The organism is Streptomyces sp. NPDC057445 (assembly GCF_042802855.1).
Taxonomy (GTDB): domain Bacteria; phylum Actinomycetota; class Actinomycetes; order Streptomycetales; family Streptomycetaceae; genus Streptomyces.
The window spans coordinates 73,699-131,369 of sequence record NZ_JBHVDH010000014.1 but is presented as its reverse complement, the minus strand read 5'-3'; the positions used below and the strand labels follow the sequence as shown (position 1 = coordinate 131,369).

At 68.8% G+C, this 57,671-nt stretch carries 38 protein-coding genes and 2 pseudogenes (1 of these 40 running past the window's edge); 24 read left to right on the top strand and 16 right to left on the bottom strand.

The window, feature by feature from the left end; translation table 11 throughout:
* Both ACFU5O_RS25875 and ACFU5O_RS25870 read left to right on the top strand, forming a co-directional pair.
* Positions 1-10, top strand: partial view of a GntR family transcriptional regulator gene (locus ACFU5O_RS25875; protein WP_384244220.1) — the 3' end only. Its footprint begins 701 nt before the window's first position; 10 of the gene's 711 nt are visible here — the last part of the coding sequence; its start codon lies off the left edge, out of view; its stop codon occupies positions 8-10.
* A gap of 410 nt (positions 11-420) precedes the next feature.
* The gene (locus ACFU5O_RS25870; RefSeq protein ID WP_384244219.1) at positions 421-1,968 is read left to right on the top strand and encodes an MFS transporter; all 1,548 of its coding nucleotides are present in this window, start codon (positions 421-423) and stop codon (positions 1,966-1,968) included.
* On the opposite strand, the gene ACFU5O_RS25865 is transcribed toward ACFU5O_RS25870, so the two are convergent.
* Genes ACFU5O_RS25865 through ACFU5O_RS25855 form a run of 3 tightly spaced genes read right to left on the bottom strand, consistent with a single transcriptional unit; the run spans position 1,956 to position 4,733 of the window.
* The gene (locus ACFU5O_RS25865) at positions 1,956-2,849 is read right to left on the bottom strand and encodes an FAD:protein FMN transferase (protein ID WP_384244218.1); all 894 of its coding nucleotides are present in this window, start codon (positions 2,847-2,849) and stop codon (positions 1,956-1,958) included. The genes ACFU5O_RS25870 and ACFU5O_RS25865 overlap by 13 nt on opposite strands.
* Complete coding sequence (locus ACFU5O_RS25860) at positions 2,842-3,288, bottom strand: FMN-binding protein (RefSeq protein WP_384244217.1); 447 nt, start codon at positions 3,286-3,288, stop codon at positions 2,842-2,844. Before ACFU5O_RS25860 ends, ACFU5O_RS25865 begins: the two co-directional genes overlap by 8 nt.
* 59 nt (positions 3,289-3,347) lie before the next feature.
* A complete protein-coding gene (locus ACFU5O_RS25855; protein ID WP_384244215.1) occupies positions 3,348-4,733 on the bottom strand; it encodes a ferric reductase-like transmembrane domain-containing protein in 1,386 nt (461 codons plus the stop codon).
* Positions 4,734-4,907: 174 nt separating this feature from the next.
* On the opposite strand from ACFU5O_RS25855, the gene ACFU5O_RS25850 reads away from it, so the two are divergent.
* The 3 genes from ACFU5O_RS25850 to ACFU5O_RS25840 all read left to right on the top strand — a co-directional run bounded on the left by ACFU5O_RS25850 (position 4,908) and on the right by ACFU5O_RS25840 (position 13,110).
* Positions 4,908-5,657, top strand: a complete 750-nt coding sequence (locus ACFU5O_RS25850; protein ID WP_384244214.1) for a response regulator transcription factor — start codon at positions 4,908-4,910, stop codon at positions 5,655-5,657.
* The gene (locus tag ACFU5O_RS25845) at positions 5,654-7,108 is read left to right on the top strand and encodes a sensor histidine kinase (RefSeq protein ID WP_384244213.1); all 1,455 of its coding nucleotides are present in this window, start codon (positions 5,654-5,656) and stop codon (positions 7,106-7,108) included. The genes ACFU5O_RS25850 and ACFU5O_RS25845 overlap by 4 nt, the downstream gene beginning before the upstream one ends.
* 356 nt (positions 7,109-7,464) lie before the next feature.
* Positions 7,465-13,110: a hypothetical protein gene (locus ACFU5O_RS25840; RefSeq protein ID WP_384244211.1), complete on the top strand. Its 5,646-nt coding sequence runs from the start codon at positions 7,465-7,467 to the stop codon at positions 13,108-13,110.
* A 107-nt stretch (positions 13,111-13,217) separates the two neighbouring features.
* Here ACFU5O_RS25840 and ACFU5O_RS25835 read toward each other — a convergent pair whose 3' ends face one another.
* The 7 genes from ACFU5O_RS25835 to ACFU5O_RS25805 form a co-directional block, all read right to left on the bottom strand.
* Entirely contained in the window at positions 13,218-14,135 is a 918-nt protein-coding gene (locus tag ACFU5O_RS25835) for a S1 family peptidase (protein WP_384244210.1), read from the bottom strand.
* Between the two features lie 878 nt (positions 14,136-15,013).
* A complete protein-coding gene (locus ACFU5O_RS25830; protein WP_384244209.1) occupies positions 15,014-15,685 on the bottom strand; it encodes a hypothetical protein in 672 nt (223 codons plus the stop codon).
* Positions 15,682-16,020, bottom strand: a complete 339-nt coding sequence (locus ACFU5O_RS25825; protein WP_384244207.1) for a hypothetical protein — start codon at positions 16,018-16,020, stop codon at positions 15,682-15,684. Before ACFU5O_RS25825 ends, ACFU5O_RS25830 begins: the two co-directional genes overlap by 4 nt.
* A gap of 3 nt (positions 16,021-16,023) precedes the next feature.
* Positions 16,024-18,450, bottom strand: a complete 2,427-nt coding sequence (locus ACFU5O_RS25820) for a glycoside hydrolase domain-containing protein (RefSeq protein WP_384244206.1) — start codon at positions 18,448-18,450, stop codon at positions 16,024-16,026.
* 505 nt (positions 18,451-18,955) lie between these two features.
* Positions 18,956-19,843: a DUF4389 domain-containing protein gene (locus tag ACFU5O_RS25815; RefSeq protein WP_384244205.1), complete on the bottom strand. Its 888-nt coding sequence runs from the start codon at positions 19,841-19,843 to the stop codon at positions 18,956-18,958.
* A 262-nt stretch (positions 19,844-20,105) separates the two neighbouring features.
* Entirely contained in the window at positions 20,106-21,635 is a 1,530-nt protein-coding gene (locus ACFU5O_RS25810; RefSeq protein WP_384244204.1) for a UDP-N-acetylglucosamine 1-carboxyvinyltransferase, read from the bottom strand.
* 182 nt (positions 21,636-21,817) lie between these two features.
* Positions 21,818-22,987, bottom strand: coding sequence for a low temperature requirement protein A (locus ACFU5O_RS25805; RefSeq protein ID WP_384244202.1), 1,170 nt, complete (start codon positions 22,985-22,987; stop codon positions 21,818-21,820).
* A 295-nt stretch (positions 22,988-23,282) separates the two neighbouring features.
* Here ACFU5O_RS25805 and ACFU5O_RS25800 point away from each other — a divergent pair, with 295 nt between their 5' ends.
* Positions 23,283-23,708, top strand: coding sequence for a hypothetical protein (locus tag ACFU5O_RS25800; RefSeq protein ID WP_384244201.1), 426 nt, complete (start codon positions 23,283-23,285; stop codon positions 23,706-23,708).
* Positions 23,709-24,133: 425 nt separating this feature from the next.
* Here ACFU5O_RS25800 and ACFU5O_RS25795 read toward each other — a convergent pair.
* Positions 24,134-24,367, bottom strand: a pseudogene (locus ACFU5O_RS25795) (TnsA-like heteromeric transposase endonuclease subunit); the annotation flags it as partial.
* A gap of 431 nt (positions 24,368-24,798) precedes the next feature.
* Between ACFU5O_RS25795 and acnA the strand changes: the two are divergent.
* Positions 24,799-27,513: an aconitate hydratase AcnA gene (acnA, locus tag ACFU5O_RS25790; protein ID WP_384244199.1), complete on the top strand. Its 2,715-nt coding sequence runs from the start codon at positions 24,799-24,801 to the stop codon at positions 27,511-27,513.
* Positions 27,514-27,585: 72 nt separating this feature from the next.
* Here the strand turns inward: acnA and ACFU5O_RS25785 are convergent, their stop codons facing one another.
* From ACFU5O_RS25785 to ACFU5O_RS25775, 3 genes are all read right to left on the bottom strand, one after another.
* The gene (locus ACFU5O_RS25785; RefSeq protein ID WP_384244198.1) at positions 27,586-28,521 is read right to left on the bottom strand and encodes an FG-GAP repeat domain-containing protein; all 936 of its coding nucleotides are present in this window, start codon (positions 28,519-28,521) and stop codon (positions 27,586-27,588) included.
* Positions 28,522-28,692: 171 nt separating this feature from the next.
* Positions 28,693-29,913 carry an aromatic ring-hydroxylating dioxygenase subunit alpha gene (locus tag ACFU5O_RS25780; RefSeq protein ID WP_384244197.1) on the bottom strand — a complete coding sequence of 407 codons (1,221 nt, stop codon included), beginning with the start codon at positions 29,911-29,913 and terminating at the stop codon, positions 28,693-28,695.
* A 269-nt stretch (positions 29,914-30,182) separates the two neighbouring features.
* Positions 30,183-34,010: a GH92 family glycosyl hydrolase gene (locus ACFU5O_RS25775; RefSeq protein WP_384244196.1), complete on the bottom strand. Its 3,828-nt coding sequence runs from the start codon at positions 34,008-34,010 to the stop codon at positions 30,183-30,185.
* 498 nt (positions 34,011-34,508) lie between these two features.
* Here ACFU5O_RS25775 and ngcE point away from each other — a divergent pair, with 498 nt between their 5' ends.
* From ngcE to ACFU5O_RS25715, 12 genes and pseudogenes are all read left to right on the top strand, one after another.
* A complete protein-coding gene (ngcE, locus tag ACFU5O_RS25770) occupies positions 34,509-35,957 on the top strand; it encodes an N-acetylglucosamine/diacetylchitobiose ABC transporter substrate-binding protein (RefSeq protein WP_384244194.1) in 1,449 nt (482 codons plus the stop codon).
* Positions 35,958-36,093: 136 nt separating this feature from the next.
* Positions 36,094-37,017: a carbohydrate ABC transporter permease gene (locus ACFU5O_RS25765; protein WP_384244192.1), complete on the top strand. Its 924-nt coding sequence runs from the start codon at positions 36,094-36,096 to the stop codon at positions 37,015-37,017.
* Between the two features lie 91 nt (positions 37,018-37,108).
* On the top strand, positions 37,109-38,026 hold the full coding sequence (locus ACFU5O_RS25760; protein ID WP_384244190.1) for a carbohydrate ABC transporter permease: 918 nt from the start codon (positions 37,109-37,111) through the stop codon (positions 38,024-38,026).
* Between the two features lie 354 nt (positions 38,027-38,380).
* Positions 38,381-38,794, top strand: a complete 414-nt coding sequence (locus ACFU5O_RS25755) for a YciI family protein (RefSeq protein ID WP_384244189.1) — start codon at positions 38,381-38,383, stop codon at positions 38,792-38,794.
* Position 38,795: 1 nt separating this feature from the next.
* Complete coding sequence (locus tag ACFU5O_RS25750) at positions 38,796-39,941, top strand: RNA polymerase sigma factor (RefSeq protein ID WP_384244187.1); 1,146 nt, start codon at positions 38,796-38,798, stop codon at positions 39,939-39,941.
* Between the two features lie 190 nt (positions 39,942-40,131).
* A pseudogene (locus ACFU5O_RS25745) lies at positions 40,132-40,218 on the top strand (carbohydrate ABC transporter permease); the annotation flags it as partial.
* A 152-nt stretch (positions 40,219-40,370) separates the two neighbouring features.
* Positions 40,371-41,570: an ROK family protein gene (locus ACFU5O_RS25740; protein ID WP_384244186.1), complete on the top strand. Its 1,200-nt coding sequence runs from the start codon at positions 40,371-40,373 to the stop codon at positions 41,568-41,570.
* 120 nt (positions 41,571-41,690) lie between these two features.
* A complete protein-coding gene (locus ACFU5O_RS25735; protein ID WP_384244184.1) occupies positions 41,691-42,803 on the top strand; it encodes a sugar ABC transporter substrate-binding protein in 1,113 nt (370 codons plus the stop codon).
* A 193-nt stretch (positions 42,804-42,996) separates the two neighbouring features.
* A complete protein-coding gene (locus tag ACFU5O_RS25730) occupies positions 42,997-43,785 on the top strand; it encodes an ATP-binding cassette domain-containing protein (RefSeq protein ID WP_384244183.1) in 789 nt (262 codons plus the stop codon).
* Positions 43,782-45,077 (top strand): sugar ABC transporter permease, encoded by a 1,296-nt coding sequence (locus ACFU5O_RS25725; protein WP_384244182.1) that lies wholly within the window; start codon positions 43,782-43,784, stop codon positions 45,075-45,077. The genes ACFU5O_RS25730 and ACFU5O_RS25725 overlap by 4 nt, the downstream gene beginning before the upstream one ends.
* Positions 45,078-45,298: 221 nt before the next feature.
* Positions 45,299-47,239 carry a 1-deoxy-D-xylulose-5-phosphate synthase gene (gene dxs, locus ACFU5O_RS25720; protein WP_384244180.1) on the top strand — a complete coding sequence of 647 codons (1,941 nt, stop codon included), beginning with the start codon at positions 45,299-45,301 and terminating at the stop codon, positions 47,237-47,239.
* 195 nt (positions 47,240-47,434) lie between these two features.
* Positions 47,435-48,913: an amino acid permease gene (locus tag ACFU5O_RS25715; protein ID WP_384244179.1), complete on the top strand. Its 1,479-nt coding sequence runs from the start codon at positions 47,435-47,437 to the stop codon at positions 48,911-48,913.
* 21 nt (positions 48,914-48,934) lie between these two features.
* On the opposite strand, the gene ACFU5O_RS25710 is transcribed toward ACFU5O_RS25715, so the two are convergent.
* Positions 48,935-49,318 carry an NTP pyrophosphohydrolase gene (locus ACFU5O_RS25710; RefSeq protein WP_384244177.1) on the bottom strand — a complete coding sequence of 128 codons (384 nt, stop codon included), beginning with the start codon at positions 49,316-49,318 and terminating at the stop codon, positions 48,935-48,937.
* Between the two features lie 113 nt (positions 49,319-49,431).
* Between ACFU5O_RS25710 and ACFU5O_RS25705 the strand changes: the two genes are divergently transcribed.
* On the top strand, positions 49,432-50,592 hold the full coding sequence (locus ACFU5O_RS25705; protein ID WP_384244176.1) for a hypothetical protein: 1,161 nt from the start codon (positions 49,432-49,434) through the stop codon (positions 50,590-50,592).
* A 1-nt stretch (position 50,593) separates the two neighbouring features.
* Here ACFU5O_RS25705 and ACFU5O_RS25700 read toward each other — a convergent pair whose 3' ends face one another.
* Positions 50,594-51,592, bottom strand: coding sequence for a hypothetical protein (locus ACFU5O_RS25700; protein ID WP_384244175.1), 999 nt, complete (start codon positions 51,590-51,592; stop codon positions 50,594-50,596).
* A 438-nt stretch (positions 51,593-52,030) separates the two neighbouring features.
* On the opposite strand from ACFU5O_RS25700, the gene ACFU5O_RS25695 reads away from it, so the two are divergent.
* The 4 genes from ACFU5O_RS25695 to ACFU5O_RS25680 are packed head-to-tail and all read left to right on the top strand — an operon-like array spanning position 52,031 to position 57,547.
* On the top strand, positions 52,031-54,268 hold the full coding sequence (locus tag ACFU5O_RS25695) for a HAMP domain-containing protein (RefSeq protein ID WP_384244174.1): 2,238 nt from the start codon (positions 52,031-52,033) through the stop codon (positions 54,266-54,268).
* Between the two features lie 6 nt (positions 54,269-54,274).
* Positions 54,275-55,972, top strand: coding sequence for a poly-gamma-glutamate synthase PgsB (gene pgsB, locus ACFU5O_RS25690; protein ID WP_384244172.1), 1,698 nt, complete (start codon positions 54,275-54,277; stop codon positions 55,970-55,972).
* Positions 55,969-56,451 (top strand): poly-gamma-glutamate biosynthesis protein PgsC/CapC, encoded by a 483-nt coding sequence (locus ACFU5O_RS25685; RefSeq protein WP_384244171.1) that lies wholly within the window; start codon positions 55,969-55,971, stop codon positions 56,449-56,451. Before pgsB ends, ACFU5O_RS25685 begins: the two co-directional genes overlap by 4 nt.
* A gap of 22 nt (positions 56,452-56,473) precedes the next feature.
* Positions 56,474-57,547 (top strand): C40 family peptidase, encoded by a 1,074-nt coding sequence (locus ACFU5O_RS25680; RefSeq protein WP_384244170.1) that lies wholly within the window; start codon positions 56,474-56,476, stop codon positions 57,545-57,547.
* Positions 57,548-57,671 lie beyond the last annotated feature (124 nt).

Here is a 57,671-nt window from a genome sequence, read left to right as displayed (position 1 = left end):
CACCCGCTGAAAGCCGGACGGCACGGCAACCGGCCGAACTCCTGTCGCGTGAACGGCTCGTGGAGTTCGAGAACAGCTGCACCCTGATCGCCGAGGACCAGCCGGAGCGGCCCACGGCAACGCTGCGCGCCTTCATCGCGGAGGCGTGACGGTAGACGTGACCGGAGACGTGACCGGAGACCTGGCCGGAGGCGCAAGGTAGCACCGCGTACGGCGTGCCAAGCCGCCACAACGTGTACAGGGTGTCCAGCGGCACGATGCACGGCGTCACCGGCATCACCGGCATCATCAAAGGCAGGGTGCGGGACCGAATCGGCTGTGCCACGCACGCCGTGATCCACTCGCGGTGCCTGCGACCGCGCCCTACGGTCGGAAAGTGGACACAACTGTCCACCACCCTCCCGCCGAGGGCACCCAGCCATGACCAGCCCGCAGCCGACCCCAGCACCGCGGACCACCGCCCCGGAGCGGGGCGACGGGGCGATCGCGCTACTCGTCATAGCCTCCTGCCAGCTGATGGTGGTTCTCGACATCACCATCGTGAACATCGCGCTGCCGCACATCCAGACGTCCCTCGGCTTCACCACGGCGAATCTTTCGTGGGTCGTCAGCGCCTACACACTCACCTTCGGCGGTCTGCTGCTGCTCGGAGGAAGGTCCGGTGACATCCTCGGCCGCCGACGGGTCTTCATCTGCGGGGTGCTGCTCTTCATCGTCGCCTCACTGCTCGGCGGGCTGGCCCAGAACTCCGGGCAACTCCTCGCCGCCCGCGCGCTCCAGGGCGTCGGCGCCGCCATAGCCTCCCCGACCGCGCTCGCCCTGATCAGCACGACCTTCAGGGAGGGCCCGGAACGAAGCAGGGCCTTCGGTGTCTTCGCCGCCGTCTCCGCCGGCGGCGGTGCGATCGGTCTGCTCGCGGGCGGCGTGCTCGTCGAATGGCTCGGCTGGCGCTGGGTGTTCTTCGTCAACGTGCCGATCGGCGTGCTCATCGTCCTCGCGACGCCGCGCTGGATCAGGGAGTCCGAGCGTTACCCCGGCAGATTCGACCTCGCCGGTGCGCTGACCGCCACCGCCGGCATGGTCCTGCTCGTCTACGGCTTCATCCGGGCGGCGCAGGACGGCTGGCGGGACGGGCTCACCATCGCGTCGTTCGTCGCCGCGGTGCTGATCCTCTCGGTGTTCGTCGTCGTCGAACGCCGCTCCGCACAGCCCATCACCCCGCTCGACATGTTCGCCGACCGTAACCGGACGGGGACGTACGCGATGATGCTGAATCTCGCCGCCGCGATGTTCGGCATGTTCTTCTTCCTGACGCTCTTCGTCCAGAACGTCCTCGACTTCACCCCGCTGGAGGCAGGCCTGGCCTTCCTGCCGGTCAGCGCGACCATCGCGCTCAGCGCGGGCACGACCTCGCAACTCCTCCCCGTGTACGGCCCGAAGCCCTTCATGGTGACCGGTGCCTTGCTGACCACGGGGGGCCTGGCATGGCTCGCCCAGATCGATGTTCACTCCACCTACCTGGGCAGCATTCTCGGACCCATGCTGGTCTTCAGCGCGGGAATGGGCATGGAGTTCATCTCGCTCACGCTGACGGCGCTCTCCCACGTCCCCGACCATGAGTCGGGAGCGGCCTCCGGGCTCCTGAGCACCCATCAGCAGGTCGGGGGTTCGCTCGGACTGTCCATCCTGGTCACCGTGTTCGGTACGGCCTCCACTGCCGAGGCGCGGCAGCAGGTGCCGCGGTTCCTCGCCGGGGCCGACCCGGGCGAACGGCGGCTCTTCGAACGTACCGGCCGCCTGCCACCACCGCTCGCCGACGCGATTCTCACCGCGGGGGTCTCGGCCGCCTTCGCCGTGGCTGCGGTCTTCACCGCGATCGCCGCTGTCATTGCCCTCCTGGTCATCCAGGCCCGTCCCTCGGACCTCGCCCGCCTCAAGGGCGGGACGGAACCGTCTCAGTCGCCCTGAGACCTTCCGTGCCGGGGGAGGAGGTGCCCGGGCCGGAAGCCGTCGGCCACCGGCCCATGGGCGGCGCGGTCGCCGCGGGCCGGGCCGTACGCGGCGAGTCCCGTGCCGTACGCGTTTGATCCCGAGCTGTACGCGGCGAATCCCGGGGTCCACCAGAGACGGCCGCCGGACGTCACGGCGAATGCCTCGACTCCTTCGAGCGACCGGACCCATGCACCGGCGGCGTCCCCCATCGCGAAGGCGGCTGTGGCCAGGACATCGACCTGGGTGAGATGGCGGCCGACCAGTGTGATCGAGGCCAGGCCCGTCGCGGGTCCGCCGGTGACGGGGTCGATGATGTGGCAGCCGCGTTCCGCCGTGCCGGAGGTCGCGACGGCGAGGTCCTGGCCGACGACAACGGTGGTGAGATCGTCGCGGTGGAAGGGGTGCGCGATCCCGATCCGCCATGACCGCCCCGGGGCAGGCCGGCCCCGGCACTGGATGTCGCCGCCGCCGTTGACGGTGTGATGACGGGCGCCCGCGTCGTACAGCATGCGCGAAGCGCGTTCGACCGCCCAGCCCTTGACCATCGCAGAGGGGTCGAGACGGCCGCCGGGGTGAGCGGTGAACCGGCCACCGCTGAGACGGGAGGTGTCCTGGCACAGCCCGAGGACTTCCCCGACCTCCGGATCGCACTCGGCGAGCGTCGTCGCACCGCGGCCCAGACGGCTGATCTGGCTGTCCGGGCGGTACGTCGAGAAGACCGCGTCCACGTGGTGCAGCCAGGCCACCGCGTCGGCGAGCGCCCGGACGATGCCGGGCGTCGCGTCCGCCCGGATGTCGAACGAGAACACCGTGCCCATGACGTGCTCGACGTGGCGCAGGCAGTCCGGCTCAGGCACGGGCCCGGTCCAGCGCGCTCTGCAGCGAGGAGATGTAGCCCTGGCTGGTGTACGTGGCGCCGGAGACCGCGTCGATCTGAGCGTTCTGCGCGGCCAGGGCCCGCTGGGTGAGCCGGGGCACGGCGTCGGCGCTCGGCCCCTGGTCATGGACGCCCTGGAGGACCTGCACGCCGGTGAGCCGGCCATCGGTCAGCGTGGCCCGCACCTGGACGGGACCCTGCCGGGTCTCGACGGTGTCTCCGACGAAGGCTCCCGACACCCGGTCCTTGCGCTCCGGGGCGGATGCGCCGCCGCTCGGTGCGGCCGAGGCCTCGAAGGAGGGAGCGGGCGCCTGAGGGGCGGCGGTGGCGGCCGCCGAGGGGTCGTCCTGGGGCTTGAGGGACAGCAGCAGGACGATGCCCGCTGCGGTGGCGGCGGTGGCTGCGGCGGCTCGGATCATGGAACTCACTCCTCGTGGTTGTGGAAGCTCGCGGTCGTGGGTCAGCACGCGGTCGTGGTTCAGAAGGCGAAGGACTCGTGATGGATGCGGTGCCGTGGGACACCGGCCCTGCCCAGTGCCGTCTTCGCGGCTGCGGTCATCCCCGGCGGGCCGCACAGATAGACGTCGTGTGCCGGCAGCCCGGGGACGAGTCCGGCGATGGCGTCCCCCGTCAGCGGAACCGACGGCCCTTCCGGCCCGTCGACGACGTAGTGCACGCTTGCGCCGCGCGCCGCGGCTATCTCGTCGAGCTCGTCCCGAAGCGCCAGGTCCAGTGGGCTCCGGGCGTAGTAGACGAGCGTCACTTCTCCCGGCAACGTCTCGAAGAGCGCGCGCAGCGGGGTGATGCCCACGCCACCGCCGAGCAGCAGCACCTTGTTGCTGCCCTGGCGGGCGGGGGTGAAGGCTCCGTACGGCCCTTCCGCCCACACCCGGGTGCCGGGCCTGATGTGGGCCAGCGCGGCGCTGTGACCGCCGGACGCCTTGACGGTGATCCGCAGATGGCGCTCGTCGGCGGGCGCGGAGAGCGAGTAGGGGTTGGCCGTCCACCACATCCCCGGAGCGAGGAAGCGCCACCGGAAGAACTGGCCCGGGCGCGCGCCCAGGGCATGCAGATGCTTGCCGGTGACATAGACGGACACCACTCCGGGCGCTTCCTGGTGTACCTCGGCGACATGGAGGCGGTGACGCAGAGCGTGCCTTGCCGGAGTGAGGAAGCGGTACCACAGCAGCAGCCACGCCACCCCGAGATACAGCCCGTACCAGGCCGTTCGCGCTGCCGGATCGTCCATGAAGTCCGCGCCGTTCGACAGCTGGTGGAAGAAGGCGAGGAAGACCGCGAGGTATGTGAGGAAGTGCAGGTAGTACCAGGTCTCGTACGACAGCCTGCGCCGGGCCGCCCTGGCGGAGACGACTCCCACCACGACGAGCAGCAGCATGCCCACGGTGCCCATGAGCATGTCCTCGTATTCGAACACCAGCGTCGTCGTCTGGTCGATGACGCTCGTCTCCGAAGTCACCGAGTACCCCCAGATGATCAGCAGGGTGTGCGCGACCGAGAGCGAGACCGTGTATCGCCCGCCCATGGCGTGCCAGCGTGCCAGCCGGTCGCTCCCCACACTCCGGTCCAGAGCCGGCACCCGGGCCATCAGGGCGAGCAGGACGGCGCACGCGTAGCCGGCGAGCAGCCCGGTGATCCGGCCCGCCCCCGTCAGCCATCCGTCCAGCCCCGTGACCGTTTCGGTGTTGCTCCACCACAGCCCGAGCACAGCGGCGGCGCCGGCGTGGATGACGAGCACGAGGCCCGTGGCGGGGGAACGCCAGGGCCGCCACGACCTGGGCGGCGCATGCTGTGACAGGTGCCTGTTGCCGCGGTTGCTGCCGCGGGTGTGCTGGACGGTGGCCATGGGGCTCCCCTCGGTGGATGTCCTGGGTCCCGGGGGCCGTGCGCTGCGACGGCTCGCGGTGCGGCACACCGTGGCAGCGGAATCTCTGTGTTTCTTCTGAGACGCCGCGGAAGAGGTGTCCGGTGAGCGGACTCATAGGAAATTCAGAGGGAGCGCGGTGATACTGCCGGGGCCATGAGAAATCCGGACACCACCTCGTCCTCACCGGCCGGTCTGCACCGCTCCGACGGCTCAGCCGTGCGGGTGCTCGTCGTGGACGACGAGCCCGACCTGGCCGAAATCCTCTCCGACGCCCTCCGCTACGAAGGCTGGGAGGTGAGCACCGCCGGAACCGGTGAGGACGCGGTCGCCGTCGCACGCGACTTCAGCCCGGACGCGGTGGTGCTGGACATGATGCTGCCCGACATCAACGGGCTCGACGTGCTCCGCCGGCTGCGAGCCCAGGCGCCCGGCGTGTGCGTGCTCTTCCTCACCGCCCGTGATGCGGTGGAGGACCGCATCGCCGGTATCACCGCCGGCGGCGACGACTATGTCACCAAACCCTTCAGCCTCGAGGAGGTGCTCGCACGGCTGCGTGGGCTGCTGCGCCGGGCCGGGATGACCCGCGCGACGGACGAGGCCACGCTGCTGGCCGTCGGCGACCTGGTGATGGACGAGGACGTCCGTGAAGTCTCACGCGGCGGCCGGCTGGTGGATCTGACACCGACCGAATTCGAGCTCCTGCGCTTCCTGATGCGCAATCCACGGCGGGTCCTGAGCAAGGCCCAGATCCTTGACCGTGTGTGGAGCTATGACTTCGGAGGGCAGGCCCATGTGGTCGAGCTCTACATCAGCTATCTCCGGAAGAAGATCGACGCCGGGCGAAGTCCCCTGATCCACACCGTGCGCGGGGTCGGCTACGTCCTCAAGCCGGACCCGTCATGAAGCCCGCACCGCTCCTCGGGGCCCTGGCGGTCCGCAGCCTGCGGGCCCGGCTGACGATCGGACTGGTCGTGCTCCTGGCGCTCTGCTGCGCCGCCGTAGGGCTGGCGACCACCACCGCACTCGAGGGCTTCCTCGTACGACGGCTGGACCAGCAGCTCATGGCCGTCGGCAACCACTTCCCCGCGAGCCTCGACCCCGCGAGCAAACTGCGCGGTGACGGTGGCCCCGACACCCGGGGGCAGGCCACCGGCACCTTCGGAGCCTGTGTCCTGCGCGGCGCGGTGACCCAGGCCGCCGTCGTAGGCGACCGCACAGAGACCCCGGTGCCGCTCACCGCCGCCGACCGCCGCGAACTGGTGGCCGTACCGGGCGACGGCCGCGGGCGCACCGTCCGGCTGTCCACGCTCCATGACTACCGGGTGATCGGTCTGCGGGGGCCTGCGGGAGACGTCCTGATCACCGGCCTGCCGCTCGAGCCCGTCGAGGACACCGTGCAGAGGCTGCGGCTGGTCGAGGCGGTCGTGTTCGGTGCGGCACTGCTGGCCGCCGGGATCGCCGGGGCGGCCTGGGTGAGGCTTTCGCTGCGTCCCTTGCGCAGGGTGGCGGTCACGGCATCACGGGTGGCCCAACTGCCGCTCTCCGGAGGAGAGGTGGCCATGCCGCCGCGGGTACCGCACACCGACCCCCGTACCGAGGTGGGCCAGGTCGGGGACGCGTTCAACAGGATGCTCCGGCATGTCGAGGACTCCCTCGCGCGACGGCACGCGAGCGAGGAACGGCTGCGGCGGTTCGCCGCCGATGCCAGCCATGAACTGCGCACGCCCGTCGCCTCGATCCGCGGCCACGCCGAGCTGGCCCTGCGCCACCCCGGGCCCGTGCCGGACAAGGTGCGCCACTCACTCGACCGGGTCCGGTGCGAATCGCTCCGGATGGGCGAACTCGTGGACGACCTCCTGCTGCTCGCCCGCCTGGACGCGGGCCGTCCGCTCGCGGACGAGCCCGTGGACCTGACCCGGCTGGTGCTCGACGCGGTGAGCGATGCACGGGCGGCCGGCCGGGAACACCGCTGGGTGCTGCAACTGCCCGAGGAGCCCGTGATCGTGCACGGCGACGAGCGGGGACTGCAGCAGGTGCTGACCAATCTGCTCGCCAACGCCCGTACCCACACGCCGCCGGGCACCACCGTGAGCGTCGCGCTCGGCGAACCGGACGGCGAGGTGCAGATCCTGGTGGAGGACGACGGTCCCGGGGTCCCGAAGGAGCTGCAGTCGGAGATCTTCGAGCGCTTCGTACGGTCCGACAACGGGCGGTCGAGAAGTGCGGGCGGCACCGGCCTCGGCCTTGCCATCACCCACGCGGTGACGTCGGCGCACGGAGGCCGCGTCGAACTTCGCAGCCGACCGGGCCGCACGCTGTTCCGGGTGGCGCTGCCGCAGCGGCCCGGGCGATAGGGAGTCAGTCCGCGCCCCGCGCGCCCCGCGCCCCGCGCGCCCCGCGCCCCCGCGCCCCCCGCACCGCCCGGCCGCCGCCGCGGAACCGCAGATCCGCCCTGCGCGTGGGCCGTTGGGATGATCCATCCGTACCGGCTGAAACGACTCGGATAACCGCGATTGTGGATCATTCCTCCCTATGGTGTGTTTTGCCCAGCCAATTGATCCTGTGATCACTCCTGGGAGCCCCGGATGTCCGTATTCAGACCCCCTGGGGTCCCGACCGTGTGCCCGGGAAGCAGGGCCCAGCCTCCTGGTCACGACGCTGCTGGTCCGGTCTTCTCGGTGCTCTGCTGGTTCTGGGCCCGGTTCCGGCGGTGCCCCTGCTGAGCGCGCGGAGCGCGCAGGCGGCAGAGTCGGAGGTGCCGCAGTGGCGCGAACCGGCGGCAACGGCGTCCCCGGCGAGCAGGGCGGCAGGCAGCAAGGCCGCAGGCGCTCCCGCAACGGGCAGCAGAAAAGCAGGCGCTCCCGCAACGGGCAGCAGAAAAGCAGGCGGCAAGGGAGCCAAGGCGGCCGCGGCCCCTCTCGACTGCACGGGCGACACGATCTACGCCCTCCAGAACGGCGCCGGCGCCACGGACTTCGGTACCCTGCTGGCCCTGGACGCGAGCACCCTCCAGGGACCGACGCCGAGCGTGACCGCCACCGTCGTCAGCAAGATCCCCCAGGGAGGTATGACCAACGACCTCGGCGTCCTCCCCGGCGGCACCGGCGCCTACCTGGTCAACCGGACGGGTACGGCGTCGTCCATCGTCGTGCACGGCTACGACGCGGCCTCCGGCAGCTGGACCCGGTACACCGGAACCACCCCCGGCAACAACGTCGTCGTCGTCGCGGGCGCCATCGATCCGGCGACCCGTATCTACTACTACGCCGCTCTCGGCACCGGCACGAACACCACTCCCGGCAAGGTCACGGTCTTCGGGTTCGACACCACGACCAACACCGCGATCCCGGGGGTGATCGCCACCTTCAATCTCCCCATCACCAGCCGGTTCAGTGCCAACGGCGACATCGCCTTCGACGCGGTCGGCAATCTCTACATCGTCACCTCGGCCAACAGCTCCAACAACGCGGCGATCGGGGTCGTCCCCGGCCCCCTCCCCACGACGGGCTCGGCGACCGGCGTCTCGCTGCCCATCGAGGCGCTCACCCGTATCGACAATCCTCTGCAGCACCAGTACAACGGGATCGCCTTCGACAACGACGGGAAGCTGTTCATCGAGTTCAGCGCCCCCGCGCCGTCCACCAGCACCTTCCTGCAGGCGATCAACCCGAACAACGGGGCGGCCATCGGCCAGCCGAAGGAGCTGTCGGACACCACGTTCGTCTCGGTGGACCTCGGGGCCTGCTCGACCAACCCGACGCTGACCCTGCGGAAGAACATCGCCGGACGGTTCCAGACGTCGACCTCGTCGAACGACCAGTTCGAGCTGTCGATCACCGGCGGAGGTATCTCCCAGGGCAACACCGCCACCACGACGGGAAGCACCACCGGCGTCCAGTCCGCCGATGTAGGGCCGTTCGTCGGAGTGGCCAACACGACGTACACGCTCTCCGAGACGGCGGCATCGGGCGGCAGCCTCGACAACTACACGACGGCCTATCAATGCGTCGACACCGCCAACGGCAACAGACCGGTGGCTTCGGGCAACACCGTCGACTTCGCGCTGCACTTCCCGGCCATCGAGCCGGGGGAGAACAGCCCCCGAATCGTCTGCACGTTCACGAACACCCCCAAGCCGGCGGCCCCGGCCCTGACCATGGTCAAGTCGGCCGACCCCGTCTCCGTGACCGGTGCGGGCCAGCTCGTCACCTACAGCCATGTGGTCACCAACACCGGCAATGTGACGCTGACCGGAGTGAACGTCACCGAGACCGTGTTCTCGGGATCCGGTCCGGATCCGCAGGTGTCGTGCCCGGGCGACTCTCTCGCCCCGGAGCAGTCGATGACGTGCACGGCGACGTACACCGTGACGCAGACCGACGTGAACGCGGGCGAGATCGAGAACACGGCTGTCGCTCGGGGCACCCCGCCCTCCGGCCCCGATGTGACGGCGACAGCGAGCGAAACCGTGACGGCAAGTCAGGACCCGTCCCTGTCACTCGTGAAGACGGTGGCGGGTGACGGCGGCCCGTTCCGCTCCGGCGAGATCCTGACCTACTCGTACCTGGTGACCAACACGGGGAACGTGACGGTGTCGGACGTGAACGCGAGCGACATCACGTTCTCCGGGACCGGGCCGCAGCCGGACATCTCGTGTCCTGTCGGTCCCCTCGCGCCGGGTGGGTCGATGACCTGCACCGGGACGTACACGGTGACGCAGGAGGACGTGGACGCGGGTCGGATCACGAACACCGCCGTCGCCACGGGAACTCCGCCGAGTGGTTCCGCGGTGCAGTCGAACGAGTCGACGGCGCTTTTCACCCCACAGCGCAACCCCGCCCTGACTCTGGTGAAGACCGCCTCGCCCTCCACCGTCACCGCCGCCGACCAGCACGTCGGCTACACGTTCCTGGTCACGAACACGGGCAATGTGACATTGTCCGCGGTGAGTGTGAGTGAGACGGCGTTCTCGGGTTCGGGTACGGATCCGGAGGTGTCGTGCCCGGGGAATTCGCTTGCTCCGGGGCAGTCGATGACGTGTACGGCGACGTACACGGTGACGCAGGCCGATGTGAACGCCGGTGAGATCGGGAACACGGCCGTTGCGAGGGGTACGCCGCCGGGCGGTCCCGCGGTGACGGCGACGGCGAGCGAGACGGTGACCGCCGATCAGAACCCGGCCGTCTCTCTCGTGAAGACGGCCGCACCCGAGTCGGTGACCGCGGCCGACCAACTCGTGACCTACCACTTCGAGGTCACGAACACGGGCAATGTGACGTTGTCCGCGGTGAGTGTGAGTGAGACGGCGTTCTCGGGTTCGGGTACGGATCCGGAGGTGTCGTGCCCGGGGAATTCGCTGGCCCCGGGGCAGTCGATGACGTGCACGGCGACGTACACGGTGACGCAGGCCGATGTGAACGCCGGTGAAATCGGGAACACGGCCGTTGCGAGGGGTACGCCGCCGAGTGGTCCCGCGGTGACGGCGACGGCGAGCGAGACGGTGACCGCCGATCAGAACCCGGCCGTCTCGCTGGCGAAGACCGTCGTCGGTGACGGCGGCGTGTTCCGTTCCGGCGAGGTGCTGACGTACTCGTTCCTGGTGACGAACACCGGGAATGTGACCCTCTCCGGCATCGACGTGAGCGATATCGCGTTCTCGGGAACGGGACAGGCGCCGGCGGCATCGTGCCCGGGCAGCTCGCTCGCCCCAGGCGGGTCGATGACGTGCACCGCCACCTACACGGTGACCCAGGAAGACGTTGATGCGGGTTCGGTGACGAACACGGCCCGCGCGACGGGCACTCCACCCAGTGGCCCGGCTGTGTCGAGCCAGTCGTCGGCACTCTTCACCCCCCGGGTCAATCCGGATCTGACGCTGGCGAAGACCGCCGCACCGGAGACCGTGACAGCGGTGGGCCAGACCGTCACCTACGGCTTCGTGGTCACGAACACCGGCAATGTGACCCTCGCCGATGTGGAGGTGACAGAGGCCGCGTTCTCGGGTTCGGGTCCGGATCCGCAGGTGTCGTGTCCGGCGGGCTCCCTCGCCCCCGGCCGGTCGAAGACCTGCACGGCGGTCTACACCGTCACCCAGGCCGACTTCAACGCGGGTTCGGTGACCAACACGGCCCGCGCCACCGGAACTCCGCCCAGTGGCCCGGCTGTGACGACGCCGCCGTCGACGTCGACGGTGACCATGGAGCAGGGCCCGGCGCTGACGCTGGTGAAGACGGCTTCGCCGTCCGCGGTGAGCGCCGCGGGCCAGACCGTCGCCTACACCTTCCTGGTCACCAACACCGGCAATGTGACGCTGTCGGACGTGGACGTGAACGAGACCACGTTCTCGGGTTCGGGTCCGGATCCGCAGGTGTCGTGCCCGGCCGGCTCCCTCGCCCCCGGCGGGTCGAAGACGTGCACGGCGGCCTACACCGTCACCCAGGCCGATGTGAACGCCGGTGCGGTGACCAACGGAGCCACCGCCACCGGAACTCCGCCCACCGGCCCCGCGGTGACGGCGACCGGGACCGCGACGGTGACCGCGGAACAGGCTCAGGAGCTGTCGCTGGTGAAGACGGTGGCCGGGGACGGTGGGGCGTTCCGCAGCGGTGAGGTGCTGACGTACACGTTCCTGGTGACGAACACCGGCAATGTGACGGTGTCGGGCGTGGACGTGAGCGACATCGCGTTCTCGGGTTCGGGTCCGGATCCGGAGGTGTCGTGCCCGGCGGGTGCCCTTGCCCCGGGTCAGTCGAAGACCTGCACGGGGACCTACACCGTCACCCAGGCAGATGTGGAGGCGGGCGAGATCAGGAACACGACCGTTGCCACGGCCACTGCGCCCGGCGGCTTCGTGGTGGAGTCGAACGAGTCGTCGGCGGTGTTCACCCCCCGGGTCAGTCCCGCTCTGACGCTGGTGAAGTCGGCCTCGCCACCCGTGGTGACGGCAGCCGGCCAGAGTGTCGCCTACACCTTCGTGGTGACGAACACCGGCAACGTGAGGCTCACCGATGTGGAGGTGAACGAGACCGCGTTCTCGGGATCGGGTCCGGCGCCGAACGCGTCGTGCCCGGAGGGTTCGCTCGAGCCCGGGCAGTCCAAGACGTGCACGGGGACGTACACCGTGACGCAGTCGGATCTGAACGTCGGCGTGGTGACGAACACCGCCGTCGCCACGGGTACTCCGCCCACCGGACCGGCGGTCACGACGACCGCGACCGAGACGGTGACGGCGGAGCAGGACCCCGCGCTGACGCTGGTGAAGACGCCTTCGCCGACCTCGGTCACCGCTGCCGGCCAGAGCGTCGCCTACACGTTCCTGGTGACGAACACCGGCAATGTGACGCTTGCGGACGTGGACGTGACCGAGCCCTCGTTCACCGGGTCGGGTCCGGATCCGCAGGTGTCGTGCCCGGCGGGTGGCCTTGCCCCAGGGCAGTCGAAGACGTGCACGGCGGCCTACACCGTCACCCAGGCCGATGTGAGCGCCGGCGCGGTGACGAACGGCGCCACGGCCACGGGTACACCGCCGAGCGGCCCCGCGGTCACGGCAACGGACAGCGCGACGGTGACGGCGACCTCGGTTCTCTCCGTGGGACTGACGCTGGCGAAGACGGCTGCACCCGCCAAGGTGACCCGCCCCGGCGAGCGCGTGGAGTACCGCTTCGTAGTGACGAACACCGGCTCCACGCCCCTGTCGGACGTGGGGGTGCGCGAGACGGCATTCACGGGAGTGGGCCCGGAGCCCGAGGTGTCGTGCCCGGGCAGTTCGCTTGATCCTGGTCAGGCGATGACGTGTACCGCGAACTACACGGTCGAGAGGGCGGACTTCCGGGCCGGTTCGGTGAAGAACACGGCCGTCGCGACCGGGGCACCGCCCACCGGCCCGGCCGTGACGGCCACGGCGAGCGCGACCGTGACCACGTCCGGGCACCAGGACCCGGGGCTGACGCTGAAGAAGAAGGCATGGCCCGCCAAGGTGACCCGCGCCGGCAAGCGGATCTCGTACGAGTTCGTCGTCAGGAACACCGGCACGGTGCCCCTGTCGGACGTGAAGGTGAGCGAGGACCGGTTCACGGGCAAGGGACCGAAACCGAAGGTGTCGTGCCCGGCCGGTTCGCTCGGTCCCGGTGAGTCGATGACGTGTACGGCGAGCTACACGGTCAAGAAGGGCGATCTCCGGGCCGGTTCGGTGAAGAACACGGCCACCGCCACGGGCACCCCGCCCACCGGTCCCGGGGTGACCTCTGCGCCGTCGAGTGCGAAGGTCACCACATCGCATCGCAACAACCACGGCCACGACCACCACGACAACCACCACGACAACCACCACGACAACCACCACGGCCATCGGCCGTAACAGGAGAGCAGGGACGCGCGTGGGCCGGTCCCCGGACTTCGGTTCGGGGACCGGCCCACGCCTTTGCGTCCACCCGGTCGTTGCGGCCGGCCGGCCGGAGGGTCGTGCTAGAAGACGCTCACTCCGTACGCGCTCAGCGCCTCGGTGACCGGCTGGAAGAACGTGGTTCCGCCGCTGGTGCAGTCGCCGCTGCCGCCGGAGGTCAGTCCGAGCGCGGTGGAGCCGGAGAACATCGAGCCGCCGCTGTCGCCGGGCTCGGCGCAGACGTTGGTCTGGATCAGGCCGTAGACGATGTCGCCGCCACCGTAGTTGACGGTCGCGTTGAGGCCGGTGACGGTCCCGCCGTGCAGACCCGTGGTGCTGCCGCTGCGCTGGACGGACTGGCCGACGTAGGCGTTGCCCGCGGAGGTGATGTCACGGTACGTGCCGTTGTACAGGTACACACGGCCGTCCGCCGCCGAGGCGTTGGAGTGCCGGATGATGCCGTAGTCGTTGCCCGGGAAGCTGGTACCCACGCGGGTACCGAGCAGGGACGTACCGGCCGAGTTGGTGTACCAGGTGCTGCCGATGTTGGTGCAGTGACCGGCCGTCAGAGCGTAGTAGGTGCTGCCGCTACGGACGTTGAAGCCCAGCGAGCAGCGTCCGCCGCCGGCGTAGATCGCCTGTCCGCCGGCGATGAGCTTGTTGAACGTGCCAGGGGTGCGCTTGACCTCGAGGGCCCCGGCGCGGCTGCCGGCGGCCTTCTTGATCTTCGCCAGCTCGGCGGCCGAGACGCTGGAGTCCGCGGTGAGGACGAGCTTGCCGGACTTCGTGTCGGTGTACCAGGCGGTGCCGGGCACATCGGCGCCGAGGACCGCGTCGCTCGCCTGGGCGAGTTCGGCGGCCACCGGCCGCGGGGCGGCGGTGGAGTCGGCCACCGCGCTCGGGGCGGCGAGCGCGAAAGCGGTCAGCAGGGCGGAGGCAACGGCGGTCAGCCGTGCACCTCTTGCGATGCCGCGGTGGGGAGTGAGGCGCTTGATGTTCACTACATCCTCCGGTGGGGGATCCGAGGGCCCGTTGGGTGGACGGGTCCGAGGGGGCGCCGATCGCGGGCAGTTGGCGGCCTGCAGAGGTGACCGTCATGTGCCTGTCAATCGATCGATACGGATCCTGTACGTGCGCCGATTCCGCGACAAGATCGCCTTTCGGTCGCTCTACGCGCGTCCACTCGGTAGCTTGTGCGATCCGTGCGGTGGCGTGGTGCTGTGACGATGAGGTTCCGCTTGTCACTGCGGCCGGTTCCGGCGCATCGCGCGCCATCGACGGGGTGCGTCGGCGCGTTTGCTGCCGGAGAAGATGCCTGGCCGTCTCGTGGCGCGGGCGGCGCTGTGGTGAGGGTGGCGCGAAGCATCCAAGCGGAAGGCTGTCTGCCATTTAGGCAGTTCAGAGTTCAACAGGTCGCCTGCGCGGGGTGCGGAGCGGTCCCGGCGAGGCGGACGGCCGTCCCGCTCGCGGCATCCGGCGGTGCCGGCGTTGCAGTGGCTCCCGCAATCACGGCGACCGGGATCGGGAGCCCGGCCCCCCGGCCGGATGTGGATCATGGCCTGATCCATGCGGCCCCGAGGGGGTGAGGCGGTGTTGTCGACGGGTTCCGGCCGGCCTGCGTGCCACTCCTATATGCGTCAATCACTCCCGTTCGCCCGCGCGATCGAGGTGGCCGGATCTCACCCGTCCGGATCGTGGGACGGTCAGTCGGCCGGGCAGGGAGGGGCAAAATGTCGCGCACCTCCCGCACGGGCCTTACAGAAGCCGCCGCCAGAAGCGCCGAGCCCGTCGCAGCCAGGATGAACGACGGGGCCAGGATGAACGACGGGGCCACAGCACGTGCAGCTGCGACCCCGTTGCCTCGAACGCAACGGCCGCACTAGACCGCGCGGAGGGCGAACGCTTTCGCCTTCGAGCGTCGCTTCGGGTCGAACGCGTCGACCGCACCCGCGCCCTCGCCCGGGCTGTCGTTCCAGCCGCGGATCTTTCGCGCGACACCCTTCACCTTCGGGTGACCGGACTTGAGTGCGATCTGGAAGTGCGACTCCTTCGGCGTGCGCATGTCCCCACCCCACGCCACCGAGCCGTCCAGCTCCGCCAGGATGTCCCGGACGATCACCAGCTCATGCGAGTACAGACCGCCCTTGACGCCCACGGGGTAGGCCTCCGGACGAATCGCTATCGCCGTGCCCGACAGGTGGTTCGACTCGTACCGCTCGTGCGCACGGCGCGACCGGGTGTGGCCGTGCACATCCCCTGCGCGGAGCTGGTCGATCTCGTAGTGGAAGCGGCGCGCCACATGAAGCAGGATCACGGCCGCATCGCCGTCAGCCAGACGCACCGTGTGACCGCTGCCCTCGATGCCGAACTCCTCGGCCTCCTCCAGGATCGGCCAGCCGTTCGCCGACCGAGCGCCCTGCCACACCCCGGCGGGCGCCGGGCCGGCGGCAGCCGCGGGACCGGCCGTGCCGAGCGACCCGAGCACCACCGCACCGGCGACACCGCCCGTCGCGCCGACGAACCGGCGCCGCGACAACTCATGAACAATCACGACTTCCCCCTCTTCGCTCTCCGACGGGACACCGCCGACCACACGGCTCCTCCCACACACAGCACGATCAGCAGCCACAGGGTGACGATGGCCGGGTTCACCCAGGCGGGAACAAGGTCGTAGTGGGCGTTGCACTTGTTGTGCATCGGGAACCACTGCGACGGCTCCTGCCAGTGCTCGGCCCTGTAGTTGTCGTCAAGGGGCTGGCCGACGGCGTTGCACGTCTCGTCGATCTCATGACCACCGGAGAACATGCCTACGAAGTAGGTGACCCCCAGCAGGAACGAGAGGGCGACAGCCAGGGCCAGCCATGCCACTGGGCCGAACCGGCGCATCGGCTACTCCTTCTGTGCACGCGCCGCGGCACGCGACTTGGCGGCGCGCAGGTAGGTTTCATGATTCTTCCGGTACGTGGCCGCCATCCGCGACTCCGTGCCGGTGCGGGCGAGGAGCGTGTCGACGAAGCCCCTCTCGAACGGCTCCAGCTCGTCGTAGCCCAGCATGGCGGGAAGCGTCTTGATACCGCCCCGGACCGTGACCAGACCGATCTGTGCCGCGACGACTTCCTTGTCGTCCGCCGCGGTGAGGATGTTGTGCGCCAGGAACTTGGCGTCCTCCGTGTTCCCGCTGAACCGGCCCTGCCAGTACCGCTGGAAGCGCTTGAGCCCCCCGCCGCCGTTGTAGAGGTCCCGGACAGCGGTGACGATGTCCTTGTTGTTGTTGCGTACCGCGTCGGCCATCAGCCAGGCGTCCGCGTCCTCGATCAGGTCGTTGAAGCCGAAGGTGGAGGCCACGCCGACCTTTGCCAGCTTCTCCATGCAGAACGTGTGCCCCGACGGGTAGGTGTCCGTGGCGTGACGCCAGTCGGCGTAGAACGTCAGAAGGTCACCGCCCCATCCGGCGATGTCGCCCTCGTTGACCGAGCGGGGGTTGCCCGGCTTCCACGCCACGAAGTGGCCGTTCGCCGACGCCATCAGGTGCTCCGCGCCCAGCTCGTGGCCGGTGAAGGGGTCCTTGAACTCCTTCATCACCGACATGCCCCGTCCGTTCGCGAAGTTCACGAACGCGCCGTCGTACGGCCCGATCAGGAAGTCCCAGTCGCCGCCGCCGTACTTCTGGTGACGCGCGTACTCCATGACGAGCTGGTTCGGATTGCCCTTGCCGTACTCCACGGCGAGCTGGTGGAGACGTGCGATGTAGTTGATGAAGTCGTCCGCCGGACCCGCCGGCCTGTTGACGGAGTTCTGGCCCGGGTCCGCACCCGAGACGACATCGCGGTCCAGGTCGAAGGTGTCCGACCCGTTGGTGACCTTGAACTCCTTGATCTGGTTGTAGGCCCAGTTCGCCGGGAGCGGGAAGCCCAGGTTCCCGGAGAAGCCCCAGGACATGCCCGACACGAACGAGTAGCGGGCACCGGTCTGCTTCGTCACGTTCGCGCACACGTTCCGTGACCCGTAGACGCCGTGGATGTAGCGCTTGCCGTTGTAGGCCAGGCCCGCGGCGACGCCGTGGAAGTAGGGCACGATCGCCGAGTCGACCTCTTCCTGGGTGGCGTCGTAGTCCACCGCGAAGTACAGCGTCGTGCCCCGGTTGAAGCCGTACTCGGCGGCCAGCTTGTGCGCGTTCAGGGCGTGCATATAGCCCGTCGAGTAGGTGAAGTCGGCGAGCTGGCGCGCGTTGTCCTGGTAGATGGGGAAGACCTTCAGGCCCGCATCGAAGATCGTCTTGAGCTCTCCGGGCTTGATCTCCTTGTCCAGGGTCGAGCCCGGCGGGTCGTACAGGTAGCGGCCCACCACCTGGTAGCCGTTGTCGCGCAGATACTTCGCCCGCGAGGCGGTGATCTCGAACCGGGTGTCGCTGCCGGTCGCGGGACGGTCCGCGTCGCCCATCGAGACCAGGAGCTGCGCCCAGGTCTGGTAGTCCGCGCGGCCCGAGACCGACAGCTTGGAGAACGACTGGAAGGCCCGCACGAAGTCGGCGAGCCTGGCGTCGTAGTTGCTGCGCCACGTCGTGGGCGTGCCCGCGTCACTGTTGCCGGACGGAACCGGCGAGTTGAACACGCACGCGGCCGAGAACATCTCGACGAAGACGCCCGAGTCGCCCTCGCCCAGATTCTTCGATTTCAGCCCGGCCTGTGTGGCCGGACCGAAGCTTCCGTTGGGGGAGGCGATACCGAGCTCGTACTGGAGACCGGTCATGAGCGCCTTCTGCACGTCACGGGAGTAGATCCCGTCGCACGGGCCGATGCTGTAGGCACTCTTCTGCCAGTAGCGGCCGTTGAGCCACCGCTGGATCGACCTGATGTCGTCCGTGCCGCCGGCCACCTTGATGTAGGCATCCATGTTGAGGATGCACTTGAAGATGTTCGGCGTGGTCTGGCCGCCCGCGGTCCCCGTCCCGCCGTCGGGCAGGCCCATGTCGAGACGCATCTGCTTGACCGCCTCGGTGGTGACCGCGCCGTACTCGCCGAAGCCGTTGGCGCCCCAGTAGCCCTTGCAGAACAGGCCGTGCTGGATGATGCGGACGATGTTGCTGTTCTTGTTCCAGCCGAACCCGATGTCGCCGAGGGCCTGGAGCTTGGCCATCGTGGTGGGCCCGAAGCTGGCGACGACCGGGCTGATGCCCAGCTCGTGCTGGAGCCCCATGGTCAGCGAGTTCATGGTGGACCAGCCGGTGCGGCCGTCCTCCGGGCAGCGCCGGTAGCCCGAAACGTTCCCGTAGGTTGCGTTCACCCACTTCTGTGCGTCAAGGACTTTCGCGTCCAAGATCGACCTCTCTTCTCATGCGCACGCAGCCAGGCAGCTGCAGTCGTCGTTCGCGGGGACTCGACGACCGCATACGAGCTGGTGCTGCGGGTGCGAACCTGCTGTCCGGAAGCCTTCGTTCCTCTTGACGGCTCCTGGCAGGGGAAGTTGTGGGCCGGGGGCCCAGCGGGAATGTCCAGGTCCCAGCGCCCGGGGGTGCCTCAGTGAAGCAGCGTGCGTGAAACCGTGTGCTTGATCAAGCGCCTGTCGGAGGGAAGGACGCCTGTGGCTTGAACCGGCCCGCCATGCGGAATCCCATGGCCCGAGCGTGTGTCCTCTGCTGCTTGCCGAAAGTCGCCGAGACGGGTCTTAGCGGATGAGGAACGAGGCGTTCGGCGACGAAGGAAAACGACCGGAAGCCGTCGACCGGTGCACCACCGGGCGTTGAAGGGGAATGCCCTCGCCGGCGCTTCGGCCTTCGGGCGGCTCGATTCAGCGTTCTCGGGGCGTTCGTCGCGGCTTCAACTCAGGTAAGTGCAGGGGCCTTGCTCGAGCATGTCGCCGTCATTGTCGAAATGCTCCTTTGCCGGATCGCAGGTGTCGCCGTGAAAGCCGTCCGCTGTCGGGGGCCGGCCGACGATCCGAGCGCCGGCTGTGAAGTGGTGCCGTTGTTCATGGTGACGCTGCCGGTCGCCGAGAAGATCCAGTACAGGACCCCGAGGACCAGAAACAGGACGACCAAGGCCTTGCCCGCGCCGGAGAGCAGCAGCGGGCGGGAGGCCGAGCGCGGTGGCTCGGTGGGGTGGGTCTCGTCGCCGAACAAGTGCTTGGGGTACGCCGCGGTCAGCATCATCAGGTAGGCGCTCACACGCATCGCATAGCGGACGGTGGCAGCGGTTGCCTCGAACAGCGGGCGCGGCATCCGGCCGAGGATCAGCACCAGGAGCCAGAAGATGAAGGAGATCACGTACCAGCCGGCCGTGACCAGGTAGTCCACGACGGCGGCGGGGATGACCAGGATGATGCGGAACAGGACAGCCAGACGGTTGAGCTCGCCGGGGTGTACCTCGACCTGGACGGGGTGGCCGGGCGCGTGGAAGGCGAACGGCGGGTAGGCGTCGACCAGCAGCATGGCGTAGGCGTTGACGCGGGTCGCGTAGACGAGATAGCCGGACAGGAACGAGGCGATCGATTCGGGCAGCCGTCCGCTGAACAGGGCGGCGAACCAGCCGACGATCGTGACGAAGAATGCGGCGATCCCCAGGAAGAGCACGGCGATGTACTGGGGGACCAGCAGGAGCCAGCGCAGCAGCACGGTCCAGCGGCGCTGTCGACCGGGCTCGGGAAGGTCCAGCTCCGGAAGCAGCTCAGCGGTCGCGGGATAGGGGCGCGCCGCCCACGTCGGGTCTGCCATGGCCGGCTCCTGTCAGGTCCGCGACTGTCACTCTGTCAGGATCACGCCGCCCGGCCCGGTACACGCGCCCGCGAGGACCGAACGGATGAAGACACCGCGCCCGCGTTGAGCGGGCGAATGCCGGTGCCGACCGGGACCTCACCGTCCCGGTCGGCACCGGCCGTCGACCGGTTCTTGCGCGGTGGCGGCGAAACGACCGACGGCCCGGGGACGGCCGGAGAGGGCCCCCGGCAGCAGGAAAGCCTCCTGACCCGCGAATGCGTCAGATGTCGCGGAAGATCTCGATCTGTGCGCCCACCGAATTGAGTCGCTCCGCCAGATCCTCGTAACCGCGGTTGATGACGTACACGTTCCGCAGGACGGACGTGCCTTCGGCCGCCATCATCGCCAGCAGGACGACCACGGCGGGCCGCAGCGCGGGCGGGCACATCATCTCGGCGGCGCGCCAGCGGGTGGGGCCCTCGACGAGGACGCGGTGGGGGTCGAGGAGCTGGAGGCGGCCGCCGAGGCGGTTGAGGTCGGTCAGATAGATCGCGCGGTTGTCGTAGACCCAGTCGTGGATGAGGGTCTGGCCCTGGGCGGCAGCCGCGATCGCGGCGAAGAAGGGCACGTTGTCGATGTTGAGGCCGGGGAACGGCATCGGGTGGATCTTGTCGATCGGCGCTTCCAGCTTGGAGGGGCGCACGGTCAGGTCCACCAGGCGGGTGCGGCCGTTGTCGGCGTTGTACTCGGCGGTGCGGTCGTGGTCGAGACCCATCTCCTCGAGCACGGCGAGTTCTATCTCCAGGAACTCGATCGGCACCCGGCGGATCGTCAGCTGGGACTCGGTGACGACCGCGGCGGCCAGCAGGCTCATGGCCTCCACCGGGTCCTCGGAGGGGGAGTAGTCGACGTCGACGTCGATGGTGGCCAGGCCGTGCACGGTGAGGGTGGTCGTGCCGATGCCCTCGACGCGTACGCCGAGTGCCTCCAGGAAGAAGCACAGGTCCTGGACCATGTAGTTGGAGGAGGCGTTGCGGATGACGGTGACGCCGTCGTGCCGGGCCGCGGCGAGCAGGGCGTTCTCGGTCACGGTGTCGCCGCGCTCGGTCAGAACGATGGGGCGGCTGGGTGTGGTCGACCGCTCGACTATCGCGTGGTACAGGCCCTCGGTCGCGGTGATGTCCAGTCCGAAGCGGCGCAGCGCGATCATATGGGGTTCGATCGTGCGTGTGCCGAGGTCGCAGCCACCGGCGTACGGGAGCCGGAAGCGGTCCATCCGGTGCAGCAGCGGTCCCAGGAACATGATGATCGACCGGGTCCGGCGGGCCGCATCGGCGTCGATGGCGTCCATGTCGAGCGTGGCGGGCGGAACGATCTCGAGGTCGGTGCCGTCGTTGATCCAGCGGCTACGGACACCGATGGAGTTGAGGACCTCGAGCAACCGGTAGACCTCTTCGATGCGCGCGACGCGGCGGAGCACGGTGCGGCCCTTGTTGAGCAGCGAGGCGCAGAGCAGAGCCACGCAGGCGTTCTTGCTCGTCTTGACGTCGATGGCCCCGGAGAGCCGTCGCCCGCCGACGACTCGCAGATGCATGGGTCCGGCGTAGCCGAGCGACACGATTTCGCTGTCGAGCGCCTCACCGATGCGGGCGATCATCTCAAGGCTGATGTTCTGATTCCCGCGTTCGATGCGATTGACGGCGCTCTGGCTGGTGCGAAGTGCCTCGGCGAGCTGCGCCTGTGTCCAGCCCCGGTGCTGTCGGGCGTCACGGATGAGCTTGCCGATGCGTACGAGGTAGTCGTCTGCCATGGATGCAGGCTATCTCGTATATGAGATGAGCCGTCCAATGGGGTGGACCATACGGGTGATGCCTGGTTTTGATGCTTCATCACCGGACAAAGTCGGGCAAATAGTGCGCTCCATTCGGGTGATGCGGCACCGCTGCCCCGGGGTGCCGAGTGTGAAGGTCCGCCTCTCGCCCGTGCCGTCCGTCAGGGCGTCGCCGTCTGCATCCTGCGGCGGGCCACCCCGCGCGCGTACAGGAGGTGGACGATCGCCTCGGCCGTAAGGACGAGTACGACCGCCCAGGGCGGGAGGAGATCCGTGAAGCCGATGACGATCAACGGGATGCCGACCCCGGGAACGGCCCAGAGTGCGACACTCCCCACCGGCCTGCGAAACCGCAGGGCGATGCAGGCGTGGCTGAAGTGGTAGAAGGCGAGCCCGCCGGCGAGGGCGATGACGGCTCCCCTGGCGAGGTGGGCGTGCCCGGACTCCTCGACGGCCGTGGCGAGACCGCCCGCGATGCAGATCACCGAGGCGGTCACGAAGAAGTGCAGGAATCCCGCGACGTCCCGGGCGAGGAGGTATGCCTCACGGCCTCTGGCCGCTCCCAGCATCATCTCGGCCGCGACCGACCCGAAATCGAAGTACGACCACCAGAGCGCGGCGAGCAGGGCGAAGCCGAGGAGCGCGGTGACGCCTGCTTCGGCCGTCCAGACGTGATCGGTCGACGTGATCAGGGCCAGGACCGACTCGCCCAGCACGATGATGACGAAGAGCCCTACGCGCTCCACCAGATGCCCGGTGTGCAGTTGCCCGGGCATCCCGCGGCCGCGTGCACTCAGGAGCACCGCCATCTCGGCGACGATCAGCAGCACCCACATGGCGTACCGGCCCGGTGGCGGCACGAACGCGGAGGCTGCCCACAGCACTCCGGACGCCAGGCAGTAGCTGAGCGGCCGCCACTTCGGTACCCGGAGCGGTGGGGGGAACCGGGTTGCGGGCCACCACAGCCCCAGCAGCACCAGTCGGGTGCCCGCGTACCCCAGTGCGTACGCGGAGCTGCGCTCCCCTGTGGCCGCGGGTACGGCCGCGGCCATCAGGGCCAGGCAGGCCATCGCCGAAAGCATCAGCAGCCGGCGGCGGGCGCTGTCGTCCACGAAGAGATTCGCCGAGACGGTGAAGTTGATCCACATCCACCACGGGGGGAAGTAGAGCGCCAGGAAGACCGCGAAGTCCAGAAGGCCGGGGTCCCCGTGCAGGCTGTGGGACAGCTGAGCGGCGAGGGCGACGAACACGAGGTCGAAGAAGAGCTCGAGCCAGTCGGCGTGCCGCTGCTCGGGTGAGGCGCTCTCGGACGCTTCGGCGGTGGTGGTCATCGCCCCATCCTGAGGTCTCGCCCCGCCGGAGGTTCGGCAGCGGTCCCATCATTCCATCGGAAGCGCCCGTTTTGAGGTGATACACATGCGCATGCACTGCCGGAGGGGCTGTCCTGTCTCAGTGAAGTTAGTCGCCGGGATCGCGTGGACCTGCGTGGACTGGATTGGGTGAGACCGCTTAGTGAGGCACCGATGCGGCCGTGGACCGCCGGCTGGCGGGTTCGATGCCGAGCGTTGGCGCCCAGGAAGACGTTCGACTTGCCGCTTAACCTCTTCTCTGGTGAGGGGTGGAATCATGGAAAAGTCGATCTTGGTCGAGTCCGTCAGGTACTCCGCTGTGTGCCAGGGGTGCGGTGTCGAGGCAGAGTGGTGCGGTGTCCAGGCGCTGGTGGGCGAGACGCTGCGGTGGGATGTTGAGTCGACGTGTTCGACCTGCGGGCTCGCCCTGGCTGTTTGCGGCGGTGACCTGCCGGATGAAATGCGTAGCCGACTGCTCTCCGAGCGGGGCCGCGCGAGGTTGCGGGTAAGCGCGCCAGCGAGCAACGCCACCATCATGCGGGTGCTGCGGGCGGAACTCGGCATCGGCCTCGACGGCATCAAGGCCGTGCTGGAGCAGGTCCTCAGCGGGCAGTACTCAGGGACGCTGCCCGAGATGGAGCTCCTGGCCCGCAAGCTGCGGGCATCAGGGATTGACGCGGTCGCCTCAGGGACTGTGGATTGAGTGAGACTGCTGCGCCGATCTGTTCTCGACGTCGAGCGGAGCCTGTTTGCGCAGGCGGAGTGCTTTCTGGCGGGCAGGTCGTGGAACACGTCCGGCGTTGAGGTCCGCTGCCCTTGTGCTTGAGGGGAGTCGAGCAGACTGTGCAGTTCGCCGGCTGCTTCAGCCTCGGTGGAGGGGTCGAAGGGGATGATCCTTCGGGACGCTTGCGCTGGGTGTATGCCCAGTTCCTGCAGCTTCTTGAGCACCAACGACGAGTCGGATTCCGCTGTTGAGCTTTGGTGAACAGGGCGCCGCAGGCGGCGCATGCGGATTTTTGAGCGACTTCCGTTTCGCTCTGCCTGCGTGTCCGGCGAGCTGCCTGGCAGCAGCTCCACGTCCTTCGGCTCGATCCGGTCGTCCGCGCGGACATCGATCACCACCACCGAGCCGTCCAAGCGGCGTACGAAGTAGTCCGGAGCGTGCCGACGCTCCCGCTGGCCGTCGTGCCAGTGCAGCCAGAAGGGCTGCGAGGCGATCCCCGTCACCTTCGGGTCGAAGTCCATGAGCAGAAGCCGGTCCCGTTCCAGCCAGGACTCGAAGCCGACATGCTGCCCGGTCGTCGCCGCCCAGTACCAGCCCGAGAAGTGACGCTCACCACGCGACCACGGAAACGGCCGCACGGGGCCTACGTCCTCGAAACGCCGTCGCACAGTCCAGCAGCGGACGCCGCTGTCGCTCTCGTACCGCGTCCACGTACGACAGCTCGACGTACAGACCTGCAAGATCCTCCCCAGCAGGTACAGCCACCCAGCACTCCCGGTGCGATCACCCGCACGACTAGGTTCACTGAGACGGAAGCCGAACGACTGGGTTCGCTGAGTAAACGCCTCGATTGGATGAGAGCGGTCAAGGGGCCTCCGGGCATGACCGCTCAGCGCTCATGTACTAGAGTTATCTCGACATCGAGATATCTGCAGAAGGCGTACCGCAGCCCCTTCCGTCGGCCCCATCCAGTAAGGCTCACCTAACTAAGCCTTACCTTAGCGGATCGGTGAGAAACCGCAGGCGGCAGGATGCGGTCCGTACGCGCACATTGATGAAGGAGACTGTCGTGTCGGCGAACAGCTTCGACGCCCGCAGCACGCTGCGCGTGGGCGACGAGTCGTACGAGATCTTCCGGCTGGACAAGGTCGAGGGCTCCGCGCGCCTCCCTTACAGCCTCAAGGTCCTGCTGGAGAACCTGCTCCGCACCGAGGACGGCGCGAACATCACCGCCGACCACATCCGGGCGCTCGGCGGCTGGGACTCGCAGGCGCAGCCGAGCCAGGAGATCCAGTTCACGCCGGCCCGCGTGATCATGCAGGACTTCACCGGCGTTCCTTGCGTCGTGGACCTCGCCACCATGCGTGAGGCCGTGAAGGAGCTCGGCGGCGATCCGGCGAAGATCAACCCGCTGGCCCCGGCCGAGCTGGTCATCGACCACTCCGTCATCGCCGACAAGTTCGGCACCAACGACGCCTTCAAGCAGAACGTGGAGCTGGAGTACGGCCGCAACAAGGAGCGCTACCAGTTCCTGCGCTGGGGCCAGACCGCCTTCGACGAGTTCAAGGTCGTCCCGCCCGGCACCGGCATCGTCCACCAGGTCAACATCGAGCACCTGGCCCGCACCGTCATGGTCCGGGGCGGCCAGGCCTACCCCGACACCCTCGTCGGCACCGACTCGCACACCACGATGGTCAACGGCCTCGGCGTGCTGGGCTGGGGCGTCGGCGGTATCGAGGCCGAGGCCGCCATGCTCGGCCAGCCGGTCTCGATGCTCATCCCGCGCGTCGTCGGCTTCAAGCTCACCGGTGAGCTGAAGCCCGGCACCACCGCCACGGACCTCGTGCTCACGATCACCGAGATGCTGCGCAAGCACGGCGTCGTCGGCAAGTTCGTCGAGTTCTACGGTGAGGGCGTCGCCGCCACCTCGCTCGCGAACCGCGCCACCATCGGCAACATGTCGCCGGAGTTCGGCTCCACCGCCGCGATCTTCCCGATCGACGGCGAGACCCTGAACTACCTGAAGCTGACCGGCCGCAGCGAGCAGCAGGTCGCCCTCGTCGAGGCGTACGCCAAGGAGCAGGGCCTCTGGCTGGACCCGGCCGCCGAGCCCGACTTCTCCGAGAAGCTGGAGCTCGACCTCTCCACGGTCGTCCCGTCGATCGCCGGCCCGAAGCGCCCGCAGGACCGTATCGTCCTCGCCAACGCCGCCGAGCAGTTCGCGCAGGACGTGCGCAACTACATCGAGGACGACGACGAGGCGGGCAAGGAGTCCTTCCCGGCCTCCGACGCCCCGGCCACGTCCAACGGTGTGCCGACCCGCCCGACCACGGTCACCGCCCCCGACGGGACGACGTACGAGATCGACCACGGCGCCGTCACCGTCGCCGCGATCACCTCCTGCACCAACACCTCGAACCCGTACGTCATGGTCGCCGCCGCGCTGGTGGCCAAGAAGGCGGTCGAGAAGGGCCTGACCCGCAAGCCGTGGGTGAAGACGACTCTGGCGCCGGGTTCCAAGGTCGTCACCGACTACTTCGACAAGGCGGGCCTGACCCCGTACCTCGACAAGGTCGGCTTCAACCTCGTCGGCTACGGCTGCACCACCTGCATCGGCAACTCCGGCCCGCTGCCGGAGGAGGTCTCCAAGGCCGTCAACGAGCACGACCTGGCGGTCACGTCGGTCCTCTCCGGCAACCGGAACTTCGAGGGCCGCATCAACCCCGACGTCAAGATGAACTACCTGGCCTCCCCGCCGCTGGTCGTCGCGTACGCCCTCGCGGGCTCCATGAAGGTGGACATCACCCGCGACGCGCTCGGCACCGACACCGAGGGCAACCCGGTCTACCTCACGGACATCTGGCCGACCGAGGCCGAGGTCAACGACGTCGTGGCCAACGCCATCGGCGAGGACATGTTCAACAAGTCCTACCAGGACGTCTTCGCGGGCGACGCCCAGTGGCAGGCCCTGCCGATCCCGACCGGCAACACCTTCGAGTGGGACCCGCAGTCCACCTACGTCCGCAAGCCCCCGTACTTCGAGGGCATGACGATGGAGACCACCCCGGTCACCGACATCGCCGGTGCCCGCGTGCTCGCCAAGCTCGGCGACTCGGTCACCACCGACCACATCTCCCCGGCCGGCGCCATCAAGGCCGACACCCCGGCCGGCAAGTACCTCACCGAGCACGGTGTGGAGCGTCGTGACTTCAACTCCTACGGCTCGCGCCGAGGCAACCACGAGGTCATGATCCGCGGTACGTTCGCCAACATCCGCCTGCGCAACCAGATCGCGCCGGGCACCGAGGGCGGCTACACCCGCGACTTCACGAAGGACGGCGCTCCGGTCTCCTTCATCTACGACGCCTCGCGCAACTACATCGACCAGGGCATCCCGCTGGTCGTCCTGGCCGGCAAGGAGTACGGCTCGGGCTCGTCCCGCGACTGGGCTGCCAAGGGCACCGCGCTCCTCGGCGTCAAGGCCGCCATCGCCGAGTCGTACGAGCGCATCCACCGCTCGAACCTCATCGGCATGGGTGTGCTCCCGCTGCAGTTCCCCGAGGGCGCCACGGCCGAGACCCTCGGTCTGACGGGTGAGGAGACCTTCTCCATCACCGGTGTCACCGAGCTCAACGACGGCATCACGCCGCGCACGGTCAAGGTCAGCACCGACACCGGTGTGGAGTTCGACGCGGTCGTCCGTATCGACACCCCTGGTGAGGCGGACTACTACCGCAACGGCGGCATCATGCAGTACGTGCTGCGCAGCCTGATCCGCAAGTAGGGTCCGGTACGCCGAAGGGGCCGCACTCCCGACCGGGAGTGCGGCCCCGACGCGTTCGCGGGCGCAGTGGAATCAGAACAGCTGGCGGTAGGTGTTCCAGCCGCTGGTGCCGATCTTGACGCGCGGCTTGAACGGGGCGGCGGCGCTGCCGCTGCCCTTGTAGAGCCACAGGGCCCCTGCGCTGTCACGGCCGATCAGGTCGGTCTTGCCGTCGATGTCGACGTCACCGACGGAGACCAGGCTGTTGAACATGTTCCAGCCGGTGCCGACCTTGGTGCGCGCGGCGAACGGCGTGCTGCGGTTGCCGGTGCCCTTGTAGAGCCACAGCACACCGGAACCGTCACGCGCGACGATGTCGGTCTTGCCGTCGCCGGTCAGGTCGCCCTTGCCCGCGATCTGGGTGTAGATGTTCCAGCCGGTGCCGACCTTGCTACGGGTCGTCAGCTTGCCGTTGCCGTAGCCCAGGTAGATCCACAGGACACCGGAGGTGTCACGGGCGATCAGGTCGTCGGCAGAGGCGCCCGCGAGATTGCCCGGGGAGAGCAGCTTGTTGTAGACGCCCCAGCCGCTGCCGACGGAGACCGGGTTCTCGTCGAACGGCGCGTAGAACATGTAGCCGCCGTTGTTGACCTCCCAGATGCCGTCGGAGCTGCCGTCGGCGTCGTGGTCGACCTGGGTGGCGTGCTTGATGATGTCCCACCCGGAGCCGACCTGCTCGCGACCGGCGAGGCCGCCCGTGCCGTTCGGGGGGTAGGCGTAGAGCTTGCCGGTCCTGTCGATGCCGTGCAGGGCGTTGACCGGGGCGGCGGCGGGGGCCTGCGCGGCGAACCCGCGCTGCTTGGCAGCGGGCTGAGGCAGGTCGCCCCGGGCGCTCACGGAAGGCGCCGGAACCGGCTGGTCGGTCGCTGACGCCACACCGGCGCCGGTGCCGACAAGGGCGGCGGCGATCGCCGCCGCGGCGACGCGGGTCAGTGCCCGGCCGCGCTTACGGCCAGAGAGTTTGGCCACGTAGCTCTCCAAAGAGAAGGGGATCGAAAGACGTGGCCCGCCTCATGAGACGAGGCAGGTCACATGTACCACAAGATTGTTTCACAGTATCTCCATGCATCAACTTGTTTGCGATGCATTGGAGTTGAACACTCAGGAATGCTCCTGACCGGAATCGATCAGTTCGGACCGTCAGTGGGGCGACGAGTCGACGGACCCGTTCACCAGCCGATGGGCCAGATAGCGCTGGAACTGCCACAGCGGGCGCTCGAGATGGGAGAACCGGCCACCCGAGGGCCCGGGGTCGGTCGCCAGCCCCCGTTGCACACCCCGGACGGCGACCAGGTCCTCGCCCTGGACGACCTCCAGCTGTTCCCGCGACATCCGCAGGAAGTCCTCGAAGCCGGCCGACTCCTTCGCCGTGGCCGGGACGAACACGGTCGCCAGCGCGTCATGGGTGTCCGGGCCGGTCGGGAGCCAGCGGAAACAGGTGACTCCGGTCGGCAGGAACGCCATCACCAGTTGCGGGAAGACGCCCGCGACCAGCATTCCGGACAACTCCGCCTCGCCGAGGCCCGGGATCAGCGACGCGGACAGCGCCTGCATCTGTTCCTCGCCCATGCCCTCCAGGGCCTCGGGCGCGAACGGCATGAACGCGGTGAACCAGCGCCCGTCGCACTCGTCGATCACCGTGTCCTTGCCGGGCAGGACCGGCTCCAGTGTGCCCGCGTGCGTGCCCATGTGGTGGTAGCTCTCCGCGCCGTTCTCCACGGCCACCTTCCAGTTCGCGGGCACACCCTCCCACCTGGCCGTGTACCCCACGACCAGATCCCCGAGCCCGTACGGCGCGAGCTTCTCGTCAAGACCGGTGAGCTGCGGGGCGAGCGGCTCCGCGTCCTGGTCGGCGTTGACCATGATGAGTCCGTGCCACACCTCGAGCCGGTGGCGCGGCAGCCGGCACGCGGCCCGGTCGAACTCCACCTTGTTCATCAGCGGCGCCCCGTGCAGCTGACCCGCGTACTCGCCGTCCAGCTTGTACGTCCACGTGTGGTACGGGCAGGTCAGTCGCTTGAGACTGCCGCGCTCAGGGGTGGTCTCCGCCGGGAGGACGTCCATGAAGCGGTGCCGGCACACGCGGGAGAGGGCGTGCAGCTCACCGTCCTCGTCGCGGGTGATGACCAGGGGCTCGCCGAGCAGATCGACGCGCAGATAGTCGCCGGGCGCGGCGACCTGGTTCACGTGTCCGGCGCAGAGCCATTCGCCGCGGAAGATCCGTTCCCGCTCCAGCAGGTGGAACGCGGGGGAGGTGTAGGACCCGGCGGGCAGGGTCTCGCCGCGTTCCAGCGGCAGCTTCGCGACCCGGGCCAGTTCGCCGAGGAGTTGGGCGATGCCGGTGTCCGAGATGGCTGACATGGTGCGACCGCCTTCCGTCGTGAGGGATGGGGTGGTGCCCGAAGCACTCGCAGTGCGCACTCGCGGTGCGCGCCGTGCCCGAGCTGCTCACCGACGACGCTAGGTCGCATGCCCTGCCCGGCGGATCGACGTCAGGACCGATCCTGCGGGCGGTTACCGGTACATCCTTCGTATGACCGGGGGCCGGGACCGCCCCCGGACACACGGCGGGGCCGCAGCCCTCCGGCTGCGGCCCCGCCTCTGTGCGTACCGTCCCGAGGGACGTCCTGCTACGAGATCAGTTCGACCTCTGCGAGCGCCGCCGGTCCGGCCGGCACCAGCCGGTAGTGCTCGTACGTCCCCGGCCGTGCGACCGTGAAGACGCGGGTCTGCTTGTCCCAGGCGAAGGACTCGCCGGAGCGCCTGTCCACATCGGTCCACGTCGTACCGGAGTGCGACCCCTGCAGAACCCAGCCCGCCGGAGCCTTGTCCTTCGCCGACGAGGTGAGCGTGTACTGGACCGCACGGGTCCCGGACGGGACCGGCAGTTCCACCGGGACCGCCGTCTCCAGGGCCGCCTCGGTCGCCGAGGTGTTGTCGAAGAGCGCGCCCGGGCCGGTGATCGCGTCGTGCCGGGGCGCCGGTACCTTGTCGTCCTTCGTCACGGACACCGGAGCGGCGTTCCTGCCGGTGCCCCACTTCGACGGCTTCGCACCCATGTCGAACTCCAGCGTCCCGCCACGCGCCAGCATTGAGTGCGGCAGTGCCGTGGAGTTCCAGGACCTGCCGTTGACCCTCAGGCCCTGGACGTAGATGTTGCGTGCGCTGTTCTCCGGGGCCCTGACGACCAGTTCGCGGCCGTTCTCCAGATGCACGGTGGCCTTGGTGAAGAGCGGCGATCCGATCGCGTACTCACCGCTGCCCATCACCAGCGGATAGAAGCCGAGCGCAGAGAAGAGGTACCAGGCGGACTGCTCGCCGTTGTCCTCGTCGCCGTGGTAGCCCTGCCCGATCTCGCTGCCGGTGTAGAGGCGGGACAGTACCTCGCGCACCTTCTCCTGCGTCTTCCAGGGCTGCGAGGCCGCGTTGTACATATAGGTCACATGGTGGGCGACCTGGTTGGAGTGCCCGTACATCCCCATGCGCACGTCCCGGGCCTCCGTCATCTCGTGGATGACGCTGCCGTAGGAGCCGGCGAAATCGGGGGACGCGGTTTCCGGCGTGGAGAAATAGGTGTCCAGCTTCTTCCCGAGTGCCGAGCGGCCGCCGTACAGATTGGCCAGGCCCCGTGAATCCTGGGGTGCCGTGAAGGCATAGCCCCAGCCGTTGGTCTCGGTGTAGTCGTAGCCCCAGATCCTGGGGTCGTACTGTCCCGAGGGGACCCGCCGGTCGCCCTTCAGGTTCCGGCCCTGGAAGAAACCGGCCCCGGAGTCGAAGAGCGTGACGTAATTGCGGGCGCGGTTGAGGAAATACGCCGACTCCTCTTTGTACCGGGCCTTCTTCGTCTTGGCGTAAAGAGCGTCGGCCATCCGGGACAGGCCGTAGTCGTTGAGGTAGCCCTCCAGCGACCAGGACAGACCCTCGTGGGTCTCGGTCGAGGCATAGCCGAGGAAGGGCGAGGTCTCCATGCCCTTGCGGCCGACGCCCCGGCTCGGGGGCGCCACGGTAGCGTTCTTCAGCGCCGCCTCGTACGCCGCCTCCGCGTCGAAGCCCCGGACTCCCTTGACGTACGCATCGGCGAAGGCGACGTCGGACGACGTGCCGGTCATCAGGTCCGCGTAACCGGGGGACGACCAGCGGGAGATCCAGCCGCCGTCCCTGTACTGCTGGACGAACCCGTCGACCAGCTCGCCCGCCTTCTTCGGGGTGAGGAAGGAGTACGCGGGCCAGGTCGTCCGGTAGGTGTCCCAGAACCCGTTGTTGACGTACACCTTGCCGTCGACGATCTTCGCGCCGGTGTGCGTCGGGGTGTCGGGACCGGTCTGCGCGGAGAAGGGACTGGCGTACCTGAACTTCCCGTCGGCCTTCTCGAAACCGGAGTTCGGGTACAGATACAGCCGGTAGAGCGAGGAGTACAGGCTCACCAGCTGGTCGTGCGTGGCGCCCTCGACCTCGACCCGGCCCAGGATGTCGTCCCAGGCGTCCTGCGCCCGGTCCTTGATCCGGCCGAAGGTCGCGGACGCCGGGATCTCGTCGGCCAGGTTCTTCTTCGCCTGGTCGACACCGATGAGCGAGGTCGCCATGCGCAGATTGATGGTCCTGTCCTTGCCCGCGTCGAAGCGCAGATGGCCCTTGACCCCCTGCGCGGCGGACGAGGTGACGGGCGCGTCGAAGACGCCGTACACGAACAGCCGTGTGGCGCCGGTGGACAGACCGCTCTTGACGTCGGAGTAGCCGGTGAAGGAACTGGTCGCCGGATCGAGCGTGAGCCCGGCCTGTTCGGTGACATTGTCGAAGAGCACCGCCGCGTTCTCACCGGGATAGGTGAAGCGCATCATCGCGGCATGGTCCGTGGGGGTGATCTCCGCCTTGAGGCCGTTCTCGAACGTCACGCCGTAGTAGTGCGGACGCGCCGTCTCCTTCTCATGGCGGAAGGGCAGCGCGCGGGCGGTGCGCGACGCGTCCGGGGCGCCCTCGGCGATGGACGGCATCAGCTGGAACGTCTGCCGGTCGCCCATCCAGGGGCTCGGCTCATGGCTGGCGCTGAACGCCTGCACGGTGGGCAGGTTGTCCGCGTTGTTGGCGCGCGCGTACTCGTACAGCCAGCTGAGGGAACCCGCGTTGGTGACGGGGGTCCAGAAGTTGAAGCCGTGCGGGACGGCGGTCGCGGGGAAGGTGTTGCCCCGTGAGAACGAGCCGCTGGAGTTCGTCCCGCGAACGGTGGAGGCGTAGTCCGAAAGGTGGGCGAGTCTCTTCTCGGGTGCCTTGGGGACGATCCGGATGTCGTCGACCCAGCCCTGGAACTTCGCGGGGCCCTTGGGGGAGTCGTACGCCACCAGGATCCGGTCCACCGTCTTGCCGGCCGCGACCGAGCCGATCCGGGACGCGACCTGGTTCCACTGGTTGACGTAGAGCCGCTTGGCGGCGCCCTGCCCCTGCGGCGACAACACGCCCCCGTGCGAGTCCGTCGCACGGAGGTCGCTCAGATAGGTGCCGTCGGTGAACGCGAGATCGACGGCCACATTCGTGGCCGGATAGTTGAGGTCGGTCTCGGGCAGCGAGGGGAAGACCCGGTACGAGAGCTCCGTGTCACGCCGTACGGCCGTGTTCACGTCGAAGATCTTGTTGTACGAGTAGGCGCGGCCGTCCGGCTTGTGCGTACCCGCGTATTTCAGGGCGCGCCTGCCGGTGAAGCCGGCGTTCGCCTTGGCCGTGGGCGAGCCGCCCGGCCCCCGGTCGACCAGGCTGCGCATGTCGTCCGGTGCCGGGGTGCCGGTGCTGCCGTCGGAGAACTGGACATCGGCCAACTGGGTGGCGTCGGAGGCCCCGTTGTTCCTGGTGATCTCGAGCCGGAAGTGCGCGTACGCGGCGGCGTTCGCCGCGTCGATGTCGTAGGTCTTCGTCTGGAAGCGCTTCTCGAAGGCCTGGCCCTCACGGGTGTCGAGGACCTTCCAGTCCTTGCCGTCGGCCGAGCCCTTGAGGGTCCAGTCCCTGGGGTCACGTGCCTCGAAGTCGTTCGCCGACGTCAAGGCATAGGTGACGACCTTGACCGGGGCGTCCGTGTCGAATTCGATCCAGGCGGACGGCTTGAACCCCAGCCATTTGGTGGACGGCTGGAGATCGACGAGATTCTCCTTCACCTCACCTGCGCCGGCGTGCTCGTCGCTGGCCCGCAGTTCGATGACCTTGTCCGTCACATTGCCCGGTATTCCGGTGGCGAAGCCACCGTCGACACCCGCTGACCGCTTCCTGCCGTCAAACCCCGTCTCCACGGTGTTGCGCCAGTCGGGCTGGGCTTCGTCCGCTTCGAACGAGGTGGTGAATTCCTGTTCCGCGGCGGCGGGTCGGGAGGGAAGAGCGACGGCGGCCGACTGTCCCGTCACCGCCAGCAGGGAAGCGGCCGCCACCAGGGCGACCGCGCGGACTTGACTGTTTCGAGGGCTGGGTCTGGGCTGCATACCGAGCCTTTCCTCCCACCGAGGCGATTCTCGACAACGTTGTCATGTGCAGGGCACAGGCTCCAGTAGGGAGGTAAGTGCCGCATGGTGTCAAGGGTGTTGACGGTGTGGCGCGTTCGGAACCGGTCAATTCGATGAGATTCTTCGATGCGAATACGTCGCCGCGGTCCTGGGTCCGCGAAGTCCCAGGAGGTCTCAACTCGGGAAAGACTGGCGTCCAACCTTGCTCTCGATCTTGCTCACCTGGCGGGAAGTGGACTATACCTGTCGGCGTCCGCCTCGCCGGAAAGCGCGGTGGCGGGCCAGGGGGACCGGGGGACGGCAGGCGGCCGAGCGCATCGGACCGCCCGGCCCGATCTCCGTTCCCGCTGCATCGCACTGCACCCCTGCACAACCCAGCTTCAGCAATTGACCGCGGTGGCGGGGCCCTTCGCCTCAGGCGAGAAGGACGGGCGACCGGTTCACCGCCTGAGTCCTGGAGAAGGCGAGGACTTGAGCATGGGATCCACCTCCGCCCACACGAACACCGGTCTCGGCCGTCGTGATCTGATCAAGCGATCCGCGGCGCTCGGCCTGATCACCGTTCCTGCGATGAGCTTCCTTTCGGCCTGTGCCAGCGGAAGCAGCGGCGCGGACGAGAAGGTCGAGAAGGGCAAGGTCACCAAGCAGAACCCGCTCGGTGTCAACGAGACGGCCGCCCTCGAGGTCGTGATCTTCGACGGGGGCTTCGGGCAGCAGTACGCGATCGACGCCGAGAAGAAGTTCAACGCGGCCTTCCCGAAGGCCCCGAAGGTCAAGCACAAGGCCACCCAGAAGATCCAGTCCGAGCTTCAGCCGCGCTTCAACGGCGGCACCCCACCGGACCTCATCGACAACTCCGGCGCCGAGCAGATGGACATGGGCGTCCTCGTCGGCAAGAAGCAGCTCGCCGATCTGACTCCGCTCCTCGACGCGCCCTCCGTCGACGACCCGAACAAGAAGATCCGCGACACGCTCCGCCCGGGCATCGTCGAGATGGGCCAGTTCGACGGCGACCCGGTGTGGATCTTCTACTACGCCTACACGGTCTACGGCGTCTGGTACTCGCAGACCGCACTCGACAAGCTCGACGCCCAGTACCCCGAGACCTGGGACGAGATGCTCGCCCTGTGCGAGAAGGCGAAGAAGAAGGGCATCGCCGGCTGGACGTACGCCGGTAAGCACCCGTACTACATCCCCTTCTCGCTCTACCCGTTCATCGCCAAGATCGGCGGTGTCGAGGTCCTCGACGCCATCGACAATCTGGAGCCGAACGCCTGGAAGCACCCCGCGGTCAAGGCCGCCTTCGAGGCGTACTACGAGCTCTACAAGAAGGGGTACATCCTGAAGGGCACCCCGGGCCTCGACCACATCCAGTCCCAGACCGCCTGGACCAAGGGAAAGGCGCTGTTCATCCCCAACGGCTCGTGGGTGGAGAACGAGGCGGCGAACACCATGCCAGCGGACTTCAATCTGGCGGTCTCCGCCCCGTCAGGGCTCGACAAGTCCGACAAGATGCCTTTCGGTACGATCTGGGCCTCCGGAGGTGAGCCGTTCATCGTCCCGGCGAAGGCGAAGAACCCCGAGGGCGGCATGGAGCAGCTGCGCATCATGCTCAGCGAGGACTCCTCGAAGAACTTCACCAAGCAGGTCAAGTCGCTGACCGCGTTCAACGGCGGAACCGACGGCATCGAGCTCACTCCCGGCCTGAAGTCCGGTGTGGCCGCGCTGGAGAAGGCCGGGACGAGCGTCGTCAACCCGCGGCTCCAGGACTGGTACGTCAAGCTCCAGAAGGAGCAGATCGGTGTCGCCGGTCTGGGCGAGATGATGGCCGGACGGCTCACCCCCGTCGAGGCCATCAACAAGATCCAGGGCTTCGCCGACAAGGCCGCCCAGGACTCGTCCGTCAAGCACTACAGGCATCAGTGATCAGCCCTGGGGGTTCCCCCGCCCCGGGCGCGGGGAGGAGCCGGCGGCGGCCCGTCCCCCGGCCCCCGGCGGGGGAATCCCCGGGTACGGCACAGCTCCAGCGGCGGCACACTCCGGAAGATCGGGGTCGGTAACCATGCAACACGGCAAGTACCGCTTCATCGTGGGGTTCCTCTCGGCCCCCCTGGCGTTGTACGCGGTCTTCGTCATCTGGCCGTTCGTCCAGTCCATCTACTACTCGTTCACGGACTGGACCGGCCTGAGCCCGGACTTCAGGATGGTCGGCTTCGACAACTACGCGAGGCTTCTGGAGGACGACATCTTCTGGAAGTCGCTCCAGCACAGCCTGCTGTTCGCACTGCTGCTGCCGCTGGTGACGATCGGTTTCGCGCTGTTCCTCGCGTTCATGATCAATGTCGGCGGACGGCACCGGAAGGGCGCCGCGGTCTCCGGGGTGCGCGGCTCCTCCTTCTACAAGATCGCGTACTTCTTCCCACAGGTGCTCTCGATCGCGATCGTCGCCCTGCTCTTCCAGTTCGCCTACAACCCCGAGAGCGGAGCCATCAACTCCGCGCTCAAGGCCATCGGCCTCGAGGGCATCCAGCCGCTCTGGCTCGGCGACCCCGACCTCGCCCTGTGGTGCGTGATGGCGGTCCTCGTCTGGTCGACCGTCGGCTTCTTCGTCGTCCTGTTCTCCGCGGGCATGGCCTCCATCCCGAAGGACTTCTACGAGGCGGCGATGCTGGACGGCGCGAGCCGGATCACCACCTTCTTCCGGATCACGCTGCCACTGCTGTGGGACACCATCCAGTCCGGGTGGGTCTACATGGGAATCCTGGCGCTCGGGGCCGAGTCCTTCGCGGTGGTGCAGATCATGACCACCGGACCCGGCGGGCCCGACTACTCGACGACCGTGATGGTGCTGTACGTCTACCAGTCGGCGTTCCGTGACGGCGCCGCGGCCTACGCGACGACCATCGGTGTCGCCCTGCTCGTCGTCACGCTGGCCTTCGCGGCCGTCGTGATGAAGCTGGGCCGGCGTGAGCGGCTGGAGTACTGATGCGGCGTCTTCCCGTGGGACAGCTTCCGGACCCCCGGCACAACGGCAGGCCGGTCGTGGTGGCCGGCATGACAGCACGAGGTGAATCCCGGTGAAGGTCACAGACACCCCGCTCGCCCGGAGTTCCGAGGAACTGCCGCGGGTCACGAAGACCGATGTGCCGCCCAGGAAGAAAAGGCGCAAGCAGGGCGTCGTACTCAACGTCTTCTCGCACGGCATGCTGGTCCTCTGGGCCTTCATGGTCGTCATGCCGCTGCTCTGGGCGGTGATGACGTCCTTCAAGGACGACAACGCGATCTTCAGCTCGCCCTGGTCACTGCCGGACACGCTGCATTTCGACAACTGGTCGCGGGCCTGGAACCAGGCGCACATGAGCGACTACTTCCTCAACACCGTGCTCGTGGTGGCCGGGTCGCTCGCCGGAACGCTGCTGCTCGGCTCCATGGCGGCCTACGTCCTCGCCCGCTTCGACTTCCCCGGGAACCGCTTCATCTACTTCCTCTTCATCGGGGGAATGAGCTTCCCGATCATGCTCGCGCTGGTCCCGCTGTTCTATGTGATGAACAACATCCAGCTCCTGAACACGATCCACGGGCTGATCCTCGTCTACATCGCCTACTCGCTGCCGTTCACCGTCTTCTTCCTGACCGCTTTCTTCCGGACGCTGCCGACCTCGGTGGCCGAGGCGGCGCTGATCGACGGCGCCTCGCACACCAGGACCTTCTTCCAGGTCATGCTGCCGATGGCGAAGCCCGGACTGATCAGCGTCGGGATCTTCAACTTCCTGGGGCAGTGGAACCAGTACATGCTGCCGACGGTGCTCAACACCGAGCAGGAGAACAAGGTGCTCTCGCAGGGACTGGTGCAGCTGGCGGTGAGCCAGGGGTACAAGGGCGACTGGTCGGGGCTGTTCGCCGGGCTGGTGATGGCCATGCTGCCGGTGCTGGCCGCGTACATCGTCTTCCAGCGTCAGGTCGTCGCCGGTCTAACGGCAGGAGCTCTGAAATAGCCCCCGTCCCCTCCGTGTGACCGGGTGAACACCGCCCGTCGGCTCCGTCGGCGGGCGGTTGGCGTTTTGTCCAGATCCTGATGTCCGGTAAGGCCCGTCGCGCGGCGCTCCAGCAGTCCGGCAGCCGGTCGGACCGGCGTCGGACTCGATGTGCAGCAGTTGCTTGGATCTTGGAAGGACTCGCTCCGTCCCGCCCTCGCGCCACGCCGTGGACCCGGACACCGCGAGACGGCTCACCCAGGCTCATCTACGAGAGCCGAAGAATTGGGACGGCGATGTCGAGAACCCGTGCCTGGCTCCGTCCCTGCAATGAACGCGACCAGAATGGGTCGCACAGCACAGAGGAGAAACACGATGGCCAAGTACTTGCTGCTCAAGCACTACCGCGGCGCCCCGGCGTCGGTCAACGACGTGCCCATGGACCGATGGACGCCGGAGGAGATCTCGGACCACGTGCAGTACATGAACGACTTCGCGGCCCGGCTGGAGAAGACCGGCGAGTTCGTCGACGGTCAGGCGCTCGCTCCCGAGGGGACGTGGGTCCGGTACGACGGCGAGGGCCGCCCGCCGGTCACCGACGGCCCGTTCGCCGAGACCAAGGACCTCATCGCCGGCTGGATGGTGATCGACGTCGACACCTACGAGCGCGCCGTCGAGCTGGCCGGGGAACTGTCGGCCGCCCCCGGAGCGGGCGGGAAGGCGATCCACGAATGGCTCGAGCTGCGCCCGTTCCTGACCGCGTCGCCCACCATCACGGAGTGCCACTGAGGTGGACGAGGTCCTGCTGAGGAGCCTCACGCCCAGCGTCCTCGCGATCCTCGTCCGCCGCGGAGCCGACTTCGCGGCGGCCGAGGACGCCGTGCAGGACGCGCTGGTCGAGGCGGTCCGCGTCTGGCCGGACGACCCCCCGCGGGACCCGAAGGGCTGGCTGGTCACCGTGGCCTGGCGCCGGTTCCTCGACGCGACCCGTGCGGACGCCGCCCGCCGCCGGCGTGAGGACCTCGTCGACGAGGAGCCGGCGGCCGGGCCTGCGCCCACGGTGGACGACACGCTCCAGCTCTATTTCCTGTGCGCCCACCCGTCGCTGACGCCGTCATCCGCGGTCGCGCTCACGCTGCGTGCCGTCGGGGGGCTGACCACCCGGCAGATCGCCCAGGCCTACCTGGTGCCCGAGGCGACCATGGCGCAGCGCATCAGCCGGGCCAAGCGCACCGTCTCCGGCGTGCGGTTCGACCAGCCCGGCGACGTCGCCACCGTGCTGCGCGTCCTCTATCTGGTCTTCAACGAGGGCTACTCCGGCGACGTCGACCTCGCCGTCGAGGCCATCCGGCTCACCCGGCAGCTCGCGGCCGCGATCGACCACCCCGAGGTGGCGGGGCTGCTCGCCCTCATGCTGCTCCACCACGCCCGGCGCGCGGCCCGAACCGCGCCCGACGGCGGCCTGGTGCCGCTCGCCGAGCAGGACCGCGGCCGGTGGGACACCGGGTCGATCGCCGAGGGCGTCGAGATCCTGCAGGCGGCCCTCGCCCGCGACCGGCTGGGCGAGTTCCAGGCCCAGGCCGCCGTCGCGGCACTCCACGCTGACGCACCCACCGCCGAGGAGACCGACTGGGTGCAGATCGTCGAGTGGTACGACGAGCTCGCGCGCCTGACCGACAGCCCGGTCGTCCGGCTCAACCGCGCGGTGGCCGTCGGCGAGGCCGACGGACCGCGCGCCGGCCTGGCGGCGCTCGCGGCGCTGGACGACTCAGTGCCCCGCCACGCCGCGGTGGCGGCGTACCTCCACGAGCGCGACGGCGACGTGGCGACGGCGGCACGGCTGTACGCCGAGGCTGCCGGAAAGGCACCCAACCTCGCAGAGCGCGACCACCTGACGCGCCAGGCCGCCCGGCTCAACGCCCGCCGTTGTCGCTGACGGGTCGCGCCCGGACTTTCCCGCAGCACTTGGCAGAGGGGTCGTCTCAGAAGCCGGCCACGCTGCCGGAGGGTCGGTCCTCAGGCGCGGAAACGTGCGCAGGCGGCCACCTGCGAAGGGCGGCACTTCACGTCGTGAACACCGTCCACCACCCCGATCCCCATCCCTGCCGTGTTCGACTGCCGGGCGCATCGTGATAGCCATGTTTCCGGTGCCGGCCGCGTACATCGCCCTCCAGCGTCAGGTCGTCGCCGCTCTGACGGCAGGAGCCCGGAAACAGCCCCCGTCCCCTCCGTGTGACCGAGCGAACACCGCCCGTCGGCTCCGTCGGCGGGCGTTCCGTGGTCCCTCAGGTCTTGACGGGGAGCGGCCCTAAAGGCTCCCCTTAGAGTTCACATGTTGGAGTAATGAGCGGGAGTGTGTGAGTCGATGGAGACTCCGGGGTCGCAGACATCTCTGCATCGGGCCAATCTTGAGCGGGTCGTACGTGCGGTGCGCATGGCCGGCTCGCTCACGCAGGCCGAGATCGCGAGGTCGACCGGCCTCTCCGCCGCCACGGTGTCCAACATCGTTCGTGAACTGAAGGACGGCGGGACCGTCGAGGTCACCCCGACCTCGGCGGGCGGCCGACGGGCCCGCAGCGTCTCCCTCAGCGGGGACGCCGGCATCGTCATAGGCGTTGATTTCGGGCACACCCATCTGCGGGTCGCCATCGGCAATCTCGCCCATCAGGTGCTCGCGGAGGAGTCAGAGCCGCTCGATGTCGACGCATCGTCCGCCGAGGGCTTCGACCGGGCGGAAGTGCTGGTCAATCGGCTGATCGAGACCACCGGGATCGGGCCGGACAAGGTCATCGGCGTCGGTCTGGGCGTACCGGGGCCCATCGACGTGGAGTCCGGGACGCTCGGCTCCACCTCGATCCTGCCGGGCTGGACCGGGATCAACCCCAGCGAGGAGCTCTCCCGCCGTCTCGGTGTGCCCGTGTACGTCGACAACGACGCCAATCTGGGCGCCCTGGGCGAGCTGGTCTGGGGGAGCGGGCGCGGGGTCAGGGACCTCGCGTACATCAAGGTCGCCGGCGGTGTCGGTGCCGGTCTGGTCATAGAGGGCCAGATCTACCGTGGCCCGGGCGGCACGGCCGGCGAGATCGGGCACATCACGCTGGACGAGTCGGGGCCCGTCTGCCGCTGCGGCAACCGCGGCTGTCTGGAGACGTTCGCGGCCGCCAGGTACGTCCTGCCGCTGCTGCAGCCGAGCCATGGACCGGACCTGACCATGGAGCGCGTCGTCCAGCTCGCACGCGAGGGGGACCCCGGCTGCCGGCGGGTGATCGCCGATGTGGGGCGGCACGTGGGCAGCGGTGTGGCCAACCTGTGCAACCTGCTCAATCCCAGTCGCGTGGTACTGGGCGGGAACCTGGCCGAAGCGGGAGAATTGGTCCTTGCACCGATCCGTGAGTCGGTCTCCCGGTACGCGATTCCCAGCGCGGCCCGCCAGCTGACCGTTCTGCCGGGAGCGCTGGGCGGACGGGCCGAGGTGCTCGGAGCGCTGGCGCTCGTGCTCAGCGAAATGGGCGATTCGACACTTCTGGACAGCTCGGTACCGGCCGGGGCGCCTGCCTTCACTTAGATAACGAATGGCACCGTTGTCATCTCGTTAAGGATTTACTCCTTGACGCTGGCCTGGCGGCCGAGTTGACTTCCAGCCACCTCGGCCGCAACGACGCGGCCTCGTCAGGGAGGTTTCTGAATGAACACGCAGATGCGTCGTGCCGCCGTGGCTGTGGCCGCCACCGCGATGGCCGTGTCCCTCGCCGCCTGTGGCAGCGCCAAGGAGTCCGGGGACAACGGGACCAAGACCGGTGCCGCGAAGGGTGACGACCTCACCATCGGTCTCCTTCTCCCCGAGAACCAGACCGCGCGCTACGAGAAGTTCGACAAGCCGCTCATCGAGAAGAAGATCAGCGAGCTCACGGGCGGCAAGGCCAAGGTCGTCTACGCGAACGCCAAGCAGGATGCGACGCTGCAGACCCAGCAGGTCGACACCATGATCACCAACAAGGTCGACGCCCTCATCGTGGACGCCGTCGACTCCAAGGCGATCGCGGGCGGCGTGAAGAAGGCCAAGGAGGCCGGCATCCCGGTCGTCGCCTTCGACCGCCTCGCCGAGGGCCCGATCGACGCCTACACCTCCTTCGACAACGAAGAGGTCGGCCACGTCCAGGGCAAGGCACTCCTGGAGGCGCTGGGCGCCAAGGCCAAGGACGGCCAGATCGTGATGATGAACGGCGCGATCACCGACCCGAACGCCGCCCTCTTCAAGAAGGGCGCGCTCGAGGAGCTCAAGGGCAAGGTGAACATCGGCAAGGAGTACGACACCAAGGAGTGGAAGCCGGAGAACGCCAACGCCAACATGGAGGCCGCGATCTCGGCCCTCGGCAAGGACAAGATCATCGGCGTCTACTCCGCGAACGACGGCATGGCGGGCGGCATCATCACCGCCCTGAAGGCCGGCGGCTTCGCCAAGCTCCCGCCGGTCACCGGTCAGGACGCCGAGATCGCCGGTGTGCAGCGCATCGTCGCGGGTGAGCAGTTCATGAGCGTCTACAAGCCGTACGCGCCGGAGGCCGCTGCCGCCGCCGAGATGGCCGTGTCGCTCGCCAAGGGCAAGAAGCTCGGCAGCATCGAGACGGCCCGGGTCGACAGCCCCACGCAGAAGGGCATCCCGTCGGTGCTCGTCCCGGTCGTCTCGCTGACCAAGGACAACATCAAGGACACGGTCATCAAGGACGGCGTCTACACGGTCGCCGAGATCTGCACCCCGAAGTACAAGGCCGCCTGCGACGCGCTCGGCCTGAAGTAGGTCTCCTGATCCGCACAGGGATCGCCTGATCCCTGGGATCCAGGAACCTCCCGAAGCCTGCCGGTGCCCCTGCCCCCTTCCAGCCCCCGCTATCGGGGCGGGGCACCGGACAGAAACGCTTCTCCCTTGCTTCTGCTCAACCACCGCGCCACCTCCCCGGCGCGGGATCCCCGCCGGTCAGGCGGCGAAGGAGATGGTTCACGTGTCCGCTACGCCCGTGCTGGCGTTGCGCGGGGTCTCCAAGCGGTTCGGTGCCGTTCAGGCGCTCACCGACGTAGAGCTTGAGGTCCATGGCGGCGAGGTGGTCGCCCTCGTAGGCGACAACGGCGCCGGAAAGTCCACGCTGGTCAAGACGATCGCAGGCGTGCACCCCATCGATGAGGGCGTCATCGAGTGGGAGGGCAGGGCGGTGTCGATCAACAAGCCGCACGACGCCCAGAACCTGGGCATCGCGACCGTCTACCAGGACCTCGCGCTGTGCGACAACATCGACGTCGTCGGCAACCTCTACCTCGGCCGTGAGCTCCGCAGGCGCGGAGTCCTCAACGAGGTGGAGATGGAGCGCCGCTCCCGCGAGCTCCTCAACACGCTCTCGATCCGCATCCCGAGCGTCCGTATCCCGATCGCCTCGCTCTCCGGCGGCCAGCGGCAGACCGTGGCCATCGCCCGTTCGATGCTCGGCGAGCCCAAGCTCGTCATCCTCGACGAGCCCACCGCCGCCCTCGGCGTCGAGCAGACCGCACAGGTGCTCGACCTCGTGGAGCGGCTGCGCGAGCGGGGTCACGCGGTCATCCTCATCAGCCACAACATGGCCGATGTGAAGGCCGTCGCCGACAAGGTGGCGGTGCTCCGGCTCGGCCGGAACAACGGCGTCTTCGACGTCAAGTCCACCTCGCAGGAAGAGATCATCTCCGCCATCACCGGTGCCACGGACAACGCGGTGACCCGGCGCGCGGCGCGCACCTCGGAGGTCCAGAAGTGAGCACCGAAAAGACCTCCTCCCCGGTCTACGGCGGACACGAGGTAGTGAACCCGGACGCCGCGCACGACGCGGTCACCGCGGTCGACCCCCGGCTGCTGGTGCGCGAGCAGGGCTTCGCCGGCTACATCTCGGAGTTCAAGCGCAAGCTCCACGCCGGTGATCTGGGCTCGATCCCGGTCGTCATCGGTCTGATCCTGATCTGCGTGATCTTCCAGAGCCTGAACTCACAGTTCCTCTCGGCGCAGAACCTCAGCAACATCGCCGTCACGATGGTCGCCACCGGCATGATGGCCGTCGGCATCATCTTCGTGCTGCTGCTCGGTGAGATCGACCTGTCCGTCGGCTCCGTCAGCGGGGTGTCCGGGGCGATCGTCGCCGTACTCACGGTCACCCACGGGATGAACGAGTGGCTCGCCGTGCTCGTCGCGCTCGCGAGCGGCGCGGCCATCGGTGCCCTCCACGGTTTCTTCTTCGCGAGGATCGGCGCACCCGCCTTCGCCGTCACCCTGGCCGGCCTGCTCTTCTGGCTCGGCTTCATGCTCCAGCTGCTCGGCGACCAGGGCACCATCAACCTGGACAGCGATGGTGTCGTCGGCAAGCTGACCACGTACTACTTCTCGGACGTGGCGGCCGCCTACGGCCTCGCCGCGGTCGCCGTGGCGGGCTTCTTCCTCTCGTCCTACTTCGACAGCCGTCGCCGTGAGGCCGCCGGAATCCCCTCCCGGCCGGTCGGGGACATCGTGTTCCGCACGATTCTGCTGGCCATCGTGTCCTTCGCAGCGGCGTTCATGTTCAACCAGTACAAGGGCCTGCCCCTGGCGCTGGTGCTGTTCCTGGCCGTGCTGGTGATCACGGACTTCGTGCTCCGGCGCACCGCCTACGGCCGTAAGATCTTCGCCCTCGGCGGCAGCGTCGAGGCGTCCCGCCGTGCCGGTATCAACGTCACGGCGGTCCGGGTCTCGGTCTTCGCCATCGCGGGCACCTTCGCGGCCATCGGCGGTCTGTTCTGGGCCTCCAAGATCGCGGCGGCCAACCAGAGCGCCGGCGCGGGTGACCTTCTGATGAACGTCATCGCGGCGGCCGTCATCGGCGGCACCAGCCTCTTCGGTGGCCGCGGCCGTACGTGGAACGCGCTGCTCGGTGTGATGGTGATCGTCTCGATCCAGTACGGTCTCGCGCTCGAGGGCATCGCCACACCGATCCAGTACATGATCACCGGCGGTGTGCTGCTCGCCACCGTCGTGATCGACTCGGTCACGCGCAAGACGCAGAAGACCGCAGGCCGCGCATAGCGGACAAACCCCAGTGCCCGGCGCCGGATTGCGGCGCCGGGCACTGCTGTGTGCCCGTCAGGTCGCAGGTCGCAGGTCGCAGGTCGCAGGTCGCATGTCGCAGGTCCGTGTCCGGCGACTGCGCGACACACAACCCACCCGCCCGATGACAGCCGCCGAGAGCGGAACATTAGACTCGACAGATCGGCAAGCTCGACCAGCTCATACGCAAGGAGGCACGGGTGGCGTTGCTTACCCGTATCAGGGGACCGCGCGATCTGGACCGGCTCGGCCCGGAGCAGCTCGATCAGCTGGCAGCAGAGATCCGGACCTTTCTCGTGGATGCGGTGTCCAAGACCGGCGGACACCTCGGGCCCAACCTCGGCGTGGTCGAGCTGACCATCGCCCTCCACCGGGTCTTCGACTCGCCGCGGGACAAGGTGCTCTTCGACACCGGGCACCAGAGCTATGTGCACAAGCTGCTCACGGGCCGTCAGGACTTCGCGAGACTGCGGGCCAGGGGCGGGCTCTCCGGCTACCCCTCACGTGCCGAGTCCGAGCACGACGTCATCGAGAACTCCCACGCCTCCACGGTCCTCGGCTGGGCGGACGGCCTCGCCAAGGCCAACCAGGTGCTGAAGAAGGACGACCATGTCGTCGCGGTCATCGGCGACGGCGCGCTCACCGGCGGTATGGCCTGGGAGGCGCTGAACAACATCGCCGACGCCAAGGACCGCCCGCTCGTCATCGTCGTCAACGACAACGAGCGTTCGTACGGGCCGACCATCGGCGGACTCGCGAACCATCTCGCCACGCTCCGCACGACCGACGGCTACGAGCGTTTCCTCGCCCGCGGCAAGGACATCCTGGAGCGCACCCCCGTCGTCGGGAAGCCGCTCTACGAGACCCTGCACGGCGCCAAGAAGGGCCTGAAGGACTTCATCACGCCCCAGGGCATGTTCGAGGACCTCGGCCTGAAGTACGTCGGCCCCATCGACGGCCACGACATCGCCGCCCTGGAGTCCGCGCTCACGCGTGCGAAGCGCTTCGGCGGCCCCGTCATCGTGCACTGCCTCACCGAGAAGGGCCGCGGCTACGACCCGGCCCTGGAGGACGAGGCGGACCGTTTCCACGCCGTCGGCGTCATCCACCCGGACACCGGTCTGCCGATCAAGACCGCCGCCGCGAGCTGGACCTCCGTCTTCGCCGACGAGATGGTCAAGATCGGCAAGGAGCGCGAGGACGTCGTCGCGATCACCGCGGCCATGCTGCACCCCGTCGGTCTGAAGAAGTTCGCGGACGCCTTCCCCGACCGGATCTACGACGTCGGTATCGCCGAGCAGCATGCGGCCGTCTCGGCGGCCGGTCTCGCCACCGGCGGGCTCCACCCGGTCTTCGCCGTCTACGCGACCTTCCTCAACCGCGCCTTCGACCAGGTCCTGATGGACGTGGCCCTGCACAAGTGCGGTGTCACCTTCGTGCTCGACCGTGCCGGGGTCACCGGTGACGACGGCGCGTCCCACAACGGCATGTGGGACATGTCGATCCTCCAGGTCGTCCCGACGCTGCGGATGGCAGCGCCGCGCGACGCCGAGCAGCTGCGCAGCCAGCTGCGCGAGGCCGTGGAGGTCAAGGACGCCCCGACCGTCGTGCGCTACTCCAAGGGCGTCGTCGGCCCCGCGGTCCCGGCCGTCGGCCGTGTCGGAGGCATGGACGTCCTGCGCGAGCCGGGCACCGTCCCCCGGGGAGGTGCCCCGATGGCCGACGTCCTTCTCGTCTCCGTCGGTGCGCTCGCCCCGATGTGCCTCGAGATCGCGGACCTGCTCGACAAGCAGGGCATCTCCACGACCGTGGTCGACCCCCGCTGGGTCAAGCCGGTCGACGAGGCGCTCGCCCCGCTCGCCGAGCGGCACCGCGTTGTCGTCACCGTCGAGGACAACAGCCGGGTCGGTGGCGTCGGCTCGGCCGTCGCCCAGGCGCTGCGCGACGCGGGAGTCGACGTACCGCTGCGTGACTTCGGCATCCCGCCGCGCTTCCTCGACCACGCCTCCCGCAAGGAGGTCATGGCGGAGATCGGCCTGACCGCCCCGGACATCGCCCGCCAGGTCACCGGGCTGGTGTCGAAGCTCGACGGCCGTCTCGACGACGACCCCGCAGAGGCTCCCGAGCCCGCGCGCGACTGAAGTCCGGGCCACCGGGCGCAACCGTCACCCACGCATTGGGCCGGTCGGACCACCCGAAAGGGGTCCGGCCGGTCCATTCGTGTGAAATGTCCCGGCTGGACGGGCGAGGTCCCGCACCCCTCCCGATCATGGGCTTACGGCCATGTGTACGGAGGTACGCCGGTGAGCACGGAGCAGAAATCGCCTGATTCCGGGATGTTCAGGACCAAATCGGTCGAAGGATCGATTCTGGACACCGAGGAACCCGAGCACGCGCTCAAGAAATCCCTCTCCGCCTGGGACCTGACGGTCTTCGGTGTCGGCGTCATCATCGGCACGGGCATCTTCGTGCTCACCGGAAAGGTCGCCAAGGAGAACGCGGGCCCCGCCACGGCGCTGGCCTTCGTCGCCGCGGGCATCGTCTGTGCGCTGGCCGCTCTCTGCTACGCCGAGTTCGCCTCCACCGTGCCGGTGGCCGGCTCGGCCTACACCTTCGCGTACGCCTCGCTCGGTGAGCTTCCGGCCTGGATCATCGGCTGGGACCTGGTCCTCGAGTTCGCGCTCGGCACGGCCGTCGTCGCCGTCGGCTGGTCCGGCTATGTGCGCTCGCTGATCGACAACGCGGGCTGGCATCTACCAGCCACGCTCGAAGGACCGGACGTGCCGGGAGGCACCTTCGACATCCTGGCCTTCCTGCTGGTCCTGGTGCTGACCGCGATCCTGGTCGTCGGCATGAAGCTGTCCGCGCGCATCACGGCCATCGTCGTGGCCATCAAGGTGACGGTGGTCATGATCGTGATCATCGCGGGTCTGTTCTTCATCAAGGCGGACAACTACAAGCCGTTCATCCCGCCGGCACAGAGCCCGCCCGGCGGCGTATCCGGCTGGGACGTCCCGCTGGTCCAGGTGATGTTCGGCTACGAACCCACGAACTTCGGTGTCATGGGCATCTTCACCGCCGCGTCCGTCGTCTTCTTCGCCTTCATCGGCTTCGACGTCGTGGCCACCGCCGCAGAGGAGACCAAGCTTCCGCAGCGCGACATGCCTCGCGGCATCCTCGGCTCGCTCCTCATCTGCACCGTGCTCTATGTGGCCGTCGCGCTCGTGGTGACCGGTATGCAGCACTACAGCGAGCTCTCCGTCAGTGCCCCGCTCGCCGATGCCTTCAAGGCCGTCGGGCATCCGTTCTTCGCCGGTGTGATCAGCTTCGGCGCCGCCGTCGGCCTCACCACCGTCTGTCTGATCCTGCTCCTCGGCCAGACCCGGGTGTTCTTCGCGATGAGCCGCGACGGGCTGCTGCCGCGGGTCTTCTCCATCACGCACCCGCGGTTTCGCACCCCCTACCGCCCCACCATCCTGCTCGGCGTGATCATCGCCATCGTGGCCGGCTTCACCAGCATCAACGAACTCGCCACCCTGGTGAACATCGGCACCCTCTTCGCGTTCGTCGTCGTCGCCCTGGGTGTGATCATCCTGCGCCGCACCCGGCCCGATCTGCACCGTGCCTTCCGCACCCCATGGGTTCCGTTCGTCCCGATCCTGTCGGTCGCGGCGACGGTGTGGCTGATGCTCAACCTGCCGGTGGAGACGTGGTTCCGCTTCGCCGTCTGGATGGCGATCGGCGTCGTCGTGTACTTCCTGTACGGACGGCCCCACAGCCGCCTCGGCATGGCCCGTGACAAGCAGCTGAAGTAGGCGGCCCTGTGCCCCGGTGCCCTACGTGCGCGGGCCGGAGGGACGTACCGTTCGCGGTCCGACGCATTCGGCTCCGAGTGCCGTGACCCGCTCGCACAGCCCGCGGTCCGCCGTCACCGCGACGCGGGTACGGTCCGGGGCCGCCCTGACCAGTTCCACGATGTGGTCGTCACCGCTGCCGGGCGCCGACTCGACGCGTACCTCCGGCAGCGACTCCACGCCCCGTGCCTGGCCCTCCACCACCAGCACGACGTCGACCGGACCCGGATGTCCCGGAATGCCCTTCCGGGCGATCGGTACGAGTGCGTCGCGCAGTCGCTCTGCGGCGCCGAAACGGTCCCGCCACCAGCCGTCCGGGACAGATCCGACCACGTTCGCGCCATCGACGATCAAGAGAGTCCGCATGCCGGAACGGTGGCACAGAGCCGTCTCCCGCCACGCGGATCGAAGGGTTCGCCAGGTGTTATCGTCACGTGAATCACGCGCTTGGAGGCGCTGAGGGAAGGTGGCAACGGGCAATGGCACTGCGGTCTGCGCGGAGGTCGAAGCGGCGGGCGGAAGAGTCCCCGGAGTCCGGGATGCAGCCGCGTCGTACGGTCGAGGAGACGCCGTCGCTCCCCGCGGACCCGTCCCTGCCCCCGACCACCGGCTGGCTGCGCAGGGGCAAGGACGGCCGGCTCTCCGCCTACACCCCGGGCGCCGACGGCGTCCTGCGCTGGACGGAGACCCGGCCGGGCGGTCCGGAATGGGAGGGCCCTCAGCTCTTCCCCTCGCCCGGAGTGACGCCTTCGCTGGGCGTCGCCCAGGGAAGCGACGGCTACGTACAGCTCGTCGGGCTGCGGCAGACCCGCGCCGCGGACGGTGAGCTCGTCACGGATCTGGCGCAGACCCTTCAGTACCAGTCAGGCCGCCCCATCCGGGACTGGAGCGGGTTCGGGACGCCGTACCCGAAGGACAAGGAGCTGGCCGACCGCATCGGAAGGCCGGCGGCGGCCGTGGACACCAACGGCCTGCTCCATGTGTTCATAGCCAACGCCTGCGGCGGGGTGTGCGGACGCACTCAGCACGCGAACGGCCGCTGGGGCAAGTGGGCCGACCTCAAGGGCAGCAACGTCCAGGGCGTGCCGGCCGTGACCCTCACGGACGCGGGCGTCATGGAGGTCGTTGCCGTGTCACCGGACCGTGTGCTGCGGTGGGTGCAGCAGGAGCCGGGAGCGGCGTTCTTCGACCGGGCCGACGACATCGAGGTCTCGGCCGTCCCCGGTTCGGTGAGCGCCGAGCGCACCGGCCGCGGACGTCTGACCCACTTCTGGCGCGACGCCGCCACCGGCGCCGTCCAGGCCTGGCGGGAGGGGATGGACCAGCCGGCCGCACTGGGCGGCAGCGGGGGCACCGGACCCGTCGCGCTGCTCCGTACGCCGGTCGACGGGCACGACTGCACGATCATCGCGCAGCTCGGCCGCGACGGACGCCCGGAACTCGCCGCGTACCCGACCGAGGACGAGTCGGCGGGCACGGTCTGGACCGCGACGGGGGAGCCGTGCGTCGGCGCACCGGCCCTCGCGATCGACGGGAACGGGCGAGTGGTGCTGGCCGCCTTCGGATCGGACGGCGCGCTCCGGGTGACGCGACAGAAGGCCGAGACGGGCCTGGCGATGGAAGCCTGGACGGTCGTCTGACTCAGCTCGCGGGGCGGCGGGCCGGGTCCGGGGACCAGGCCGCCGTGACCGTCCGGACCGCCTCCGCCGCGCGCCCGGCCCGGCTCCCGGACATCCGGACCGTGTTGCTGAACTCGATGTGCAGGAACGGGACACCTTCCCGCTCCGCCTTGTGGCCCTGGACATTGCTCCGGCCTTCGAGCGGGCAGTCGTGGACCCAGGCGCGGCACACGTCGAAATCGCGTGCGCGAAGGGCGTCGGCGAGGGCACGGCCCTCCGGGCGGGACACTTCGCCCTCGCCGGCGGAGGCGATGACGTCGTAGTCCGGCGCCGACTCGTCCGCGTATCCGTGCAGCTGGATGCCCGGCAGCCTCCGCTCGGTGAGCTCGTCGCAGACGGCGTCGAAGACGCTGTCGGTGCGATGCGCCACATCCGCCTCGTCGCCGCGCCCGGCCCGGCGATGTGCACCGGCGATCACCAGAACGCCGCCACTGGTGCCCCGCAGCACATTCACGCCCAGGAACTCGGTGCGCCGGTCGGCCACGGGATGGGGCACCTGCACCGACCAGTGGGCGGGTGTGGCGAGATCGACATAGACCCGCCCCCAGCCCCGGGGCGCGGGTCCTTCCTCCGTCCGGTCGGTGATCTCCGCGAACTGCCGTCCCGTGATGCTGTCGGTGATGGTGCGGATCTCGAAGTCCACGTCGGACAACCGCTCCTCGGCCTGCCGGCGGCGGCCGTCGAGGAACAGGCCGACGCCCTGCGCGACCGCTCGCCGGTCCTCGCCGGTCGGCCGGCGGTAGCCGCTCTCCTCGCCGAACCCTGAGGTGTAGTGGGCGATCCGCTCCTCCAGGTCCACCGCTCCGGTGGCATTCCGGTTGGTGCTGTCGTCCCGGTGCCCCGTACTCTCTGTGGGGCCGGTGCGGCGGTCGAGGCTCATCAGGAGCCCGGCGAGCACGGCGACAGCCGCGACGACGACGATCGCCGCGATGGCCGCCGTCTTGGTTCGATCAGTGGTCATAGCAGTTCAAAGATATCCAGGTGATGAAACCTCTCTCACGCCGGTCGCCGTCGACCTGTGCTCCCACGTCCGCGTCGCGCGCGGGGCCTCCGGCCCACCGCCTGGCGGCGTACGGACACACGGAGGGCACTATGCTCGGGCGAGGCAGGACCAGGGGGCCGACTGCGCCAACTGCTGTCTCTGGAGCGGCTTCCGTACCGATTCCGTCTGCTGCTCGTGGCCTTGATCACATTCCCCCCGATCCATACAACTCAATGCTCATGGCACCGGTCTGATCTGCGCGTTCGCACTGGAGTGCGTAACGCCGCGTGCCCGCACGTCTTCATGGCGTTACGGGCACGCCTCATGTCCGCCCTTGCTCATGGTTTCCAGGAGAGGAGCCCCGCCTTGGCCGCTTCGACAACGAAGCGGCGGCATAAGGTCCGCCGAAGAGCTGACATGTCCCTATTGGGTGGGATACGTCCACCTATAGCTGTTCTGTCGGTTCTGCTCCTCGCTCTGGCGGGCGTCACCGCCCTCTCCTTCGGACGCGTCGGCAACGACGCCGTGCCCAAGGCCGTCCTGACGTCCCAGCAGCACTACGCCGAGGACGGCGCCATCGCCCTGCGCGCCTCCATCGACGAGAGCGTCACCGACCTGACGCGGACCGCCGGACTCTTCAACGCCGCCGATCCCGTGTCCGCGGACGCCGTCCTCGACAAGATCGGCAACGTCTACCAGAAGTGGCTGGGCACGGCCGTCGTCGAGATCAAGTCGGGCAAACTGCTCGCCGCCCGCGGCGAGAACGTGCCTCTGACCGCGATCGACCGCTCCAAGCTCGCCGGCGAGAACGGCCTCGCACCCCGCATGGTCCGTCTCCAGAACGGCGAGACCCGGCTCCTCGCCCTCGCCGTGCTCAACTGGCCGGGCGAGCCGCAGAAGCTGCTGATCGCCTCCAGCGGCCTGAAGGTCCCCGGCATCAGCCTCGGCAGCTCCCGTGCCATCGCCGTCATCGACCAGCAGGGCCAGGTGCTCAGTCAGGACGGCATCCCCGATCCCGGTCAGGAACGCAGCGAGTCGCGGCGCAAGGAGATCTCCCACTCCGGCGAACAGCTCAAGGATTTCGCCGCGTCCGCCGCGGACAAGGCCAAGGAACACCCGCTCAAGGCCAAGGAACCCGGCTCCGGCGGCTTCCCCGGTGTCAGCGGCAGCCTCACCGGCGAGCGCTACCTGGAACACCGCTCCATCGCCGGGTACGCGACCCTCGCCGCGTCCCAGCCCGGTGAGACGACCGTCGCCTCGGGCCTCGGTCTCACCGTCGTCGCCATGGTCAAGGTCGCAGAGGACTCCGCCGCGACCAGCAGCCCGGCCTTCGGCCTTCTCGCCGCGGGCGCGCTGCTCCTCATCGGCGGCGTCACCGTGGCCGTGCTGATCGGCACCGTCCAGCGCCCGCTGATCCGGCTGTTCCTGGAGAGCCGCCGCCTCACCCGCGGCGACCTCACGCGCCCCGTGACCGAGCCCAGGTACGGCGAGGCGGCGCGGATCGGTGCCGCCCTGGAACGGCTGCGCCGCCAGCTCCTGGGCGAGCCCGCCCAGGCGTCGGCCCCGGCACGGCGCCGCTTCGGCGCCATCACCCTGCTCGCCGTCTGCGGCGTACTCCTGCTCGTCTGGTCCGCCCCGCTGCTGCTCCTGCTCAACCGCGCGGGCGACTCCGTCGTGGTGCCGAAGCAGATCCTCAACGACCAGCGCGAGCGCACCAGTACCCTCACCGACCGGGTGCGCCGCGGGCTCAACGAGGGCCACGCCGACCTCGCGTCGGTCGCCTCCCTCGTCGGCGACCGCACCAAGCCGTCGGAGATGACGGAGGTCCTCGAGCGCACGATGTCCGAGCATCAGCGCTACGAGTCGCTCTATGTTCTCGACGCCGACGGCCGCGTCCTCGCCCGGGCTGGCGGCGATCCGCACAGCCCCGCGGGCAAGGGCCCTGCCGGCCAGCCGATCCGGGTTCTCGACGACCAGGGCAAGCGGCCGGTCGTCATCGGCACCGCGGAGGTCGCGGGCAGGAAGCGGACCGCCGTCGTGGGCGAGTTCCGGATCGAGTTCCTCAACTCCCTCCTCAAGCGGCCGGGGCTGGGTGCGATCCGTGTCGTCGACGCGAAGCGCAAGGTCATCGCCGGCAACACGGGCTTTCTCGCCTTCGAGGAGCTGCCCAACAGCCGCCTCGACAACCTGGTCGAACGCGCCAACCGGAAGGCCGGCAAGAGCCCGGAGCAGGACCTGAACCCCCGAGGCATCCGCTACCGGGACGGCGGCGACATCAACATCGCGGCCGCCGCGCCCTTCGACGGCGGCGGCGCGGCCAAGAAGCTCGGCTGGACCGTCGTGAGCTGGCAGCCCGCCTCCGGGCTCGCCATCGCCGAGTACAACCTCCAGAACCGCACGGTGCTCGCCGGTCTGCTCGGCGTCACCGCCGCGACCGCCTGCCTCGGATGGCTGTACATCGTCGTCGTACGTCCGCTGCGCGTCCTCGCCGGACAGGCGGAGGCACTCGCGGACGGGGACCGCCGCACCGTTCTCTATCCACGCCACCACGACGAGGTCGGCGCCGTCGTCCGCAGCCTCGAGCTCATCCGGCAGCAGTTGCCGGGACAGCAGCGCAAGCGCGACGCCGCGACGTCCGTTGCCGGAAGGAACTGACCCGCCGTGCTCTTCCTCTACACCGTGCTGGTGGTGTGCAGCGCCATCCTGCTGATCGCTGGGATCGTCGAACAGCGGCGCCACTTCGTCAACCTGGAGCACATACCGAGCCGTGTCCTGGTCAACGGAATCCGCGGCAAGTCCTCCATCACCCGGCTGTGCGCGGGTGCGCTGCGGGGCGGCGGGCTGACCACGGTGGCCAAGACGACCGGCACGGCCGCCCGCTTCATCCACCCCGACGCCACCGAGGAACCGGTCTACCGCAAGTTCGGCATCGCCAATGTCGTCGAGCAGATCGGCATCGTCCGCCGGGCCGCCGCATACCACCCGGACGCCCTCGTGATGGAGTGCATGGCCGTCATGCCGGCCCTGCAGGAGATCAACCAGTCGAAGCTGATCCGCTCGACCATCGGCGTGCTGTGCAACGTACGCGAGGACCACGTCGCCGAGATGGGCCCGACCCTCGACGACATCGCCCGCTCGCTGTCCCGCTCCATGCCGCACGGCGGTATCTGCGTCACCGCGGAGAAGGAGCGCTTCCACGTCCTTCAGGAGGAGGCGGACGCCCGCGACTGCAAGCTCGTCTACGCCGACCCCGAGATGGTCACCGACGACGAGCTGCGCGGCTTCAGCTGGTTCACCTTCAAGGAGAACGTGGCGATCGCGCTGGTTGTCGCCGAGCTGCTGGGCGTGGACCGCAGTACCGCGCTGCAGGGCATGTACGACGCCCCGCCGGACCCGGGTGTGCTCTCCGTCGAGCGGTATGTCACGGAGGACGGCAAGAAGCTGCGCTTCGCCAACGTCTTCGCGGCCAACGACCCCGAGTCGACGCTGATGAACATCAACCAGCTCCTCGACCTCGGGGCGATCAACCGCCCGCTGAACGTGGTCATCAACTGCCGCCCCGACCGCGTCGAACGCAACGGCCAGATGGGCCAGATCGTGCCGGACCTTCAGCCGGACAAGGTGCTGGTCATCGGCCACCCGGCCAAGAGCGCCATCGACGCGATTCCCGCCGAGTGGCGCGACCGCGCCGTCGACCTGGGCGGCGAGGGGCGCGACGGCGAGGAGTTCATGCACGAGCTGCTCGGCCACCTCGGCCCCGACTCCTCTCTGGTCGCCATCGGCAACATCCACGGCCAGGGCGAGCTGCTCCTCGAGCACCTCGCGGAGCTCCCGGCCGACGAGAGCGCCGTCGAAGCCTCCTCACAGCCGGCAGACCCTGCCGAGGCCGCCGCGCCGGGGCGTCCCGCTCCGGCGGTCGTGGAGCACGTCGACACGATGCAGCTGTACGCCCCGCATCTCGACCCGTACCAGCAGTACTCGGAGGCGTACGAGAACCGGTACGCCCCCCGGCCCCACGTGCCCGAGCAGCGCGGCGGCCGTCCCTCGCGCGACGTGGCGCACGGTCAGCCGGCTCACGGCGGCGGGCCGCGGAGCGACATGCCGCACCGGCCCGGCCCGCACGAAGCCCTGCCGCACGGTGACCAGTCCTATGGCGAGGTGCCGTACCAGCGCGGTCCGCGGGACGGTCAGCCGTACCAGCGCGGTCCGCAGGACGGTCAGCCGTACCAGCGCGGACCGCAGCCCACCGCGCCCGAGGCCGGAGGGCCCCGCGGCCCGTTCGAGCCCCGCGTGGCCCCGGCGCCCGCATCCCCGACCGACGAACCCCAGCAGTGGTACAGCCCAGGAGAGCCCCGTTGATCCCCTCCGTCCTCACCCCAGAGATCGCCGCGGTCGGCATCGCGCTCGGGCTGCTCTTCTCCCTGGTCTGCTACCTGACGACCAATCTCTCGCCGGGCGGCATGATCACCCCGGGCTGGCTCGCGCTCACGCTCGTCGAGGATCTGCAGCGCGCCGCGATGGTGGTCGGTGTCACGGTTCTCACCTATGTGTGCACTCTGCTGCTGCAGCGCTACGTGATCCTCTACGGCAAGCGGCTCTTCGCCGCCGTCGTGCTCACCGGCGTGATGCTCCAGGCCACGGTGATGATCGTGCTTTCGCTCGAATTCCCCCTGATGTACGCCAACCAGACCCTCGGATTCATCGTTCCCGGCCTGATCGCCTACCAGCTCGTGCGCCAGCCCAAGGGGCCGACGCTGCTCGCCACCGGCTCGGTGACGCTCATGGCCTATGTCGTCCTCACCGCCGGGATCCTCCTCGGCGTCATGCCGTCCGCCTGACCGCCCCACCGGAGCCGACCTCATGAATGCCAAGAAGAAGACCAGTCCGGCCGTGCACGCGGCGATCGTGATCGGGCTGCTCGCGGGCAGCGCGTATCTGACCGTCGAGCTGCGCAAGGAGGAGCAGGCCAAGGCACCGGCCATCCAGGCCGTCACCGACACCCCGCTGCTCGAGTCGAGCACCGGCCGGCTGAGCGGCAAGCAGACCTGGGAGCGCCTGAAGAACCCGGAGCGCTCCGTGCTGCGCGGCGAGGGCGGCGAGGTGCTGGCCACCTTCACCGACAAGGCCCGCACCGCGACCCTCAAGGGCCCCAGCCGCACGTTCACCGAGGCCGCCAACACCACATCGCGTGTGGTGAGCGAGGACTGGGTCCGGCTGATGCCGGAGCCCTGGCGCAAGGGCGCCGAGAAGGAGCAGTGGTTCAAGGACTGGTTCAAGGAGTACTACGGCACTGACAAGGAGGATGTCTTCGCCACTGCCTTCCAGTACATCCAGGGCGCGCCGGTCAAGAAGGACGACGAGGGCATCGCCTACACCGGCGACGCCAACTTCGGCCCGCTGAACCCGAACGGCAGCGCGGGCAACGACCTGCGCGAGGAACTCTCCGACTTCTACGACTACCTCGGGATCCCGTACACCTTCCGCGACGGCACCAGCATGCAGCCGGAGGCGAAGCGTGCCCGTTCCGTCGACTGCTCGGGATTCATGAGGCTCGTGTGGGGATACCGTGCCCGCTATCCGCTGGCCTCTTCCGACACCAGGGGTGACGGTCTGCCGCGCAGCGCGAACGGGATGGCCCGATCCGACGTGGGCGCCGCCGTCATTCCGCTGAAGGGTGTCGGGGCGACGGACCGGCCGAAGTCGATCGATGTGCTCCAGCCCGGCGACCTGGTCTTCTTCAAACTGGACGCGCGCACCAAGGACCGCATCGACCATGTGGGCGTCTACCTGGGCCACGACACCGAGGGCCACAAGATCTTCATTTCCAGCCGTGAGGAAGTGAACGGCCCGACGATCGGCGACAAGGGCGGCACCTCGCGCCTCGACGGCAACGGCTACTACGCGACCACCCTGCGCAGCGCGAAGCGCCTGTGACACCACGGTGGCGGGGGCCCGGCCCCCCCCCCGGGGCGCCCCCCCGGCGCGGGGGCGTCCCCCCCCCCCCCCCCGCCCCCCCCCCCCCCCCCCCCCCCGGGCGGGGGGGGGGCCCCCCCCCCCC

Bases quoted from the DNA above. Each gene is read 5' to 3' on its own strand.
- ACFU5O_RS25870 (WP_384244219.1), top strand. From the start codon at position 421: ATGACCAGCCCGCAGCCGACCCCAGCACCGCGGACCACCGCCCCGGAG.
- ACFU5O_RS25860 (WP_384244217.1), bottom strand. From the start codon at position 3,288: ATGATCCGAGCCGCCGCAGCCACCGCCGCCACCGCAGCGGGCATCGTC.
- ACFU5O_RS25855 (WP_384244215.1), bottom strand. From the start codon at position 4,733: ATGGCCACCGTCCAGCACACCCGCGGCAGCAACCGCGGCAACAGGCAC.
- ACFU5O_RS25850 (WP_384244214.1), top strand. From the start codon at position 4,908: ATGAGAAATCCGGACACCACCTCGTCCTCACCGGCCGGTCTGCACCGC.
- ACFU5O_RS25845 (WP_384244213.1), top strand. From the start codon at position 5,654: ATGAAGCCCGCACCGCTCCTCGGGGCCCTGGCGGTCCGCAGCCTGCGG.
- ACFU5O_RS25825 (WP_384244207.1), bottom strand. From the start codon at position 16,020: ATGCGCCGGTTCGGCCCAGTGGCATGGCTGGCCCTGGCTGTCGCCCTC.
- ACFU5O_RS25815 (WP_384244205.1), bottom strand. From the start codon at position 19,843: ATGGCAGACCCGACGTGGGCGGCGCGCCCCTATCCCGCGACCGCTGAG.
- ACFU5O_RS25810 (WP_384244204.1), bottom strand. From the start codon at position 21,635: ATGGCAGACGACTACCTCGTACGCATCGGCAAGCTCATCCGTGACGCC.
- ACFU5O_RS25805 (WP_384244202.1), bottom strand. From the start codon at position 22,987: ATGACCACCACCGCCGAAGCGTCCGAGAGCGCCTCACCCGAGCAGCGG.
- ACFU5O_RS25800 (WP_384244201.1), top strand. From the start codon at position 23,283: ATGGAAAAGTCGATCTTGGTCGAGTCCGTCAGGTACTCCGCTGTGTGC.
- ACFU5O_RS25780 (WP_384244197.1), bottom strand. From the start codon at position 29,913: ATGTCAGCCATCTCGGACACCGGCATCGCCCAACTCCTCGGCGAACTG.
- ACFU5O_RS25775 (WP_384244196.1), bottom strand. From the start codon at position 34,010: ATGCAGCCCAGACCCAGCCCTCGAAACAGTCAAGTCCGCGCGGTCGCC.
- ngcE (WP_384244194.1), top strand. From the start codon at position 34,509: ATGGGATCCACCTCCGCCCACACGAACACCGGTCTCGGCCGTCGTGAT.
- ACFU5O_RS25765 (WP_384244192.1), top strand. From the start codon at position 36,094: ATGCAACACGGCAAGTACCGCTTCATCGTGGGGTTCCTCTCGGCCCCC.
- ACFU5O_RS25755 (WP_384244189.1), top strand. From the start codon at position 38,381: ATGGCCAAGTACTTGCTGCTCAAGCACTACCGCGGCGCCCCGGCGTCG.
- ACFU5O_RS25740 (WP_384244186.1), top strand. From the start codon at position 40,371: ATGGAGACTCCGGGGTCGCAGACATCTCTGCATCGGGCCAATCTTGAG.
- ACFU5O_RS25735 (WP_384244184.1), top strand. From the start codon at position 41,691: ATGAACACGCAGATGCGTCGTGCCGCCGTGGCTGTGGCCGCCACCGCG.
- ACFU5O_RS25730 (WP_384244183.1), top strand. From the start codon at position 42,997: ATGGTTCACGTGTCCGCTACGCCCGTGCTGGCGTTGCGCGGGGTCTCC.
- ACFU5O_RS25715 (WP_384244179.1), top strand. From the start codon at position 47,435: ATGTTCAGGACCAAATCGGTCGAAGGATCGATTCTGGACACCGAGGAA.
- ACFU5O_RS25710 (WP_384244177.1), bottom strand. From the start codon at position 49,318: ATGCGGACTCTCTTGATCGTCGATGGCGCGAACGTGGTCGGATCTGTC.
- ACFU5O_RS25705 (WP_384244176.1), top strand. From the start codon at position 49,432: ATGGCACTGCGGTCTGCGCGGAGGTCGAAGCGGCGGGCGGAAGAGTCC.
- ACFU5O_RS25700 (WP_384244175.1), bottom strand. From the start codon at position 51,592: ATGACCACTGATCGAACCAAGACGGCGGCCATCGCGGCGATCGTCGTC.
- ACFU5O_RS25695 (WP_384244174.1), top strand. From the start codon at position 52,031: ATGTCCCTATTGGGTGGGATACGTCCACCTATAGCTGTTCTGTCGGTT.
- ACFU5O_RS25680 (WP_384244170.1), top strand. From the start codon at position 56,474: ATGAATGCCAAGAAGAAGACCAGTCCGGCCGTGCACGCGGCGATCGTG.